Below are 54078 nucleotides of genomic sequence, written 5' to 3' on the forward strand. Positions count from 1 at the left end.
TGTTGGCCCAAATGGGGCTGGATTAAGCATCAATTCAATTTATAGTTTATTTAGCAAGGAGGCTAAAAGAGCACGTCGACTAACTAAAACCATTGAAAACGATTATAAGGAAAATGTGATCGACTACAAATTTACGAAAGAGCTTATCAGTAAGATTACAGGATTAAATAGCGAAGAAGCTGAACGATTTAGAAGGATATTTAGACCCTCCTATTTCTTTATTCTCTCAGCGAGTGATTATGAATTGGTGAATTATATCAAATATTGTTATTCACGGTATCAATTGAACCCTTCGCAATATTTTATTGAGCCTTTTCCAACAATTAATTATAAATTAGTACCGTAAACAAAAAATAGACGTTTTCAGAATGAAGTTATTCAATTTTGTCGGCATGGCTCTGCTTTGCCTTTCTATTACCAGCTTAAAAGCACAGGATCTGAAAGATCTTCGAGCAAAACCAGATACCGTAATTTCTGTACAGAAAGAGCAACCATTAAATATTAAAACGATTCGTCCTATAGTTCCAAAACTAAACTTAGAGGTAGACTATTGGAAACATTGGACAAAATTCGGGATCAATTTAAACCAGGCGTCATTTAATGATAATTGGAAAGGTGGGGGTGTTGGTTCTATTGCTGTAGGATTGAATGCGAATCATAAATCGGATTATACGAAGGACAATTTCAATTTTGTGACCGAAGTTGATTTACGTTATGGAAAGATAAAGAATACCAATAATATTGCGAAGAAGAATAATGACCGTATATTTTGGGATAATAAGCTTTCTTATAAATTGTCTGCCAATTGGGCATTGTTTACGTCGGTGACATTTGAGTCGCAATTTGATGCGGGTTATAAGTATAAAACGGTTAACGGCAGAGATACAATAGACTATATTGAGAATGCTTTTATGGCACCAGCTTATCTAACAGAATCTTTCGGTCTTGAGTATAAGCCTAGTAACGAATTTTCCTTGCGTTTTGGTACGGGTACTGCACGTCAAACTTTTATCTTGGATGAGCGTGTTAAGCCTCGTTCTGGAGAAGGTTTCTTTGAGAAATATGGCTATTATAGAGATCCTAACAATCCAAGTGCGGGTACTGGTGAACGATTTGGTGTAAAGGAAGACCGCTCTTTTGCCAATGCACTGGCATTTCAGCTAACGGGTAACCTGGACAAAAACTTCACAGATAAACTGAATGTAAAGGCTCGTTATAACCTTTTTGCTGACTACGAGAAACTTTCCAACCCTACACACCGTTTGGATGTAACTGTAACGGCAAAAGTCACGAGAGTCATCAATGTGAACTTAAATGGTATCATGATCTACGATCCAGATGTTATTTCAAGAGTGCAGTTGAGTCAGTCGTTGGCGATGGGTATAGTCTATAGTTTACCAAAATAATGTTTAGGCCTGTGTCAATAGGGATATTGCTTTGTTCACTGCTGTCTTTGGCAAGCTGCAAGTCGAAGATACAGCCGGTGGTTGCAAAGCCGCTAGTTGCGTCATTTGCTTCTGCATTGGTTGTGGAAGAAAAGGTCGAAGCTAAGCCAGATACCAATTTATTGACACCGGAGGAAAGAAAGGTTGTTTTTTTACAGAAGTCTGGAAACCATCCTTATTGGCGCCAAGAGGAAGCCATACATTATGATGTTCGTAAACCTAACTATGTCATTATTCATCATACAGCACAAGATAGTATTGGGCAGACAATCAAAACCTTTCAGATTCCAAGAACTAAAGTGAGTTCACATTATGTCATTGGCCGGAATGGGGAGATTATACAAATGTTGAACGATTATGTTCGGTCTTGGCATGCAGGGGTGGCAAAATGGGGTTCTATTGTCGACATGAACTCCTGTTCTATTGGTATAGAATTGGATAATAATGGTAGGGAGCCTTTTCCTGAGGCACAAATTAATTCATTGATGACTGTGCTTGATACCTTGAAATCGCGTTATTTAATTCCAGCAAATAATTTTATTGGCCATGCTGATATCGCTCCATCACGCAAGAATGATCCAAGCGTTTTTTTCCCGTGGAAAAAGCTTGCAGAACGGGGTTTTGGAATATGGTATGATGAAGGACAGCTTGTGGCCCCTCCTGATAGCTTTAATGCGATAGACGCGCTTAAAATTATTGGTTATGATACGTCCAATCTAAAAGCCGCTATCGTTGCCTTTAAACGAAAATTTGTCGTTCGGGATACAACCCCCGAATTGACCATATATGATAAGAGTGTATTGTACAATATCTATAAAAAATACTGAGCCTGAGCAATCAGGCTTTTTTTTATTCAAGATCCCTTTTGACCTCTATAGGACTAGGTGCTTTCGTCCCCAGTTGTACGATATAGGCGATTAACATGACAGCTAGGCAGCCAATAAGATTTAGCCAGAGAAAAGGAATCTTATTCATCGTCCATACTGCTATCACTATAATTTCGGAAAGAATAGCTGCAAGAAAAACAGCTTTGCCTTGGATTTTCTTCATGTAGAAGGCGACGATAAAAATCCCTAGGATAGTACCATAGAATAGTGAGCCCAAGATATTGACCGCTTCGAGGAGATTACCCAATCTGTTCGCATACAAAGCAACAATAACAGTAAATGTACCCCAGATCAACGTAAATAAACGCGACCACAAAAGGTCTTGTTTTTCAGATGAGTTAGGATTAATAAATCTTTTGTAGATATCAATGGTCGTTGTTGAGGCCAATGAGTTAATAGCACTTGCCGTAGAACCCATGGATGCGAGAAAAATGACCGCTATGAGTAGCCCAATTAGACCCTTTGGGAAGACGCTTGTCACAAAAGAAAGAAAGACATAATTATTGTCATTCGTTTCCGCTGTTGGGTTGTTTTTTTTGATTAAGTCCAAAGTCCCTTCTTTTACGACCTGCATTTTTGCATTAAGTTGACCGAGTGAGGATCGATAATCAGCAATTCTTTTTTCATCGTCGTGATCCAATGCTGTATTAAGCTGCTGAACAACAGATTCACGTGTTTTAAATAGCTCGCTATGCTTTTGTTCGAGAAGCTGGTAGTCAGGAGCATATTTGCTTTCTTTGAGCTTCTTGATCTCGACTTGATTAAAAAAAATGGGCGGCTGATGGAATTGATAATAGGCAAATACCAGAACTCCAATCAACAGGATAGCAAATTGCATAGGGATTTTCAAGAGACCATTCATAATTAATCCCATGCGACTTTCTTTGATCGAAGCCCCTGTCAAATAACGACCTACTTGACTTTGGTCGGTCCCGAAGTAGGAAAGCTGTAGGAAAAAACCACCGATTAGTCCTGTCCAAAGCGTATAGTTATTATTGAGATCAAAAGTGAAATCCAATGCATTGGTTTTTCCTGATTTTCCTGCAATATGAAGTGCTTTTGATAATCCAATAGACTCTGGCAACAGATGGATAACTAATATACCTGCTACGAGTAATGATCCAAAGATAATGCTCATTTGAAGCAACTGTGTATGAGACACGGCTTTGGTTCCTCCATAGGTCGTATAGATAACAACAAAACTTCCTATGGCCAATGTGGTCCATGTTAGATCAATATGAAGGATGGTCGATATAATTAAAGCCGGTGCAAAGATGGTTATACCCGTTGATATTCCCCGCTGTACCAAAAAAAGAATGGCGGTGAGCCCTCTGGTTTTGACATCAAACCGTTTTTCTAGAAATTCGTAGGCTGTAAATACTTTTAGCTTATGAAAAATAGGAACAAATGTAATGCAGAGCACAATCATGGCCAACGGAAGACCAAAGTAGAATTGGACAAAACTCATTCCTGAGGAATAAGCTAAGCCGGGGGCAGATAAGAAAGTAATGGCGCTCGCTTGCGTCGCCATTACCGATAATCCGACGTGATACCAAGGTAAAGAACGATTACCTAGAAGATATCCGTCAATATTTTTTATACCCCTACTCTTATAAACGCCATATAGGACAATAACTAAGAGTGTCAGAAATAACACGATCCAATCTGCTGTACTCATGAATAGTGGTTCGTGAAAATGTACAGAAAAAGGATGAATACGAATAGCCAGATAACGACCAACCAGTAGAAACGCTTCCAGCTATTCATCTTTCTTATCTATCTGAAGGCTTTTGAGGATAAATAACGCTATTAAAAATAGCAGCGATAATCAATCCGACAATAGCACCTCCAAAGATGCTTAAAAATGTCTCGTTTGCAGTGAATCCAATTAATGCACCAAATACTACAGCAACTAAAAGAATGATTCCTTTTGCTTTGCCAGCATCAATTGTCGTGCAGCTGTTGTCAATCTGATTTTCCATTATTATATTATTTTGATTTTGATAGCAAATTTACGAATAATCTGTAAGCTCCGGGAATCCCGGCAGGCAATTGTCTGAAAAAAGACAAAGATGTATAAACAAATTTACCTTTTCCATATTGAGCAATGAGTAATGAGCCATTATGTAACGGTTCGCCGGGATCTTGCATGGTGATCGGGGTGCGGTACTTTTTATCGATATCTTCCGCAAAGTAGAGTCCCCGCTCCTGCACCCAGTGTTCGAAGTCAGCTTCGCTGATCTTGTTCGGGTAATTAAAAATCGGGTCATTTTTATCGAAATGTACCGTTGCAAGTTCGTCTGTTACACGGCTTCTGCCGATGCTAAAAGGAAAAGGGCCAAAGTTTTTTGAGAACAGTCCATTGTTTACATTGTACTGTTCCAGGACCGTTCCACCCATGTTCACATACGCAAGTAGTCTGTTTTGGAGCTGTGCAATTTGCTTGTTGACGTTGAATATTCGTACACCCAAGATTACAGCATCGTAGCTAGAGAGATCTGCTTTTAATGCCTGTTCGTTACTTAATACATCGACTTTAATACCAATGGCCGCCAGCGACTCCGGAATTAGATCCCCTGCCCCATGGATGTATGCCACTTTCTTTATGTCGTTGATCAGGTTGACATTGCTCATTTTTATAGCGACATCTGGGAAATAAACAATATTAGGTATATGATTGTAATCGATGGATTTTATCTCTTTTAAGTGCTCTTTGTTTGCTAAGAGGAAGTCCAGGGTATCAATGGAAGATTTAGAAGCATCTGATGGTTTTATGCTGATCTCTTTGGAAATTGTACGTTCGCCTTTGTCAAAAGATAGGTCAAAAGATGCCGGTGAAACTTCCCAGCCTTTAGGTACATTCGGTCTGACGTTAAATGTGGTTGTGTTTGCTTGTCCGTTTTTCTGAAAAGTCAGATTCATTTTGACAATGTGGGCATTTTGTGTAAGTGCCAAAGGGCTGGAACTTTTTGCCGTCAACTGTGGGACGATCACAATGGGGTCGTAGATTTCGCCACGAACAGGATCGGTATATTTATATTTTATGGGCTGACTGAGTGTGATATTTTCACCATTGATCCGGAGTTGAAATGATACCTCTGGAGCATAGGGGTTTTCTGGATAGCCAGTCAGGTTAAAATCACTGACATTAAATTTGCCTTTTCCATGTGGATCAATCAACCAGTATGGTTGTGTCGTCCTGTCGGCATGTATAAGAACCGAGTCTCTTTGTAGCTTGTTTATTTTTAGTGTTTCATGAATGCTATTTCCATTTATTTGGGTCAGCTCAACGGTTACATTTGGACGTCGAACAATAATGGAATGTTCTACTTTGATCTGATCTTCCAAGGCATAGGATGGATTTTTAGCGATACTTTCGAACCAAATTCCACCACAGGCAAGAATTAGTTTTTCAACCTCTTTTTTCTTTTCAGTTTTCCAGTATTCATCATCAATTTGATCCAGTGCTTTGTACAGTTGGATCAATTCAGCAATGATCAATTCGGGTTTATCAATTTGATATGTTTGATTGATGTGGTCAATTAAGGACTCAACTTTACTGCCGTTTTGAATTCTTTTCCATGAGGTGTCAACTCCATCCAAGAGTGTATTTTTTGCAGGTGCACCGTCTACATACTCAAAGTATTCGATTGATGAGCCACGTTGGCTTGCCGAACCAAAGCCTTGGCTTTTGTGTGATGAACGGCTGTGTGCGGCAATTTCTCCATAAGAGGCTCCTAGAAGAGAATTGTAATCCCCGATATCTATTTTTAACTGATCTTCACGTGTATTGTTTTGACCTCCGAAGTTAGCTGTATTCCAAAGCAAGCGTTTAGCTTTCCAGGGGCGTACAAATTGAAGTTGCTCTGGAAATTGATTCGGATCAGCAGCAGCTTTAAAGGCTTCATGTGCTAGAATGGCGGAAGCTTGATGATGACCATGTCCACCCCTTGGATCTGGAGGAAAACGTGTGATGATGACATCGGGTCTAAATTTGCGGATAATCCATACGGCTTCGCGAAGAACACGCTGTTTATCCCAGAATTCGAAAGTTTCTTCTGGAGTCTTTGAGAATCCAAAATCATATGCTGAGGAAAAAAATTGCTCACCCTTATCGATTTTTCGAGCAGCCAGTAATTCCTGCGTTCGAATCAATCCAAGTTCAATACCTTGTTCTGTTCCGATGAGGTTTTGTCCGCCGTCACCTCGAGTTAGGGATAAATAACCTGTTTTATATTTTTTTTCCTGAGCTAGCCAAGCGATTAGCCGGGTATTTTCATCATCCGGATGTGCCGCAAAATAAAGGACTGAGCCCAACACGTTCAGTTTTTCTAGATTAACTTTAATTTCAGCAGCATTCCACTGTGGATTCTGTGCTTTAACGATTGAAGTTGACAAGATACCAGCCAAAATAATAATAACAGAGAGAAAAGGTCTTCGCATGTTTAAAGATAAAGATTTTGATGAACAACGGATTGTTGGAGATTGTAATTTTATTGACAGTCTTTAAGTAGCGTGTTTATGACGTTGGTTTATTGCTTTGACTTACGGATATTAACCATTAACCTGATTCAACTTAGGTCAATATTTAGCGAAGAGGTAAAGGGATCGATCGTTGAAAGGTAAAACAGAGGTATAAATAAAAAACGGAAATCCCAATCAATTTGGAATTTCCGTTTAACAATTAAAATATTTTTTCCTGAAACGAATTTTTAGAGAATAGTTATTTTGTCGCTTCGCTCCAAGTGGCAACCTTTAACATAGTAAATATATGTAGAAAATATTTAGTTCTGTTAGATTACTTTAATTAGTTTTCCACATTGCTAAATTTTGTCAACATTTTAGCTTTTGGAAAACATATAATATATAGGCGTCATGCGTTTAAGATGCTGCAATACAACGATCTTTAGGGTAAGATAGATTCTCCACTACCTTAAAAAAAATCTGGATTGGTCTAAATCCAATTGCATATTTGTTTGACAAATTTCAATTGATGTTAGTTTTTATGCTTCAAATGCTCAAAAACGACAGGAACAACCTTTAAAGAAAGTTTCACACGAATGCTTTTTTGCAAAGACTATTTATCAATAGCACCTAGAACACGCTTCATAAACATATTTAACGCGTCTTTTTTTGAGTTACCTTCTTTAATTAATTTATCAACCTCTACAGCTCCGTATAGGTTTGAAATCAATTCACCAAGAACGTCAAGTTCTTCATCCTTTAAAGGAGCTTCGGTTAATGCTTCCAGTGTCTCGATTGTTTCCAGGACATAATCTACATCATTCTGCTCGATGAACTCTGTCAAATGCTTAATTACTGGTAGTTTCATTGAATAATTCTACTAATGCGTCTAACTTATTTGTTTGTACCTGATTGACTAATTTACCGTTCTTAAAAGCGGCAAAAGTGGGTAGGTTATTGACATTTGCCAGTTTGCGGGATTCAGGAAATTTTTCTGCATCAGCAATAACAAAAGGTACGCTATCATTTTCGCCAGCCAGTTTTTTGAATTTTGGTTTCATGATTTTGCAGTTACCGCACCAAGTGGCAGAGTACTGAACCATCACAATATCGTTATTGTTTACAATTTCTTGTAAATTATCGTTTTCTAATTCTTGTAACATGATTTTATTATTAAGGTGATTGTTGGAGAAATCAACAGGAGCCGGGAAAAGCTCCTGTTGATAAGACACTGTGGTATTGTATTGTTAGTGTTTCGCTAAATAATCAGCTACACCTTTTCTATCTGCGTTCATGGCATCTTTACCTTCTTCCCAGTTTGCAGGACACACTTCGCCAAATTTCTGAACGTGAGCGTAAGCGTCGATCAAACGTAAATATTCTTTAACGTTACGGCCCAAAGGCATGTCGTTTACTGATTCATGGAATACACGGCCAGTTTCATCGATCAAGTAAGTTGCTCTATAAGTAACCGCAGAACCTTGAGCCAATGTTCCGTATTCAGGGTGTTCAACTTCTTGAACATCTAAGATTCCCAATATACTTGATAAGTTACGGTTGGTGTCTGCCAAAAGAGGATATTCAACACCTTCAATTCCACCGTTATCTTTTGCTGTGTTTAACCAGGCAAAGTGTACTTCATTTGTATCGCAAGAAGCGCCGATTAAGACTGTATTGCGTTTTTCAAACTCAGCAGCTGCTTCTTGGAAAGCGTGCAATTCAGTAGGACATACGAAAGTGAAATCTTTTGGATACCAAAATAAAAGCACTTTTTTACCTTCTTTAACTGCTTTTTCAAAAATGTTGATTTGTAAATTGTCGCCTAAATAATCAATTGCATCTACTGTAATGCTTGGAAAACTTTTACCTGTGAAACTCATAATATATCTTTCTTTTTTTTGTTGACACAAAGATACAGCAACTCGATGCAAAAAGCGAATTGATTTTACCAATACACTATCGTCAAAATCTATTATGACTAGATTATAACAATAAGTTTTTATTATAATAATGATAACTTGATCTCATGATGAACAGATCATTTGAATGTTTCTTGAAAATAAATGAATTAATACTGCGGTAGTTACAAATTTATGGCCTAAAATAATTGCAGTTTTGCAAATCAAAAGCTACTTTTGCGACGTTCAATTCTAGAACAACACAATGCTGGAGGGGTTCCAGAGCGGTCAAATGGGACGGACTGTAAATCCGTTGCTTCGGCTTCGAAGGTTCGAATCCTTCTCCCTCCACCATTTTTCATTTTCTAAATCCAGTTTATCTTTCAGGTTCTAAATTTGCGTTTGTTCGGGACTATTCCATCGTACATGAAACGGCTTTAATATAGATTTTTTGCTATTGTGGATGTTAATGGCTTTAGTATAACCAGTCTATACAGGGGTTACCTCTCTTTTTGAAAAAAATATAACAGGATTTTAGACTAGCTATTGACTTATATATAAAATAAACCTAAGTTTGGCTTCTGAAAAGGCCCCGTAGTTCAACGGATAGAATAGATGTTTCCTAAACATTTGATAGCAGTTCGATTCTGCTCGGGGCTACTGAGAAAAGCGATGGATTTCCATCGCTTTTTTTGTTTATTCAATAAAACTTTTCCTTTTCTTATCAAAATAAATAGGTAATAGAATTGTAAATTTTTATTGGAATGATTATTTTCGGATAATTATTTACAGCAATTTTACTTTTGGCCTGTAATCCGATAATATAAATTGAATGGGAAAATTTTTATTATACCAATTTAGAAAGGTATATGCAGCTAACCCTGCTTTTTTTGCTTGCTTTAGCATTTGGATAGTCTTAATGACAGCTGTTGTTATATTTATTCCGAAGGAAGATGCATTCCATTTTGTGAATACTCGTCATTCATTTTGGGCTGATATTCTTTTTACAATACAGACTTATTTTGGAGACGGTCTTTTTGTTATAGGTGTTTTTATTGCCTACTGCTGTACGCAGCAATGGAATTTTGCCCGAGCTATCCTGGGGACATATATTTTCTCGGGGCTGATCTGCTGTATACTGAAAAACCTTTTCGATGCCGATAGACCGGCAACCGTATTTCATGGAAATCCTACATTCCATGTTGTTTCTTGGTTGCGTGTAGCGCACTTTAACTCCTTCCCTTCCGGACATACAACTTCGGCCTTTGCGCTGGCGGCTACGTTAGGTATTCTCTCAAAAAATAAAGCTTTTGGTATAACTGTATTTATTCTCGCTGCATTAACAGCCTACTCTCGGGTGTATTTGGGACAGCATTTCGTAGAAGATGTTTGGTTTGGATCAATTTTAGGAAGCGGTACGGCTTGTTTTTATTTACTTGCCATGCCTTATGTCTTGAAAAATAAACGCATGTCATTTAGCACGAGATTTCTTCAGGTCAAACTTTAAATTCAGTAAGAAGATACTTCCATCGTTCGATTAGGTTTGGCTTGTGTCTTTGAATAAAGATAATCGTCCAACCATTATAAACATCAACAGTCCGAAACAGGCAAAAATACCATAGGAATAGCGTAGGCTAAAGACTTCAGCAATATACCCAATTAAAGGTGGTCCCATTAAAAAGCCCAAGTAGCTAATGCTTGAAACCATGGCCAAAGCCACTCCAGAGGGCACATTTTTGTTCTGTCCGGCAATACTGTAGATGGAGGGGACATTGCAAGCTACACCGATACCGACCAACATAAAAGCTAGGGTACAGATGATAAATTCGGGAAAAATAACCGATGTCATCATCCCGATGAACATCAGTAGGCCACTGTACTGCAGGGTCCTTTTTCGGCCCAATTTCCGAATGACAGCATCACCAACAAAGCGCCCAGTAGCCATCATGATCATAAATGAAGCGTAGCCAACGACAACAAATTTCTCTGGCGCCTGAACGATCTCCTTGAAATACACCCCACTCCAGTCGAACATTGCCCCCTCAGTTGCCATGCTGAAAAAGCCGATGATGCCGAGCTGAAGTAAGCCACCTTCTGGTTTAGAGAAAAAACTGCGCTTTTCCTTTTGAGGAGATTTGCCAGGAACCAAATACTTTTGGTTGATTAGTGTATTCGCTGTGACAATGACTAATATGATTAAAAAATGGTAAAAGGTGTTCAGTCCAAAATTCATCGTTAACAAGCCTACTAGTGCTCCTGTGAAACCAGCGATACTCCAGGCTCCATGAAAGGAAGTCATTATTGATTTTTTGAAAACCTGCTCCGTTGCGACACCCTGTGTATTAACAGATATATTACACATATTTCCGGTTACACCAAATAGAAATAGTATGCCTCCTAACTGCCAGGCATTCTGCGCAAAGGGGATGGAGCACAAGACCAAGGTGTAAGCGATGGGTACGATACGCAAAACGCTAGCACTTCCATATTTTGTAACCAATTTTCCTGAAAGAGCCATCGTTGCAAGTTGTCCGACTGGAAGCATTAATAAAATTGTCCCCAATTGACCCTCACTTAAGTTGAGATGAGCTTTGATAACGGGGATGCGGCTTGCCCAAGATGCAAACGCGATACCTTGGCAAAAAAAGAAAAGCGATACCGCAATTCTTATGCGATTTCGTTTCTTATAAAGATCTTCTTCTGAGTGAGTTAACGTTGCGTCCATAGTTTCTGATTTGAGGGTGCAAAGTTAAGGATAAGTATCCCATTAAAAAATATAATGATTCAAAAAATATTTGCATGTTTAGGTTACAATAGGGATACGAAATATGCCTATATTTAAATAGCATATCGGCGTGATGATAATTATATGCGCTAGTTTCGATAATTATCATCTGCCTCAATCTTCCGGTAAGAAAATAATACGATGTGCTTTTTGAATTCGGCTAAACATATTTATTCAATATCATATATTGTACGTAATCATTCCTTGTATAGGAACCGAAAATAGACACATTTGTTTCAGTTTATTTGTATGCATACTTTAATTTAAGAAGATATTCGATGTGGTAGTCAAAATAGAAGAGGTTTGGGCTTCCATATCATTAGAAAATAATAGCAGTGAAATAACGGGAGAAAGTCAACAATTAGATGTTGATGTAGTGAAGGAATAAAAATATAAAATTCTTCGCTATTTCATGGTGGTTTGTTCAATACCTATTCTACCTTTGTATTGGCAAACAACTATTAGCCTCCTAGATAACATGATAAAGAAACTAATTTTAAGTACAGTTCTAGCCTATGCTGGAACAACCTGTGTTATTGCCCAACAACCCACGTTTTTATCCCATCCGACTTTAAGTCCCGATGGAAAGGAAATGGTTTTCAGCTACGAAGGTGACCTTTGGAAAGTTGGAAGTCAAGGTGGTGTTGCGGTACGGTTAACAGGAATGGAAGGAAATGAGATCAATCCAAGAATTTCCCCAGATGGAAAATGGTTGGCTTTTTCCGCCAATCAAAACGGTAATATGGATGTCTATGTAATGCCCTTGGCGGGTGGAGATATAAGGCAGCTGACATCGCACGATGCTTCGGATGAAGTAGACAGCTGGAGCTGGGATAGCAAGACGCTTTATTTTACGTCATCGCGTTACAATAGAATGAGTGCTTATCAAGTCGCTTTGGATGGCGGAACGGCAACAAGGTTGTTTCCTCATGTCTTTAATTATATCAGTAATGTGGTGCCAACACCTTCAGGAGAATTATTATTCAATGACAGCTGGGAAGGCTATAGCTCGGCGAACCGCAAGCGATATAAAGGTGCTTTCAATCCGGATATCAAGTCTTATAATCCCAAAACAAAGGCATTTCAACAGTATACAGATTATATCGGTAAGGATTTTTGGCCGACAGTAGACCAGAAAGGAAACATATTCTATGTGTCCGACGAAAGCAATGGTGAATACAATCTTTATCAAATAGCTGGAAAAGCGAAAACCCAATTGACCTCTTTCCCAGAATCAATCAAACGTCCGTTTGTCGCGGCAGATGGTAGTAAGATCGCTTTTGAAAAGGGGTACCAGCTTTATATTTACGATGTCAATGGAAAGAAAACCATGCAGCCCAGCATCGCACTTAACCGTAATCAGGTCCTAGGAAAGCTGAAGGAGTTCAATATTTCAGGTAACATCAGTAATTTCGACGTTTCACCGGACGGGAAAAAGATGGCATTTGTATCCCGTGGGGAATTGTTCGTTTCGGATATCGAAGGAAAGTTTGTTCGTCAGATGCCTAGTCAAGGGGAGCGCATCATGGAAGTTAAATGGCTTAAAGACAGTAAAACATTGCTCTATAGTCAAACGCATCAAGGGTATCAGAACTGGTTTTCACGTACAGCAGACGGTAAAGGAGAGGTAAAACAATTGACACAAGATCTGCGTAACAATCGAGATATTACATTCAATGGGGATAAAACAAAAGCGGTATATCTCAGCGGACGTGATGAAGTTCGTCTATTGGATTTGACAAGTTTGAAGAGCCAAACAGTAGTTAGAGATGAAATCTGGGCATTTCAAAATTCTTCGCCCTCATTTTCTCCCGATGGAAATTATCTTTTATTCACGGCTATACGCAATTTTGAACAGGATATTTTTGTGTATAACCTGAAAAATGAGCAAACGACAAATTTGACAAATACTGGTGTTACAGAGGCAGCACCATATTGGTCTCCCGATGGTAAATACATTTATTTTGCGAGTAATAGGACTAAACCTTCTTATCCTACTGGTATGCAAAACTCAAGCATTTTCCGAATGGCATTGACCAACTTTGACCAACCTTATCGTAGCGCAAAGTTTGATGAATTATTTGTAACACCTGAAAAGAAAGATACGACAGTAAATAAAACTGGTGCAACTAAGAAGGAAGATGCTGCTAAGGATAAGAAGAAAAATGATGCCGACAAGGTAAAGTCAACCGCAATACCAGCAGCCGAAGCAAAGAAAGCTGTTTTGGTCCAATTGGATTTAGAAGGATTGCGTGACCGAATTGAGCAAGTCAGTCCAGCATTTGGAACACAATCTGATCCTTTGGTGATACAAAAAGGGGATAAATCCTATTTGTTCTATGCTTCCAATCATGAAGGAAAATATAGTACATATCGTACCGTATATGAGTTATTTACACCAGCCAAAACCGAAAAAGTCACAGATGGAGGTATGGGGCAATTTGTAGAGTCTGCAGGCAAGTACTTCGTGCTGACCCGAGGAACAATTCAGAAATATAATCTTGACTTGAATAAGCTTGATGCGGTCACCATGAGTTTTAAATTCAATCGGGATCTTGAGAAAGAGTTCAATCAGATGTTTTATGAGACATGGGCCAATCTGGAGGAGAATTTCTACGATAGCAATTTCCATGGTGTAGATTGGACCGCTGTTAAAAAGAAATATGAGAAATATCTTCCAGGTATCAACGATAGGACAGATTTGCGCATCCTCTTAAATGATATGTTGGGCGAACTCAATTCGTCACATTTGGGGTTCAGTTCTATGGGGCAGGAAGAACGTAAGCCGTTTGGTTTTGTAACGAATGAAATCGGTGTGATCTATGATACAAGCAACCCTTATAAGATTAGCTATATTGTTCCGAATGGCCCCGCAGCAAAGAAAGAGGCCGATATTCACGCGGGTGATATTCTCATGGCGATTAATGGAACAAAATTGAATACGCAGGCAGACCGCGATAGTTATTTTACTTGGCCTTCACTGGAAGAAGAAATCCAATTGACCTTGAATCGTAATGGCAAGGAAATTCAGACAAACATTCGTCCGGTATCAAGCGCTGTGTTTAGAGACCTCCTCTACGACCAATGGATTAGAGATAACCGAAGCCGAGTTGATCAGTTGAGTAGCAATAAGATAGCGTATTCACACATGAAAAATATGTCGGATACTGAGTTACAGCGGTTCTTGATCGACATGGCTGAACAGGAGAATAACAAACAAGGGATTATTTTAGATTTACGGTATAATACAGGCGGAAATGTGCACGATGAAGTTTTACGATTCCTGTCACAACGCCCTTACTTACAATGGCAATACCGAGGTGGTAAACGTGCGCCACAAAGTAATTTTGCACCATCTGCCAAACCTATTGTTTTATTGATTAATGAGCAATCGCTGAGCGATGCTGAAATGACCGCTGCGGGCTTTAAAGCCCTTAAATTGGGGAAAATCATCGGTAATGAGACCTATCGTTGGATTATTTTTACTTCTGCTAAAGGCTTAGTCGACGGATCAAACTATCGACTTCCGTCTTGGGGATGTTATACGCTTGATGGTCAGGATCTCGAGCAAACCGGAGTTGCCCCAGATATTCTTGTAAAAAATACAGTACAAGATCGGATGGAAAATAAAGATCCGCAATTGGAAAGAGCAATAAAGGAAATTCTTGACAATATCAAATAGGGAAGTAACAGTTAGAATTACTTACTGAAAATAGGCTGTCCAACTTTTGTTGGACAGCCTATTTTTTTAACGTCTCATGTTTTTATGAATACGATCTTCTAATTTTTGCTATTTATTACCCTTCAGCGTATGATTTACCTCATTCGGTTCATTTACTTCATTTGGTCCCACCCTTTGCTCTGTGGAAGTTAATAGACGGTTTTAAATGGTTTCATTTTTTTTAATCTCCTGTTTATCAGTATTTAATAGTTTTGTGCGCTGTTTCGTTATGAAATTGGTGATTTTCCTGCATCCCTTCTGAAAATATAAGGCAATATGGAAAAGATTGTATTACAGGTAAAAGAATCTTGCTCTGCAGATTGGGGTAAGATGACGCCACAAGAACAAGGCCGTTTCTGTGGTCAATGTGAGAAGATGGTTGTTGATTTTTCACAGATGAATGATCAGGAAATTGTGGATCAAATAAAAAAAGCCAGTAGGGGGTTATGTGGTCGATTTTATGAAGATCAGTTGATGCGCGAATTGGATGCCACTATTTCTTTTTCTAAAAACCCCATTTGGCAAGGTAGATGGACAGGCATTGCTGCGGGCCTCCTATTGGTTGGATCCTTGAGTTTTCATGCTGCTCAAGCACAAAACAAACTGACTGGAGAAGTTGTCGTTGTCCAAACAAAAACGAAAAATGATCAGATAAAGAAGCAAGATTGGGGCAACTCATCAACAAATGATAATTCAGCGTTAAAGGGAAGCCGTGATAGTACTAAAGTAAGTATAAAAGGTAAAGTTGTTTGTGCTGGAAGCGATGTAAGCATGGTGGGCACAGAGGTATCCTTAGGAAATTATCGTACGAAAGTGGATGAAAATGGAAATTTTCAGCTTTGGGTACCGCAATCTTTGTTTCGGGTAAACCAAGAGCTCCGTGCACAGATGCTTGGCTATAAAACTGTTGTGATTCCATTCAAAAAAGGGAGTAAAATGCAACTGGATAAACCAATAGAAATGGAAGTTAAGCCAATGATTATGGGAAAGATCGCTGTAGTGGGAACACATGGCAATATAGGGCGAAAGAATAAATAGTTTGATGGTCTTATTTTGGTCTGTTTTTTTATCGAGCAACTGCCAAAAATCTCGCTTGAATGTCATAAAAGTCAAAAAAATATTCTTTTCCACTTGACTTTTTCTACGGTGAACCTTACATTTGGATTATCGAATGACTTCGTAGCTCAGTTGGTAGAGCAACAGACTCTTAATCTGTGGGTCCTGAGTTCGAGCCTCAGCGGGGTCACTTTCAAAAAAGCCGTTTTACGTAAGTAGGATGGCTTTTTTGTGCCTAATACAAGTTGGATTATTACCGTTGTGGAAATATTAACTTTAAATCGTTTTTCCGGAGTCTGATGCTATAATTTTCGGATAACTAATCCATTATTTTATCAGAGATCAGGTATTATTTCTGCTAGGAAAACATAAAACTCTTTAATCTGTTATTAATTCAGCGAATTTATTATGTAAATTTGTATTTCAGACGATAAGCTTATGGAAGACAAGAAGATTTCGATATTGTACGTTGACGACGAAGAAAACAATCTGTTTTCTTTTAAAGCGACATTTCGACTAAAGTATAAAGTGTTTACGGCAATTAGTGGTGCCGATGCAATCGATATTGTCAAAAACAACCAAATACATATTATCATTACTGATCAACGGATGCCGGAAATGACCGGTGTAGAGTTTTTGGAAGAGATTATTAAGATCAATGCAGCCCCAATGCGTATCCTTTTGACAGGGTATACAGATATGGCAGCCGTCGTTGATGCTGTCAATAAAGGAAAAATCTTTCATTACCTCAATAAGCCGTGGAGTGAAGAGGAGCTCGATCAAACGATTCAACGCGCTTATGATGTCTATGCTGAGCGTCAAAAGATTGTGGAGACTAATTCTCAGCTTGAGACTTCAAATGATCAGTTGGAGTTTCTGCTGCGACAAAAGCTACTTTCCTAAAAGATTGTAATTTTAGGAAAGTCAACTTTTATTTAAAATGTCTGTTTGTAATACTCTTCGCTGCAATCGCATAGGATTGCAGAAAGTGAGAGGCCTTATTTGCTCGGTATAATGACTGTAAAGGTTGTGCCCTGATTTGGTTGTGATTGCACTTCAATTTTCCCCTGTAGTTTTAAGAGTGCGTTCTGAACATTATAGAGCCCAAATCCCATGCCCTTAGCTTGATCACTTGCTCTAAAGAATAATTTAAAGATATCTTCAACATACTCTGGAGATATGCCTATTCCGTTGTCACTCACAATAATTTTGGCTTTACGTTCTGATACGAATACGGAGAGTTTGACGTACTGGTTTTCCTGCCCTTTACGTTGGTATTTAAACGCATTAGAAAGAAGATTATGCAAAATTAATTCTAGAAGAGCTTTGTCTCCGCTAAAGATCTCTTTTTGATCCACTGAAATTTCAAAAGCAACATCTTTATTTTGCGTGTACATACTGTAAAACTGACGGATATTATCAAAGAGATCTTCGAAATTTATGGCTGACAACATAAGTTCGCCTCTTCGTAAGAGATAATAGTCTCGCAGACTGTCAATATAAGCATCTAAGCTGACCAATGAACTATCCATTAGTGATAACAACTCATGAATACGATCTATGCTGTCAAATTCTAACCCAAGTTTCACCGCAGAAAGAACCCCTGTCAATGGATCACGAAGATCATGACTAACACTATATGCGAATTTATCTAATTCATCATAAGCTTTTTGCAGCTCTTGATTCTTAACTTCTAGCATAGAGTTTGCAACATAAAATTTATTTGCTTCTTCTATAGCGGAAACGATTTCTTCATTCATCCAGGGTTTTCGGACAAATCTAAAAATATGGCCCTTATTAACTGCATCAATTACAGTTTCCATATTGGCATAAGCCGTTAAAAGAATACGGATTGGTTTTGGAAAATCTTTTTTAATGCGGTGCAAAAAATCGATGCCCATCTCATCCGGCATACGTTGGTCACAGAAGATAATACGGATATCAGGATGAGCATGAAGGATCGTTTCGGCCTCACTCGTATTGGATGCTGTATGGATAGCGTAATCGTATCTAAAGTTCGCTTTAAAGCTAACCAAATTGTTTACTTCGTCATCGATATATAATATTTCAAGCTCCCTCTGCATAATTTTATTATATGGTTTTATTCCCTTACAAAAGATATGAAAAAATAATAGTTAATTGAACTATTTTCAGTTTATAGCGGTATTAATTGTTTTGTTGAATTGGAATGAGGAGTGTAAAACTTGTGCCCTTTCCCACTTCTGAATCTACAATAATCTTACCATGATGTTTCGCAATGGTATTATAGGCAATGGACATTCCCAAACCAGTACCTTCGCCAACGTCTTTCGTTGTAAAAAATGGTTCAAATATCCGTTCATGGATTTCTTTTGGAATACCGATACCATTGTCTGCGATTTTGATAAACACAGCTGTATTATCCTCCTGAACTCCGGTTTCAATGCATATTTTACCGCCAACATCGTGATTAAACTTTTTATTTACGGCGTAAATAGCATTTGTCACGATATTCAAAAAGACTTGATTAAGTTTTCCGGCATGACATTCGACCTTTGGCATATCGCCATAGATCTTATCAACTTCAATCGTGTTATTTAATAAGCTATTGAGGATAACCATTGTTGACTCGAGCCCCTCATTTAAATCTGCAAATTTTAATGTATCCTCGTCTACGCGCGAGAAGATCCGCAAACTCTTTACTATTTCGGCAGTCCGATGGGCCCCATCATGCATCCCCTTTAATAGAAAATCTACTTCTGTTTTCAGATAATCGATATCCTGGTCATCTTTGAATTTTTTGATCTGAGATTGCTTTTCAGTATCGGATAGCCCCTCTTTAAAAGCGATACGCTCTACCTCCTCCAGCGTTTCCCAGATCATCTTAATATCACGTTTTAGCGGAGCGACATTAGACGTAACAAAGTTGATTGGGTTGTTGATCTCATGTGCAACCCCAGCAGTCAATTGACCAAGGGAGGCCATCTTCTCAGCCTCGACAAGTTGAGATTGCGTTTCCTTTAAGTGAGTAAGAGTGGTTTGTAGAGACTCATTAGATTCTGTTAATTCACGTGTCCGCTCATCTACTTTTTGTTCCAATACAATATTTTGTTCACGTATTAACTTCTCGTTTTCTAATGAGATTGCTAATTCTCTGACTTGTGATGCTTCTTTTTCTTCTTTTAAAATATTGATACTATAGGCTAGACCGAAGGACAATAAGGCCATCTCTACAACAGATGCAATTTGTACAGCATTGCTCGTAAAATCGTTATATTTTAAGATGCCATAGTCTTTCAGTAAAAACACGACAGAACCTAATAATAAAATTGTCCAACCGTAAACAAAATATTTAGCCGGTTTATAACCATTTATCATCACACGATAGGATAAGTAAAGGACAAATAAAGACCCCGCTCCTGTTGTCAGCTGCATAACCATGAACGCTGGTTGCGTCAGGTTGAGCAGTGTAAGAAGGCTGCCAATGACAAAAAGGATGATAAAAACAGTAATCACACGTCTTGACCGAGGAGCATTTTTCGGCAATTGAAGAAATGAATCTGCAAAAAGCAGGGCGCATAAGCCTGATAAACAGCCAAAGATAATAGGACCCTTTGTTGCAAAATAAGTCCAATTTGGCCACAAATATTGAAAACTGTAACCTTTAATCCCCATTTGTGTTATTCCTGCACAAAGTACATAAAGGACATAATACAGATAGCCTCTTTCACGAACAGAAAAAAACAGGAATAAATTGTATATCGCCATAATGCCGACAATACCAATATAGATGCCACTTAACAAACTGTCATCATTCATCTCTTTTAAGAAACTACGCTCGTTACTTAAATAGATCGGGAGAATAATCTGTTCCGTACTTTTTATGCGAAGAAAAAAGATGGTCTTCTCATTCCCAGGTAATTGAATGTCGAATGCATAATTAGGGACCTTATATTTTCTCGCCGAAAAAGATTGATGTTCGCCCAGCTTGATCGAGTTATAATGCCCGTTTGATGACGGTACAAAAAGTTCGACCTCATCCAAGAGGGGATAGGCGATTTCGAGCAAGAGTTCAAGCTTTTCTTTGCCCTTGTTTGTTACGGGCAATCGAAACCAGATGTCAGCGGGTGATATGCCCAAATTGGGGACCTTGCTTTCTAACGATTGAAAGGAGGAAGCCGAAGTATCTGCAAAGTTAGGCTCTCCTTTCCCGGTATAACGCTCCAGACCATATCCGATCAATACACGCTGTGTCGGTTTATCGATAATAACCTCTCCAAAACAAGTTGAACTGCATGTAAAAATAAATAAGAAGACTAAGTTAAGCCAGCATTTCATCACTATATGCTATTTTTTTGCTTCGGCAATAACTAAATTCATAGAAACAAGGAAACAACCCGCTTCATCAGCTTGATCCAATGTATTTTGAAATTCCTCCATTTCAGCTGTACTTAACTTCTCTTTTTCGACCATCTCCAGAAGAATTTTATCTAAGAATAGATAGCGGTTGGCCTCTTCTTTCGAACGGGCTACCATACAGAATGTTTGCAATTGAACTTGTTTAAAGCCTTGAGTCAATAGATCTGAAGTTAATTTATTCCCAGCCCAGCCATTGTTGACTTTTTCTTCGGTCAAATAATGACATATCTTAGCCTCAATGTCAACATGCTTGCTGTAAAACGTCAGGCTGTTCCAAATGGTCTCAACGATCACTAAGGGTTGACCTTCACGCAAAACACGGTGGACCTCAGCAAACATTTTTGGCGCTTCCAGCAGATGTTGTACAACGCGCTCCATTCTAATGCCAGAAATGGAATTATCTGTAAAGCTAAGTTGATAAACTTCACCCTGAACAAAGTCGACGTTCTTTACCTCTACACTGCTTGTTTTGGCATGCTCGATTAAAGCCTTATCATGATCCAATCCAACGATAAGTACATTATGGCCCAGCATATTAGCCAAATTGATGGCATCCATTCCAGTTCCACAGCCAAGATCGACGACAACCCCCTCTTTAATCGTATTAAAAGGAGTATATGAATGTATTTTTAATTGTTTAAGAAAATCACCGGTATCCATTAAATAGCCGGCACCATAATGTTTAGTGTCCATTATAAGATATTTAAATTACGATCATCTGATTTATGATCTAATGATGTATGTTTCAGATTTTTAATAATTTCATTTAAATCCCATTGATTGAGATTCGGAATATCGATTTGATAATGAATTTCAATCTCCTTATTCCGTAAAGTTTCTATGCGGACAATATTGGAATTATTACGAAGCGACAAAATTGCATCTTTGTTTTCCTGATCGGCTTCGGTCAAGGTGTCTAGATTGCGCATAATCATTACGGTAGCCAGTAGATCCAGCTTCGGATAATAGAATGTGCCATTATTTCCAACACTTGTATCAATGCGGTAGCCAACACTTTCTGCTAATTTCACCGTGTAAGGAGCACATAAAGCAAAGAGTGATTTAATGCCAACCTGTGTACTGATGGCGGCACCAGCTCTCGTCAAAAATATGCTGCCAATGCCATATCCAGCAATCTCCCTAGAGTTCCAAAGGCCACAACCTTCACCTGTCCCCTGTTGCGCATAATCATAAACAAGGTCTAAGATTTTAGCGTCCATCGCTCCCGTGGCTTGTTCAATGGGAAGTGGTTCGCTCCCTCCAGATACGTGTATACGTACTCCACCATAGACTTTATCGCCATCTAGGGATTCTACGATCAATACGAATGATGCGGGATTGTACATCCAGTCATTTTTGGAAGAAGTTACTTTCTTTACGCCTATAGCAGTTAACACGTGCGCGTGTCCTTCTATGAAACGTTCACAGGTTTGGGGATCGTCGATAGCCCGAAATGCTCTGAGTCTTACTACTGGACGCCCGTCGTTGAATAATAATGCCACCGAATGCTTTGATTTATCGTTTAAACGCAAAACTAATCAATTAAATGCAAAGGTGTTTACTCTTCAAATAAATTATACCGTAATGCAACCGCCTGCACCTAGTGATGGTAAAAATTGTTTGATTCCTTTTTCACCTTTAAGGGCCCAAATAGCCCCTTTTAACTGATGTCATCGAAAATACATTTTATCATCTTAATATGCTGTATTTTCGATATACAATAAATTTGACCTTGGAAATATTAACGTTTCTGGAGGCTATTTTTATGAATCTGACCGTCTTTCATGATTAACAGAAAGTTTTTTTCAGGATCTGCCAATAGTTTTAAATTCTTAAGAGGATCTCCGTCTACAAGGATTAGATCTGCCAACGCTCCTTCTTCTACTGTTCCCAGCTTGCCAGGATAAGGACTTCTTAATCCCGAAAGCTGCAGAAGCTCGCCATTGTCTTGGGTAATCATTTTAATGATTTCGGCATTTGTAAACCACTTTTGAAGGCGCAAAATAAAAGTATTCTGCAATTTATTCAGGTCCGGCTCAAAAAGGAAATCTGTACCCCAAGCTAGTTTTACCCCATATTTCTTAGCCATAGGCCATACTTTTTCTTGACCTTCAATGACAGGCTTACGCTTGATTCTTCGTTGTGGATCCATATCGGGTGTATCTTCCACAAGATTCTGTAAACTAAGCCAGATATTTTTTTCTGCAATTAGCTGTAAAGTTTCTTCATCGAGCAATTGTCCATGCTCTATACATTTTACGCCAGCTTCGATCGCTCTTCGAATTGCTCTTGGCGTATATGCATGTACGGTGACATAGGTTCCCCAGTCTTCGGCTGCATCTACTGCTGCTTTCATTTCGTCTAGCGTATATTGGGTGACATCCACAGGATCATATGCTGAAGAAGTTCCTCCGCCTGCCATGAGTTTAATTTGACTTGCCCCGAATCTTAGATTCTCTCTTACTGCCGTCAGGACCTCATCACGACCATCGGCGATGAAGGTTGCTCCATATCGCTCCGCACGAGAGACAACGCCGAAAAAACGACGCGATTTTTCCTCCGGTGTCCGAAAATCTCCATGCCCTGCAGTTTGGCTTACAACGGCACCAGAAGGCCAGATTCTAGGCCCTAAAAGCTTACCTTTGTCGATCGCAGCTTTTAATGGAAATATGGGACCACCGACATCACGTACGCTTGTAAAACCCCGCATTAACATCTGTTGAGCCGATAGCCCCACCGTCTTGATCAAGAATTCCTCGGATAGGTCATTTGTCATCATTTGAGGCATTGTCAAAGCTCCAAATACCAAATGGACATGCACATCGATCAATCCAGGGATCAGTGTTTTGCCTTTAGCGTCAATTCTGACGATATCCTTTCCTTGTGCGTCAATAGGGGATGTACTGATGGTCTGAATTGTGTTTCCGTTTATTAAAACATGTTTTGGTGGAGTTAAGGTTTGAGTTGTATAGTCGAGCAGTTTGACATTTTCTATTAAAACTTGCTTTTCCTGTGCTTGGATAACATGTACAAAAGCCGAACAAAGAAATAAAGTAAGTAGTTGACCTAAACGCATAGCTTGGAGAATTACGTTAAAATATAATATGACAAATCAATTTTAATTCAAGCTAACTAATGTGCTTGAAAAAATATCTTCTAAGTTAAATTATAAATTCAATATATTTCAATTTTTTCACTATAAATTTTTGCTCTGCCAGCCTTTTTTGAAGAAGTCTTTGTGTAATGTACGCTGTTAATCACAAGAAAAATGCTAAATTTATCCAATCATGATATATAAAAAATCTATTATAAATTATTTAAATATCGTAATTCCCAAGATTGTCTCCATAAGAGAGCTGCTCACCTATGCCCTCTTACTCGGCTTATCAGCTTATGTATTCCTACTGGTTTTTCAGCCATTTGGAACGTATAATTTTGAGAATGCCTATAAATTTAGCTTATTATCCGGATACGGGGCCATTTTATCCATTGCATATGCCTTAATTTCTATTGTCTTGCGTAAAAAAAGGGGGACAGTTGCGATAGAACTATTTCGTATTTTTCTTGTGTTCCTATTATCAAGTTTTTTAAATTTCGTCTATCATGGTTGGTTCATCAATCAGACCCCGTTGCAGTGGACTAACCTGCCCTATATTGGATGTTACACGCTTTCACTTTATAGCCCTATTGCAGCGATTTATTTTTTGCTTCGAGTTGATAAGCGTCATTCGAATCATGAAAAGAATAACTCGTCTATGGAAAGTCTTTCAATAAAGCCAGCTATGATATTGAGCCAAGCGAATGACTGCCATTTGGCCCTGGTCGATATTCCCAATGGTAATCAACCGTTAAAGTTGCTGCCAAACGATTTTATTTTTGCAAAATCGATGGATAATTATTGCATGATCTACTTTAGGAAGGATGGTATGGTAAAGAAGCAGATGGTACGAATTACGTTGAGCCGCTTATCTGAACTGTTGAATACAATGTCTATTCACCGATGCCATCGGTCCTTTCTTGTCAATTTTGAAAAAATCCTTGTAAAGGAAGGGAATGCTCAAGGTTTTTTGTTGCGTTTTGCAGATACTGAAGATTGTGCTGTTATTTCGAGGTCTGCTATAGAATCAGTTAGACCCTATTTGTCGGACTGACCACCCACGTTTTGGTCAATCGTCCCTAAATCTTGCCATACGCCACATAACTTTGTATACTCGTCTTGGGTAGCATAATTTTGTTCAAAAAAAAGATGAACACAAAAAGTTTAAACCTGCTGGTATTATTTCTCTTCTTCGGAATATATTTTATCCTCGATTATTTGTTTTTTGCGCCCCTTCAATCCATGATAACCAACTATGTCCAAAGTGGATTTTTGGGGCATGTACTGACCTATTCAATTGGCCTTGTACCGTTGCTTTTTGGGGCAATGCTGCTTAAACCGAAAGGGCAGAATGAATTATTGGAAAAATTTGGGTTGAAAGGCAATTTTTTACAGGGGCTTTCTTTTGGAATAATAGCTACCTTACCGATGTTCTTGGGTTATGCCTTTGTTTTTATCTTAAATCGGAAAATAGATCCAAACGCACTATTAATAAATAGTGTGTCATCAGGATTCTTTGAAGAAATGATCTTTCGTGCCTATTTTTTTGGTCTAGTTTTTCGCTATACCCGACTAGGTTTTATTCCATCCATTTTAGCTACATCACTCCTGTTTGCTTTACTACATCTTTATCAGAGTCAGGATTTGGGAGAATTGGTCCTGATTTTCGGTATGACTTTCTTCGGCTCTATCCTATTTTCGTGGTTGTATGCTGAGTGGAAGTTTAACCTTTGGATACCGATAGCACTTCATGTTTTGATGAATTCGGCTTGGATGATTTTTGATGTTTCGGACAATGCTGCTGGAAATGGATGGAGCAATTTTTTCCGCTTCTTGACCATCATTGTAGCAATCATAATGACCATAGTCCATTCAAGGAAGTCAATTGGCGGTCTACAAATTGAAAGGAAAAATTTGTGGCTAAAAGATTAGAAATCAGACGTTTTTTAATGAACCTTCATAGCTGTAGATATGTTCTTCAAATGATCTCGTCCACATTTGGAATGAGCGTTAGATTTTAGGTTGCTAAAACTATGAACCTTTTGATAATAGTATTGGCTCTGGAAGAACCCCTGAAAACCAGTATTTTTTTTTGGCATGGGAATCGCTACCTTGACCTTTATGAATAGACCGCTATTTTCACCCCTATCTTTATTCCTAGGAGCGACGTTATCCATGGGAATCTTGAGCTGTGGACACAATACAAAAACCAAAGGTGCGGATTTTAAGGATTCTGCTGAATTTAAAACAGTTGCTGTGAAGGATACGTTGGCTGCTGCTAAATTTCCTCCTTTGCCAATTGACTTTGACAAGACGAAGGTTTTAAAAAATACCTATGTTGTTGATCGAACTGGAGCCGAGCTTAGACAGGGCGCGGATAAGGCTGCCCCGCTATTAGGAAAATATCCCTATGGTACCAAGCTCGACGTGATCGGTGAAGAAGGAGAATGGATTGCCGTAATGGATCGTATCCAGCGCGATTATAGCGGGAACAATGGCGAAAAAGGTGATGTAACGCGATGGGAAAAGGTCTATGTAGCGAAGTCCAAGCTGGGGAAACAAGATAAAATTACAATCTCTCCCAAAGATTTAAATTCAATCGTTTCATTGACGATAAATGGTAAAGAAATGTATTACGAAAATGGACATTCTTTAGATAAGTATCTCCAGCTAGAGTTGATTGATGAGCAAACGTTCTTAGCCGCTCGGAATACGGCTAAAAACTACTTGATCAAGGATACTCTGTCTTATCCCAAAAATGGAAAGATTTTGGAATTGCCGTTGACAAATGGGAAAAAGCTAACATTTAAGGATAAGGATATCGATAATGAATTAGAAGCCAGCTATTCTTATAAAGGGCATTACGATTTTTTAAATGCTTTTGCTGTTGATGGGAATTATTGGGAAAGTGCTGATGTGCGGCTTTTTGATAAACAAGATGGTCATCTTATTGTGGAATGTGGGGATTATCCATTCTTCTCTGCCGATAAAAATTACCTGATGACCTTGCATGCCGACCCCTATGAATCGACGGGCGACCTGCAGCTCTTCCACGTGAAACAAGGAAAGGTGACACCGATGCTTTTTATTAGTTTTAAAGAGTGGATGCCAACCTGGAAAGAAGAGTTAATGTTCTGGGGAAAGGACGGTTGTATCTATACTGCTGCCAACCATGTAGACGGTTACTGGGGTGAAGAAGGATCGCTGAACGAAAGATCACAGTTTATCAGAATCAAGATATTACCCCATTAAACAGGCACAAACCATATTTTTATTGGTTTACTGCTGGCGTATATATTTATTGTTTTTCTGTTTTAAGTAAAACTATTTTGGCATGCACCTGTTGTATTCCATAAAATAGATTATAGTTTGTAATTTAGCTGGATGAAACTAAGAATATTATCGTTATTTACTATCCTTCTTCTCTTTTCCACGTTGTCTATGGCACAAGATAAGCCATGGAAACAGCATAATAAATGGATTTGGGGTCCTTCAGTAGGGTATCAGTATCAAAGTGGTAATTTCCTGAAAGTTTCGGGCTGGGGATTATTTGCACCGAATGATTTTCAGTATATGAAAATTGATGCCGGAGCCAATTTCAGCTGGATGGAAGGTAAAACGACTGTTATTCCAGAGCTGGGGTTTACCTATTATCTAAATGATTTTGTTGTTTTTCCTTTTGTAAAAGCAGAGTTAACACCTTATACCATAACGCCAAAAGTTGGCGCCAGTCTATTCTCTATTGTGGATCTGGGAATAGGTTATGGATTTGATTACAATACTAAGAAAAATTTTAAGCCGATTGACGGAATTACCGTTTCAGTAGGGGTAAATATTCCGCTCAATTTTCATATTTATTAATTGAAAAATGCGCAGTAAGACTATTTATAAATTCCTGGGGTCACTTGTTGTGTTATTAGCTATAGTTAGCAACCTAAAAGCGCAAGACCACTTAATCGGTCCGACGTTAAGCTACCAGTTCCAAAAAGGGAGTATAATAAAAACTGGTGCTTATTTCGCTTTTCCTTTTATAGGAGATCATATTCTCCGAGCTGATGCCACAGCCAACTTTACTTGGACACAAAAGAAGTTTGCCGTGATACCTGAGGCTGCAGTAACGTATTATCCTCAAACATATGTCTTAACTCCCTTTGTTCGTGCAGAGCTTACTCCGTATACCTTTACGCCCAAAGTTGGAGTGAGTTTGGCCACATTGGTGGATATCGACTTTGGTTATGGATTTTCCATCAATGAAAAAAAAGATTACAATCCGATAAAGGGGTTCGCGGTGTCTCTTCGATTTAGTATTCCGCTAAATTATCGAATCAATATGTAGCTTAGATTCATGAATCACCCTTCGCTTGATTTACCTTCCAAAAGCTAAACTTGATAGGACCATTTTTTATGATAGCCTATTTCGCTTGCAAAGTAATTGTGCTAAAGTACTTTTAAGGAACGACTAGACTAATTGTCAAGCCAGTTTTTGAAGGCCGTGACTTTCTCCCGTGAAACAATGAGCTCATCCGATTCATAATGCTTAAGGTATATTTTTAACCGGGCATTAGAATGTACAGCAATATTTTTGATAGCATCAAATTGAACTATAGTGCCTCGGTTGATCCTAAAAAAATCCTTAGGGGATAGTTGTGGCATCAGCGCATCCAATGTTTGGTCCAAAAGATAGTTCCCCTTTTCATTGGTATAAAGGTAAGTGCCTTTGTTTTCGCTGTAAATACATTCGATTTGCTGGGTGGTCACTACTTTTAGGTTTTGGCCTATTTTGATGGTAAAGCGTTCCTTATATGTTTGGACAGTGTTTTTAAATAAAGCTTCAAAAGATGCCAGATCGAGCTGTGGCTTTGGGTGTCTTAATTGACGGAATTTTTCAATAGCATTTTTCAGCTCTTCATCTTCAATCGGCTTCAGGAGGTAATCGATGCTATTTTGTTTAAATGCCCGCAACATATATTCATCGTATGCGGTGGTAAAAATAATGGCCGAATTAGGCTTCACCTGCTCAAGGATGTCAAATGAAATCCCATCGGCGAGTTGAATATCCAAGAACAGTAGGTCAGGTTCGGTATTTGACATAAACCATTCGATAGACTCTTCTACAGTCTGCAGTACAGCAGCTACCGTGTAGCCGAGGTTCTCCAGTTTTCTTTGGAGTAATCTAGCTGATGGGAGTTCGTCTTCTATAATTACTATTTTCATTGTTTTTTGCATGCTTATCGATCATCAGACCGTTGTATTGTTTAATTTATCGAGCATCGTTGTGCCTATGCTATTAGTTTTGCTACGATTACCTCTTGCATGTTTGTTTAAGAAAAGGTTACTTTTAAGAGACTATTTCATTGATGATGGGCAGTCCGACAGAAAATAAAATATCAGTTTCCTGAAGATGTACAGATAAATTGGACAGTATAGCGTAACGTTCCTGAATGTTTTTCAGACCGATTCCCGAATGATCATGGAGCACTTTCTTCTTTTGAAGATTATTTTCAACATAGAGGTAATTATTTTTTCGATAAATCTTCAATAAAAGAGGCTTCCTGACCGAAATAATATTGTGTTTGATTGCATTTTCGATCAGTAATTGAAGGGAAAGGGGTAATATAAAACCAGTATGTTGTTCCGCATTGATCTGTAAATCGATCTGTATACCGGCTTCGAAGCGAAGACTCAAGAGGTTTAAATAGGCCCTTGAAAAAGTAAGCTCATCCTGTAAAGAAACGAGGCTTTTGTCTTTTTGCTCCAATACATAGCGATATATCTTAGAAAGGTCCGTGGTAAACATGCTGGCCTTTTTGGGGCTTTCTTCAATTAATCCATTCAATACATTCAGGCTGTTGAACAAAAAATGTGGATCGAGTTGATTTTTGAGCGACTCAAATTGTGCTGTTATTTGCTGTTTTTCCTGATGAGATTCTTTGATTTGATAATCTTTGAATCTTTTATAGAAATAGAATCCAAAAAAAATCATAGAAATGCACCAAGATATCATCGCAGTTTGAAAATAATATGCAACACGTTGTTGGTGAATAAATTGGTGGAAACGTTGTGGGAAATTTTGGGCAATACTGGGTTTAAACAGTCCGGAAAAAAAAGCATTGACAATAAAAACGACCAGTATGGTCAAGAAGAAACTGACACTGTAAAAAACAATCATCTTTTTTCCAAAATCTTTACTGCTTGGGTATTTGTTCCCGACCCATTTCGATAGATAGCTATGACCTAGAAAGAGAAAAAATCCGTATAGTAAACCTCTGACCATATTAGGATGAAAGATGATGGATATCCAAGGGACATCATTGTGGTCAAGTTTGGCCACAACCACAAAATAGATGGTTACGACCAAGCTTGCGAGTAATGCTTGTATAATAGCTTTAAATGGTGCTTTTTTCACAAAGTGTTATTTGCATTCTTTTATCAATTGTTCTGCCCGATCTTTGCCCCATGAGGGTGCAAATGGTGCAGTAGTTTTCTCTTCACTGAATAAAGATAGTGCTTTCTTTACATCCTCACATTCTTTGCTGGTATCCTGGTTGAAATATTTTTTTGCGTTTATTTGGAATTCCGCTAATCCCAATACCGCACGTGGATTATTTGGCGCAAGGGTGATGGCTTTTTTATATAGACCTATAATCTTAGGTGAAAGCTCTTTGGCTTTTGTCATCGGATCTGTAATCATCAATGCCGTTTGGTTCATCGCTCTCAGCACAAGCCATTCTGAATTATTGTCCTGGGCGCTATTGTTTAGTATTTCTTCTGCAGACTGTATATATTTTGCTTGTGTCTCTTTATTTTTCTCACTGAAGGATGCTGTTGTCAGTACCATGGCCTGATAATAGGCAGGAATCCAATTGTCCTTTTCTGCCTGTGAGATGCGTTCTAAAAGAGCGGCCGCTTTCTGCGTCTCCCCCGATTGCCATAGACTCATGGCTTGTCCCATACTTTTTTCAAAATTGCTTTGTGCAAATGTGCTGCCGCTTATAAGGCAGATGATGGCGATAATAAATGATTTCATGATCTTTCGTTTTTAGTAGTAAATATTTTTCTAAGTTATTGTTGTTGTGTTTGATGTATTTGATATTGAATGTTATTGAAGTTGGTAATCCTTTTCTTCAAACAGAAATAATTCTGGATGGACCGACGTATTTCGATGATGAGTTGATGTTTATTATAGATTGTCCAATTGATTGTCTTTTTCATTTTTACTGATTGTCCAAAAATAGCCTAGAAATACAAAGCGTTTGACAGTAGGGACAATCGGTCTACGGTCGTAGATTCCTTGTGAATTTGGCCGGTCTGCATATTGATACCCATAGATTGGGCTAGCGCCAAGAACATTACTGACGGAGAAATGGATAATTTTTTGCTGGCTGTAAAGAAACGACCAACTCATAGACAGACTATTGTAGCCTTTTGTATGGCAATTCATGAATACTGTTTGGTTGGGATCATTGTAATTTCTGCCGGATACAAACGAATTTGTCAAACTGAGCTGTGAACGTAGGCTTGATAGCCAGTATTTTCCAACGATATAGAAACTGTGTTTGTAAACGTAAGGGGGAGTGACTGTCGTCGGATAATTCGCTTCATTTCTCTTACTGTCGGTATAGGAATATGAAATCCAGTATTGGAGGTTTTTGATGGTGCTGCTGTTTTTATAAAATAAGTCAAAGCCTTTGACCTTACCGCTTCCGTTATTGTCATATTGGCTGTCATATTTTGGAGTTATACTGTTGTATTTTGCCAAATTGTTATATTCTTTGTGATAGGCTTCTAAGCGAAGTAAGTGCCCGCCACGCGAATAGAAATAATTTGCGATATAATGATTGGCCTCCATCCAGTCAAGTTGTGGAGCATATTTTAACAGCGGTGTTGGCGCCTGCTGATGGAAGTTCCCATAAGCAAGTGATAGCTGCGTATATTTATTTAATGCATAGCCCAGCGAAGCCCTCGGTTCTAACGTGCTCTTCGCCTGTAAATTGGAAGAAGTTTCTCGTAAGCCGATCTTCCCGATTAAGTTCGGGAGGATGCCGAAGGTAGTTTCCGTAAATACAGCGGTCATCTTGCTATGATAACCATAGCTATAGCCAAGGGTTTGTCGGTGATATTCTTCTTGATAATTCGTGTCGAAATATTCTATTCCTCCGATACTTTTAATCTTATTGTTCCAGATCTTACTTAGCGTTCCTTTTAAGTGAAGACTCTTTTCTTCATTAGGTAGGTAAACGTCATCGTAATGCAGCTTATCGGTCAGGTAGCCTAGGCCAATACCAGACTGGAATGTCCATCGGTTCCCCAAATTCTGACTGTAGCTGATGTTGGCGTAGGCATTGTTGGATTTCTTTTTCAATGGGACGGGCTGCTCATAATTGATGTCCGCTTGGTAAAGTCCCATATTTTCGAAATTGTAAGCCCCATAAATATTTAGAAAACCTTCTTTAAACTGATGGCGATAGATCATTTCTCCAGAAGCGTTTTCATAGGGTTTCGTCCATTTTATATCTGGTGTAATAATTTTGGAATAGGGTTTTAAGTTTGTATAACTGCTGTTGAAGGTGAGAGAGTTTTTGCCCCATTGTAAGGTATGTCCTAGCCCTAATCCAACGGAAGATAGCGAAAGCTCTGTTTTGGACTGCTCTATGGTATTTTCAGTGTTTAGCGCTAGAATGCTGGACAGCGCATTGCCAAATTCTGCAGAATAGCCGCCTGTAGAGAAATTCACGCCTTTAAAGAGCATAGGCGAAAACCTGCCCCTTACAGGAACTTCGTTTGGTGTTGCGGTGTAAGGTTGGGCTACTCTGATTCCATTGATGTAGGTCTGTGTTTCGGAAGCATCTCCACCGTGAACCATAAGACGTCCATTCTCGCCCCCAACCTGTGCTCCGGGCAATGTTGCCAGTGCGCTGATGATGTTTCCCATGCTGCCTGCCGTAGTGACAATATCCAATGGACTCATTACCGTGTTTTTTCCGGAGCTATTGGCTTGTAGGACCCCTGCCTGAATCGTAACTTCCTGTAAGCGATTCTCGCTTTCTTGCATTTGAATAATCAGCAATTCTTTTTGAGGTAGCTGGATAGGCCTGTTATATGTTGGGAGGCCCACAACAGACGCTTTAATGATTTTAGTGCCTTGTTCACTGGTCTCAAATACGAAATTTCCAAGGGAATCGGTGGTGCCACCATCATAGGTGCCTTCAATATAAACATTGGCTAAATATATAGGTTTGCCGTTTTTGCCCAGCACTTTCCCTTTCAAGATGGACTGCGCAGATACGATGGTAATACTTAAAAATAGTAAGGTTAATAACAGCTTCATTTTTCTTTAATTTTATTCAAATATCCGCGGCTGTAAGTGTTCCTGCGAAAAAGAGTGGATGGAATGTCAAAATATCATGACGAATTGCAGGATTCCAACTTTATGCTGTAAATTGATATCGAAAAACAAAATTTCCTCCATAAATAAGTTCCGCAATGGAAAGTGGAGAATGCGAAAAATGGCTGTTATATGTGACGTACTTATATCGGATATAAAAGTCATTTTACTTTCGTTTGATATTGAAAATAAGAGTTTAAAATTAAGTCAGAAAAATGCGAATAACCATTTTAGATGACTATCAAGACGCTGTCCGAAAGTTGGACTGTTTCAAAATTCTTGATGGTCACGATGTCCAAATATTGAAACAGTCCTATTCAGATCCGGCTTTACTGGCCGAAAAATTGAGCGATACGGAAGCGCTAGTGCTCATCAGAGAACGGACGCGGATTACAGAAGACCTGTTGTCTCAGCTTCCCAAGCTTAAGTTAATTAGCCAGACGGGCAAAATTTCAAACCATTTGGATTTGGCTGTTTGTAGCCGTTTCCATGTGGCTGTTGCTGAAAGTATGGGCTCTCCTGTTGCTCCGGCTGAATTGACCTGGCTTTTGATCATGAATGCCCTCCGTGGTTTACCTAAGGCTCTTTCAGATATGGACAAAGGCCTATGGCAAACGAATATAGGAGATTGTGTCGCCGGGAAAACAATAGGGATATGGAGCTATGGAAAAATAGGGAAGCGAATAGCGCAATATGCAAAGGCTTTTGGTGCACAAGTAATTGTTTGGGGAAGCGAAAATTCCCGAGAGGAAGCTGTAAGAGATGGTTTTTTAGCTGCTGCCAGTAAATCCGATTTTTTTCATTTTTCAGATGTTGTTACTTTACACCTTAGGTTAGTGCGTGAGACGCGAGGTGTCGTAAAGCTCGAAGATCTCCGGTCTATGAAGCCGACAGCGCTTTTTGTCAACACCTCTCGTGCTGAGTTGGTTGAAGAAGGGGCACTATTGACCGCGCTCGAGACAGGTGTTCCGGGGATGGCTGCGGTAGATGTCTATGAGTCCGAACCAATCTTTGATCCGAACTATCCGTTATTGCAGCTGCCAAATGTACTTTGTACGCCACATATTGGCTATGTGGAGAAAAATGGTTACGAACAATTATTTAGACTTGCTTTTGAGAATATTGTAGCCTTTTCTGGGGGCGATCCACAGCATATCGCTAACCCCGAAGTTTTGACCCACTAATTAAATGAATCGGCTATACATAGATGAATAATTTTACGCATTTAGAACAACCAACAGGTCGCGTTATTGTGGTCGGCGGTAAGGAATATCTTTTTTTTGGTGGAACTTCCTATCTAGGGCTGGCAACAGATAAAGCATATGCTTCTATTTTCATAGAAGGTATACAGCGGTATGGTATCAACAACGGCACTTCACGAAATAATAATGTGCAACAGGCCATATTTGATCAAGCCGAAGAATATGCAGCAAAGCGTTTTGGTTTTGAAGCAAGCCTGTTGCTCTCAAGTGGATATTTGGCAACGCAATTTCTTGTAAGAACCTTGGCGACCGAAGGAGAAGTATTGTACGCTCCCGCTTGTCACCCTTCTTTATGGCTAGATAAGAAGCCCGTCGCAACTGGGCATTTTGTTGCGTGGGCTAATGCAACGATCGAGTATATCAATCATTCAGCCCAAACATCATTTATCATCGTTAGCAACAGCTTGGACAATATGCGGCCAGAATTGTACGATTTCACTGTTTTCAATCGTATTGATCCGGACAAAAAGATTATACTGCTCTTGGACGATTCTCACGGAATAGGAGTTTTGCGCAAGAATAGCATTTCATTGGATAAAAGTAGTGTTCAACAAACTAATATTGAACTGATCGTCGTCGCATCCTTGGCAAAAGGCCTGGCAACGGATGCTGGATTGATTTTGGCCGATGGGGAACGGATCAGGTATCTCAAGCGATCAAACTTTTATACAGGGGCTTCTCCAAGTTCACCAGCGAGCTTATATGCATTTGTTCATGGAGAGCAGATCTATCTACAGCAATTCGAAAAGCTGCGGTATAATATTGATTCCTTCAAAGCACATATGGAGTCTGGGTTAAACACTGTTGCTGATTTTCCGGTCTTTTCTTCAATGGATACGGGCCTTTATGCGAGGCTGATGAATGCTGGAATACTGGTTTCAAGTTTTCCTTATCCCCTCGCTACAGACCCGCTATTAAATCGGATTGTGGTGAACGCGCACCATACCAAGGCAGATTTGGACCAGCTGAGTCATGCAATTGGCATATATTGATTTTTATATGACAAGTAATAAGTCAACATCTTGTAAATTAGATAATTGTTTTTATTTTTGAGGTCTATTTAATGGTTGGTTGGACGCAATGTCTCGTTAATTGATTGTAAATGTTTGGCTTTTGGAAGCTTATTTATCAAAAAAGTATTTAAATAATTTCCATTACTCATTTTAAAACAATACTTTTGCATCCCCAAACATTAGTTGGCTTAAGGGTTGAAAAATAAATAATTACAGTAAAATAGATATGACTAAAGCAGAAATTATTGCAGAAATCTCTACCAAAACTGGCTTAGAGAAGGTAGATGTTCAAGAAACCGTAGAGGCGTTCTTTAAAGTTGTCAAAAACGCAATGATCGGAGGAGAAAATGTATATGTAAGAGGTTTTGGTAGCTTCGTAGTCAAAAAAAGAGCTGAGAAGACTGCAAGAAACATTTCAAAAAATACAGCAATCATTATCCCTGAACACTTTGTTCCTAGTTTCAAGCCAGCTAAAATTTTCGTAGAGAAAGTAAAGAATGGCAATAAATAATCTTTAAAATAGATTAAAATGGCAAAAACCAAACAGATAATAGTAATAGGATCAGTAGTAGCCTTGGTTGCTGTGCTTTTAGCACAGCCTATTAAAGGTTTGGTGAACAAAGAAAAACAAACTGCTGCAGCATCTGAGTCGAAGCCTTCCAACGAAGTAAATTTGGAAAATATATCTTCGATGACAAAACAAGGTTTAGATGCTAGTTTAGTCAAAGAAATTTCCGATATTGAGGGCCAAGTTGCAAAAGCTTCTGGAGAGGATAAGATAAAGCTGTTGCAACAGTTGGCAAATAAGTGGGATGATGTCGCAAAACCAGCCCCTCAGGCTTTCATCTATGAGGAAATGGCAAAGGTTTCACCGAAGTTTGAATATTGGTTGAAAGCAGGTAATGCTTATCGTGCCGCTTATACAAATTTGCAGGATTCTACTTTAGCCCAAGCGTTGAATCAAAATGCTATTCATGCATATGAGGCTGCGTTAAAAGCGAATACAAGTAGTTTGGATGCAAAAACAGGATTGGGTGCCGCAATGGTATCAGGAACGAACAACCCTATGGCAGGTATTGCCTTATTGCGAGAAGTCGTTGCTGCCGATCCTAAAAACTTAGAAGCAAACAAAACTTTGGGATTGTTTTCATTACAATCCCGTCAGTTTGACAAAGCCATCGAGCGTTTTAAGACCGTTATCGATCAAAAACCCGATGCTGAGTCATACTTTTACTTAGCCACAGGCTATGAAAATATTGGGATGAAAAAGGAAGCCGTTACAGCTTTTCAAAAAAGTAAGGAACTGGCAGCCGATCCTTCCCTATCACAATTCATCGATCGAAAGATCGCGGAATTGAGCAAGTAATTAATTTATTATTTTATAATCATTAAAAAATTTAGCTATGCCAAGCGGAAAAAAAAGAAAAAGACACAAGATGGCTACTCACAAACGTAAAAAACGTTTAAGAAAAAATAGACACAAGAAAAAATAGTCTTGTGATAAGCTTTTAAACATCTTGGCCCATTTTGCTGAGATAGCTTTACGAAACGATCTACATGTCTGTGAAGGGGATGTAGATTGTTTTTTTCGTAACAACGTTCTTTAAATGTTTAATCGGATACCCAAGATTGCGATAGGATATTGCATAGGTATCAAAAATGAGTAGCTTTTGGTAAAGGAATTAATTATCGATTCAACTCCTGATAAAGGGGTAACTATTGCTTTACTACAAGATAAGCAGCTTGTTGAACTTAACCGGGAGCCCGCAAATAATAACTTCGCCGTTGGAGATATCTATCTCGGACGTATTAAGCGAATTATGCCTGGGCTTAATGCAGCTTTCGTGGATGTAGGCTACGAAAAGGATGCTTTTCTACATTATTTAGATCTGGGTCCTCAAGTTCAATCTTTGCTAAAGCTTACGCGTATAGTGAAGAATGGCAGTTATCAAGAGAAACTGCTCAATAGTTTAAAACTTGAAAAGGATATCGATAAAGCTGGTAAGATCTCTGATGTCTTAAGCAAAAATATGCTCGTGCCAGTACAAATCGCCAAAGAACCCATTTCAACAAAAGGGCCGCGTCTGAGTTCAGACCTTTCAATTGCGGGCCGTTTTGTCGTTTTGGTACCTTTCTCAAGTACTGTTTCCATTTCCAAGCGTATCAAAGGTAGTAATGAACGCAATCGCCTAAAAAAGATTGTCGAAGGAATTAAGCCAGCTAATTTTGGCGTTATCATTCGTACAGTTTCCGAGGGTAAGGGTGTTGAAGAACTACAACGTGACTTATTGGACCTGATCTCAAAATGGGAGCTATTTACCAAACGTCTTCGTAATGCTGAACCGCCTCAAAAGGTTCTTGGCGAAATGGATCGTGCATCCACTATTCTACGAGATATTTTGACAGACGAGTTTTCGCATATTTATGTTAATGATCCTTCGATCTTCGAAGAAACAAAATCATATATACACGATATATCTCCAGACTTGGAGAAAATTGTCAAACTTTATAAACATAAAGAGCCAATTTTTGATCATTTCGGAGTTGAAAAGCAAATCAAGGCAGCTTTTGGCAAAACTGTAACATTGCCGGGCGGTGCGTACCTCGTTATAGAGCATACCGAAGCCTTGCATGTCATTGATGTCAACAGTGGTAACCGTTCTGCTAATAAGGAGAATCAGGAAGACAATGCATTGCTGGTCAATATGGAAGCAGCAAAAGAAATTGCGCGTCAGCTGCGTTTGCGTGATATGGGCGGAATTGTAGTCATCGATTTTATCGATATGCATAAACCCAATCATCGAAAAGAGTTGTATACGTTCTTAAAAGAATGTATGGTAGCGGATAGAGCGAGACATACAATTTTGCCTCCAAGTAAATTTGGATTGGTTCAAATTACACGTCAGCGCGTTAGACCTGAAATGAATATCGTCACAAACGAAAAATGTCCGGCTTGTGATGGTACAGGTGAAATCCGATCAAGTATTGTCCTCATGGATGATATTGAAAATAATTTGAGCTTTATTCTTCAAGAACAAAACGAAAAGAAGGTGACCTTATGTGTTCACCCTTACATAGACGCCTACATTAAGTCTGGTTTGATTTCTAAAAGAATGAAATGGTTCATGAAGTACGGAAAATGGATTAAAGTAAATCCAATGACGTCATATTATCTAACTGAATTCCATTTCTTCAATGCGAAGGATGAAGAAATCAAGTTATAATAGAAAGAGATTAACGAAAAGGGTTAGTAGTGATACTAGCCCTTTTTTGTTTTTATATCATTGTACTGTTTATACCCAATGGATAATTATGCCGTCTTTTTCCATTTTGCGGAAGTAAGTCATTTGTCTTTTGGCATAGCGATGTATTTCTGTCTCCAGTTTTGTGGTAAAAGCAGAATAATCGAGCTGTCCAAGAAGATGGAGTGACGCATATTTATACTCCAAACCATAGTATTGAAGTTGCTCGTGTGTAATACCTTCTGTCAAGAGCCCGCGCACTTCTTCTAAGAAGCCTTCATTCAATCGTTGTTTTAATCTTTGGCTAATGTGTTCGCGTCTGATTTCCAACGGGGGACTTAATCCGATAACAATGCTATCTACCGCTTGTTGCTGGACGATGTGATCGGGGTGGTTCTCTAAAAACGCTAATATTTCTATTGCTCGGATTATACGTTTTTTGGTTGAAAGATCGATTTGAAAGTTCACAGGTAGTGTATATTCCTGAAGACGCGCTAACAGCTCCGTCTCTGGATATGCAAGTAATAACTCCTTGAAGCCTTCGATTGATGGGATCAGCGCATAGGGATTTTCTTGGATTACACTTTGAATATATAAACCTGTACCACCACATAGGATGGTATGTTTTCCCTTTTCTAGAATGGATTGTTGGGCTTGACGGAAGTCAGCAATAAAATTTCCGAGATTGTAGCGTTTTCCCGGTTCATGAATGTCGATAAGATGATAGGGAATATCTTGGTATTCCGATAGGTCTTTTCCCGTACCGATGTCCATCCTTCGATAGATTTGGCGGGAATCAGCACTGATGATTTCAGCATCAATGTGTTGGGCCAGTTGGACGGCCAGTTTCGTTTTTCCAGAAGCTGTAGGCCCTAAGATAACGATAACTTTCTCTTTTGGAACGGTTTGCTGTTCCAAAAGAGAAAGTGTATATTTTAATCTGTCTATCACAGAACAAATTTAGTCCATTTTTCTGTTCCTTCGTTATTTTTTACAACAGTATCGATAAAAGCCATGCCTCTTACGCCATCGTAAACTGTTGGAAAATCCTGTTGTTCAGCTGTAGGAGTTTTTCCTTCACGTTTTGCTGTAACTGTTGCCGCAAAATTACGGTAGATATTCGCAAATGATTCTAATAGCCCTTCAGGGTGACCCGCTGGTACACGGGTATTATGTGTTGCAAAAGAACTCAACGTATAAGGCGCTGCGTAAGCATTACCTGTGCGATAAAGCTGACGAGGTTGATCAAGCATTTTGATAATTAAATTGTTCGGATCCTCATTCGCCCATTCCAATCCACCTTTTTCGCCATAGATACGGATACGAACAGCATTTTCTTCTCCGGCTGAAATTTGCGAAGCCATCAATACGCCTTTAGCACCATTTTCGAAACGTAAAAGCACCGAACCATCGTCATCCAATAGACGGCCTTCAACAAATGTTGTTAGGTCTGCACATAGCTCTTGGATTTTTAAGCCCGATACATATTCCGCTAAATGCGCAGCATGGGTACCGATATCACCCATAACCAACGATTTGCCCGAGCGTTTCGGATCTGCACGCCAAGCGGCTCCAGCATTCCCCTCGCGTTCCGTTAAACGACTTAACCAACCTTGTGGATACTCAACAACAATCTTTCTGATCTTACCGAAGTGACCTTCTTTGACCATTGCTTTGGCTTGTTTAACCATTGGGTAGCCTGAATACGTATGGGTAAGGCACAGCGTACGACCAGTACGTTCTACGGTTTCTTGTAATTCTTTTGCTTCTTCAACAGATACTGTCATTGGTTTTTCAACGACAACATCAAAACCTTTTTCTAGCGCTAATTTAGCGGGAGCAAAATGTAAAAAATTGGGTGTTACGATCGTTACAAAATCCATGCGTTCGCCTTCGGGAAGCAAAGATTCTTTTTCGATCATCTCTTCATAGTTTAGATAGACACGCTCAGGAGCTACAAATAAGTCTTCTCCAGATTGTTTTGAAATCTGTGGATCAATACTAAATGCACCACAAACCAGTTCAATCTTGCCATCCATAAAAGCAGCAATACGGTGTACAGCGCCAATAAAGGCGTCGTTTCCGCCTCCGACCATACCCATGCGAAGTTTTCTCTTCATAACGTTATTATTTTTGATTATTTATTTTTCAAACTTTTACAGTGTACAATATACACAATTTAGCTTATTTTATGTATAAAATCATCTTGATGCTACCCATATTTTCTTTGGGAAAGCCATGAGGGAACTGCTCCCTAAGCGCTTTTAATTCATCTGTATTTCGATAGGTATACCGCTTTGTTCCCGTGATCCAAAAGTTAATCGGTGTCGTAATTTCTTTGGCAACAAACCCAATTTTTTCGAGCGAAGAGTGTTGGCTCCAATCACGATCGGTGAAAGTCATAATGTCTCCTGGTGAGAAATTGCTACAAAAGGCTTTAATTAATTTGCTTAGGCCTCCTATAACATTAATACCTGTTTTATTACAAAAGCGTAATAGTTCAAATGAGCGATAGTCTTCATTTTTATCCAGCATTCGGCGTCCTCCAGAGAATACCGCGACGGCGACAAGCTCTCCTTGTTCATAAAGGCCATAACGATACTTGCCGGGAAGAGCGGTTTGTAAATGATGTTCCACGAGGAACTGTAAACTCGTTCTTTTGTCGATCCGGGCAACTACAGTATTACGTGCGTAGATGCGTTTGTCATTTTTTGTTCTAGAAACAATGCGCCTGACGATCAAATCAAACTTTGTTATTAATTGGTCTTCATCGATATGGATGCAGGGGTCGGAAGTATCACGTCTAACGGATTTGTTATGAGGGTATAGTAAAATGTTAATTGCTAATTCCGGAGAGGATATTTGTATAAATCCATCATCCTGGCAAAATCCTAATGGGACTTCAAGAGCTTGCTCGAGCCTAAGCTTGAACTGCGTTGACAAATTTATAAACGAAGGATCCATAAAACAAAAGTAACTTTTATGGAAGTTTTGACGAAATATTCACTTTTAATAATTATCCGTACCTTTGTACCGAAAAATATAATGGTGCTACAGGGTATCCTTGTTAAAATAGTACAATGACTCTGGGTGAGCAATTAGCCTGACATGATCTGAAATAAAATCGTGCTAAAATTACAACAGGTGCCTAGTGATCTTTAAAAGCAAACAACGTGTAACGAACTCAGGTATAGCAATGAGTATCGGCACTTATAAATAATTATAATACATATGAAACTTCCGATAGTGGCGTATGGCGATCCTGTATTAAGAAAGGTCGCTGAAGAAATAGATGAAGACTATCCAGATTTAAAGAAATTGATTGATGATATGTTCGATACCATGTATGCAGCTCATGGTGTTGGGTTGGCAGCTCCACAGGTAGGTTTGCCTATACGTATGTTCGTTATCGATGCAACTCCTTTCGCAGAAGATGATGAAGAAAACAAAGAGGTGCTCCAATCGTTCAAAAAAGTTTTCATCAATCCTATCATGGTTGAAGAGTCTGGTGAGAAATGGGCTTTCGGTGAAGGATGTCTGAGTATCCCAGATATTAATGAGGACGTATTGCGTCACAGAAATATTCGCATCAATTATTTAGATGAGAACTTTGAAGAACATGAAGTAGACTTAACAGGTTTGGCTGCACGTGTGGTACAACACGAATATGATCATATTGAAGGTAAACTATTTACCGACAAATTGAGTGCCTTGAAGAAAACGATGCTGAAGGGGCGATTAGATGCTATCGCGAAAGGAAATATTCGCGTTGGTTATAAAATGAAATTTCCACAGCAAAAGAAAAAGCGTTAGTTCATACTAACGCTTTTTCTTTGTTGCTTCCTCCTGATAAAATTGGTTGGAGATCAAGAATATCCGTGTTCTACCTACCAATCCATCCTTTTATTCCATTTTTGAGATTGAATTGGTCATTCTGTAAAGCGTGTTATAGAAACTACACCCGCGAAGAAGGACATTCCTCAATCCAACCGGGGTAAATATAGACGATATTTAACGGCTGTCATTCGTATTAAAAATACAACAGCAGCCCCAATAAAGGCAGCCCAAGAAAGATCAAGATCGAGATGCACCAGCAAGATATACGTGAGACCTCCACCTAAACAGGCCGTAGCATATACTTCTTTTTTAAAGATTAATGGGGTTTCGTTGAGTAGGACGTCGCGCGTCATCCCCCCACATACCGCGGTGAACATTCCAAAGATAATGGCAGCATAGGTATTGCTTTCGTAATTGAGTGATTTTTGTACCCCTAGGATAGTAAAAAAGCTAATTCCGATGGCATCAAAAAGTGTCAGCGTGCGATAATAACCATACAACTGTTTGTTGAAGACAATGGCAATTAAAATTCCGAGGAAAATAGCAATGAGGTAATTGCTATCATTAACCCATACTGGGCGCAGATTCAAAAATACATCCCGCATCGATCCACCGCCAATGGCTGTCACAAAGCCTAAAAAGGCTGCCCCAAAAATATCAATATCTTTACGTTTTGCCGACAGCGTGCCTGATATTGCAAAAAATAAGGTGCCAAGCAAATCGCTTAGATAAAAATAGTTGGCATCAGTAATCATGGTAATCCTTTTTAAATCATTATATTAAAATCTCCAGTTGACGGTAGCCCATATCGCTTAACACCAATGGGGATAAACTTCCCTTTATTGGACAAATTTAGGAGAAATCTTGATAGTTTAAATTCACCGAAAGGCGAATAGCTTTCAAACCCGCGATTCCCTGTACATCCTCCAATTTTAAATGTTCGATGGTATGCTCAATGATGCCCATGTCGTAGATTGCCTTTATACTCAACATAAGGTCCTCCAGGATTTCATCCGATAAATAGACAATAGCAATTTTATTGACCTGAGTAAGTCGTTCTTTGGTTCGCTTTATCCGAATTTTGTCTATCCTTTTTTTGATTATTTCATAACGGATATTGAGTGATCCCTCTACATCAAATCTCCGTTCATCTTCCCGGAAGCTGATATCAATGCTATGTGGATTGATAAAAATCAATTGTGTTGTTTCTAAAGCCAGAGGCAGAATATCCTTCGCATGGTAAGCTTTCAGCGCAATTCTAGCCATAGAAATAATTTGCTGACGCCTAAATACATTAATAAATTCGTAGCTAAATGGTTGTTGTGGTGTAATGGATTCGCCGATATAAATGTCATATTCAATACCGTCTGTCCTGAATTTTTGAAAATACGATGGGTAATTCCCCTGGATAAAGCTATTGAAATGGTCTAGTTCCTTACCGATCAATTGATTGATTTGGCGTAAAGAAGTTTCAAATTCATTCCTATAAAATTCACCGGTTTCTCGATTGGTGAAAAAATGCTTCGCATAATGTTCAATCACCTCTATTTTTGACGGAAATTGCTTTCTGGCTTCTTCTAAAAATGGCTGTACGTCTTTCCTAAAAAACTCAATGATCTTGACCATCGACTCATCAAAAGAAATATGATCAAGAGATTCTGTAATTTGATCAACACGTGCTGAAAAAGTCATAATCAACTTGTGCTTTCCATCTAAAGAGAGCTCATCAATAAGCATTGCGAGCTGTTTGACCTTGAAGCTAAAGTCTTTCAGAATGGAGGCGTTTCTTATGATGGTGGAGTCTTTGACATCGACAGCACCGTAGAGCGGATAGACTTCTTCAAATACAACGGCTTTGATATGCGCATCCCGACTGTCGTTTTCCAGGTCCTGAATGTACTGGGCCGCGATATGGTTAAATTTCCACTGAACCGAAGGCTGTATGGTCGTAAACCGGTTGATGATGATATCGTCGATACGTTTTTTAAATTCTAGCGTAATATCCTGAGATAATTGTGATAAAAGCGGGACCAAAGAACCTAAGGCTTGCATTGTCTCATTGTCGAGCTGATCTTGTTCATGGCTGTATATTTCCAATATGCCTGAGAGGGAATGATTATGGATAAGTGGAATACACAGATAGGTCGTTACCCCCGAGCGACCAATCCGCTCGTCTAAAATAGATGTGGTATTTCGGAGGCCATTCGTCGCATTATTGGTATAAAATATCACATGCGGATGTTTTAGGTAGCCCGCAAGTTCAGGATTGATCTTGAAGGTTTTATTTGCGGTATACGCTTCCGCAATCAAGATGCTCTTATTGGTGATTGAATAATCGAAAAATGGGACTCCATTTAATTGGAATAACGGAAATAAACTAAATACGGTATCAGCCCCCTTTAATAGCGGTGTGATGATTTTTTCTAAATCAGCGAAAAAGAGGTGATAATTGTATGTAGGAAGGTCCAAGAGAATGGACTGAATGCGGCGTAAAGTATGTTCCGTACTGGTCTTTCTGAAAGTTACAATACTAAAGCCCGATAACTCAAAATCTTCCAGTTTAACGGTATTGATAACGGTATTCCAATCAAAAAGCGAATCACTAGGATTTTCCGATAAACGACCGATATCAAGCGCAGGCAGTGTTTTTTTTGCCTTTATCTCAACAAATTTGAAATCGATGTCCAAATCGTAATAATCCACGATCTCCCCCTGATCATTGAGTTGATGATAAACAATGCTGCTGTTTTCATTGGAAGAAAAGCCATACAGACGCTCGAAAATGAGGGTATAAAAGAGCTTTTCTTGATTAGTAAGAAGGCTTCCGGTACGCATCTTCCCTTGAATTTCTTGCTCCACAAGCTGATGGCTAGTTAGGTCGAAAAAGGCTTCCGTTCCATAGAAGGCTTCTTCTGCTAGGGCTGTTGTGAGTGCCCAGTACCTTTTTGGAGCAGTGTCAACCAACGATACGGAGAGGCTATAAATCAATTGCAGAATATCTTTATAGGCATTGAGGTTATGCTTGCAGAGTTTACCGTTGAGATGCTCTATTTCTTTGATGCGTTCCAACGCAAACAAAGGAATCATGTCATCCGATGAAGTGCCATTTTCAATAAAAGATTCCAGGTATTTGAAAAATGGTTCAAAGTCTAGCCTGCCATTTGCATACGTATTGGCCATTTTCGCCGTTGTGAGTTGTACTTTCTTTATCTCCATGGATCGAAAATTTTAAAAGCGGAAACCTGTGCTGAAATAGGGATACCAACCTTCATTGGATTTCGTCATGACAAAATGCAAAGGAAGTGCATTGGCGACGATGTAATAAATGCCTCCACCCACACCTTGATGAAACTTATCGTTGTTATAGCCCTTTGCCCACACTTTTCCAACATCATACATACCCATTAGTCCGAATTCACCTGGAAGAACATAGCTTTTGACATCAATTACTTTGACACGAGCCTCTAGGTTATTGTAAAGCATCTGTTGCCCTGCAAATCGATACTGGCGAAATCCCCTGAGATTTTCATGGCCGCCTAGAAATAGATATTGATAAAATGTAGGGTTCCCGACAACGGTGCCCCCTCCTGTTCTATTGGCGAATATAATACCTTCATTGAATGCGCTAAAATAGCCCGTCATTGCTGCACTTAACTGCGCTGAGTTTTTTGAGTACTGATTGAGTCCAAAATAAGAATTAAAAGCGGCTTCAATATATAGCCCTTTACTTGGGTTAATGTTTCGATTACGGGAATCTTGCGTTAAAAATGCATTGATACCTGCAAAAGCTTTGTCTTTGGTAATCGATAAACTATCGTAAGAATGTAAAGCTTGGGGATTTAAAATAAATCGATCTTGATTTTCAATCGGATCTAGGTGGTAAAATTGGATATGCGGACCTACGGCAAAGTTTAATGTAGCTGAAGGTTTCCACCTTAACTGTGGATTGACATTGAAAATATTGAATCTACTTCTGTAATATTTTGCACCATACTGTTCCTTTAAGAAGAGCGAGTTATTACCTACGCCAAAGAAATTCTGCGTGTTGTCAGGAGCTTTTGCTAGCGCATCGACAACAAGATCCGCGTCCCCGACAACAGCTATCCATTCGCCTCTATAGTGAATTTTATAAGCTCCGGTCCGGAAGGCTGTTGCTACAGTAAGTTGTTGCTTATACGTAAAAGGACTTTTTCTAAATCCACGCTGATGTGTGTAAGCAGCCCCTAGCCCCAGCGAAAAACCGTCATCAGCATTATAGCCCGCAGTTACCAGGGGTAGCCAGGTGTTGTACAGGTTTACAGGAACAAATTGCGTGTTGGTACTATCTTGTGCATAATGAAGCTTTATTTTGTTCTTTTCACCCAGTAAAGTGGAATTTTTGGTGTTTTCGTAAAGCTGTATTTTCGATTTGCTTTGGTTGATCACATAAGTCTTTGGCGTGTTATCGCCAATAATTCGGAGTTTTATAGGAGAATTTGCGTTATCGATGACAACAGAGTCTTTTCCTTCAGCCAGATAGAGACGAATTTCTTTCGTCAGGGAATCTTTATAGGTTTTGTCCATCAATGCTTTGGTGACTTTCCCATCTTTATTGATCTTCGAAACTTTGACTTTTAAGTTTTTATTCGCTGTGCTGTATATTTCTACTTTTTCATTTTTGTCGCTGAGATGAATATCGACAATGTTATTAATGAAATTGTAATACTCTTCCATCGCCATGGGCAGTGCATCACGACGGCTTTGAAGTGTTTTAAAAATTTGCTCTCCACGAATAGCAATGGACGATTGCGGCAGGCTATGTACCGACTCCCATAATACCGAATCTGTGAGACGTGCTACAAATTGCTTAACCTCTTTGGTCCATTCCTTGTGAGGAAGCTGGTTGCTCGGATGAGCATTTAAAAAGCGTGATTTAAACAAAGAATAGCGAATATCGGGAATACCGGTCGTGAAACCTTGCATGACTGGGTTGACAAATTGCTGATAGATATCTTTCATTAGAAAACCTTGTGTGACACGCAGTGCCTGATCCCGATCGCGGGGAATAGGAATATAGTCTTTATCGTGATCTGTGCTATCCTGATTTTCATTGTACCAACGCCATTGATCCTCGTGTCGATCCCAGTCGCTTACCAGTACATCCAGCATTCTTGCGCGGAGATATGCCTTAGCCTTAAAGTTATCGTCGTTATCTTCCTGTAGTTTTCGTACAGCTTTTGGGCTGTTGTCTGAATCACCAAGAGGTTCGCGTTCTTCTAGTAAAGCCACCGTATGCTCAAAAAGCGGAGCGTATTCACCCAATATGCTGTCTTGTGCAACAACGCCGATGATTGGATGGGCATGTGGGACGTTCACGGCATTTGCCAAAGCGGGGATCATAAGCGCGGAATAGGGATGCTGCGCGCTAGTGGCATCGTCCAAGACATCCTGCACAAAGGTGCCATGTAGCTCTTCTGGTATGAGGGATTCAGTCCTTTTATTGACTGATCGTAGGGCCCATTCCCGACCGCTTGAATCTGTAAGTCGTAGAGAAACCGATTGCATCCCGCCCCCTTGTTTGACAGGACGCAGTCCCCCGTATAAGGTTGAAAGTTGGAGCAAAGGTAAGGTGGTTTCTGCAGCCCATTCTTTGCGGTAGTTTTCGCCAAGGAAGAACTTTTTGAATTTACTGGCTTTACCATATTTTGCATTTGCAACGATACTTACACTGTCCTTGATGACGGTTTTAGCAAAGGACTTGCCCTGATGTGCAGGTGACTGTGTATGTTTTTGTTGTGAATAAACATGACTAGCAAGAAAAATAAGAAAGAATGGTACAACCTTTTTCATGCCTATTTTTGTTCAAATTTATAAATGATCCCTTTATCCTGATTACCGGCTTCGCTGCTGATGTAAAGATTGAATTTTGAATCAAAGTTAATACCTTCGGGTTGAGGGAAAATCTTCGGATTTAATGGAGAGAGCGATTTTACACGAAAATTCTCATCGGTTACCACAAGGGCTTTGTCTACAGAAGATAAGATATACCATTCCTTGCTGTCTGCTTTTTTAGCTAACGCCGAGGGTTTGAACGTTTTCTTAATTTTAGCATCAAATGCCTGAAGTTGATCAAGCTGGATGGCAAATTCTCCTTTCGGCTGAAATTGACCATGCTCGTCAATTGAAAAGACATAGCCAGAGGTTTGTGGTTGTTTTCTATCGACCTTACATTCTTTACATAATACGTATGCCTGGTTACTTTCGCGGTCAACAAAAAGTCCCTCGTACTCTCCTTTTGGGAGTAAATTTTTCTGTTCAACAACGTTTTTTATATCGTCCTTTTCGGCAATCGGAAAGGAATAGATGCTGCCATTGCTCTTTAAGATAAAGAAATGTGTATTGCTTATCGAGATATCCTCATAATCGCCATCTTTTCCGAAAGGGTTGAACGTGACTTTTTGTGTCGGTTGGTTAAACTTATAAAGAAAGCCCTGCTCATCTTGGATGGCATAAATATCGTCATTCTGTCCCGCGAGAAAGGCTATCCCGGATATTTCTAATAACTCGTCTGGCAAACTCATTTTTATGCCCGAAGATAATGTATAGGGTATTTGTTGCGGTTTTTCAGCTTGAACATGAGCGAGCTTGTTGTTATTTTCCTTGGCTGTATTATTCGGGTTGCAGGCGAGAAAAATAGCGGAGGCTAAGCCTAATGCCATAGTTGTCAATATCGTCGGGTTTTTCATCATTATATGATTAAATTTAAATTGATGAAGTCATCAGATTTCTGAATGAGCTTACGTGCAATGATTATTTTGTTGGGCTTTCAGGCTGGTCATGCTTTTATGAGATGCCTTACTGAATAGTCCTATTGTTTCATTTTGCCTTTCAAATAATTAAGGATTTGTTGCTGCGAAACATTCTTCTGTTGTGTTTCTATTGCCTGATTTTGCCCATGTTCATCCAGCAAAGTTGCTTCGGTGTCGTCCGCAAACTGAATATCGAACAGCTCCTGTATTTGATGGGCTAATGTTAGATTCAGCAGCGGAAAGCAAGTTTCTATACGTCGGTAGATATTGCGGTTCATCCAGTCCGAAGAACCCAGGTATACGCTGCTTTGTGCTTGATATTGAAAAATAAATATTCTGCCATGTTCTAAATATCGTCCTACAATCCGTTTCACGACAATGTTGTCGCTCAATCCAGGTACTTGTGGTTTTAGCCTACAGATTCCTCTGACCAATAACTGCAGTTTTACCCCTGCCCGGCTTGCTTCATACAATTTATTGATTAACGATTCTTCTTCCAGATTGTTTAATTTAATTTTTATTGTAGCTGTGTCTCCGGCCTTAGCAGCTTGGATGGCCTGGTCGATCAGGGATAAAAATGTATGTTTGAGGTTGAACTGTGCAATCAGTAGGTGACTAAAAGGCAGCTCATTTGGACTATGGGGTTTTCTCCGGGCCGGTAAAAACTCGAATAGCATGTCCAATTCGTTGGTCAATAGCTTATTTGAGGTAATGAGGAAATAGTCTGTGTAGACCTTTGCTGTTTTTTCATTTAGATTTCCTGTACCTAGCAATGCACTTTCACGACCTTGTTTGCGTTTGACCAGCGCTATTTTGGCGTGTACTTTTAAATTGGGGATACTATAGGTAATTTTTACCCCCTGTTCTTTCATCAATCGGGCCCAATGTATATTATTTGCTTCATCAAAGCGCGCTTTCAATTCGACAAATACATTGACTCTTTTTCCATTCTTTGCTGCGGTAGCGAGTGCTTGTGCAATATGTGAATCACCGGCGATGCGGTATAAGGTTGTGTAAATCTCGTCTACGGTTGGATCTATCGCAGCCTCGTTAAAAAAACGCAGTATGGGGTCGAACGATTCATAGGGAGTACTGATTAACAGATCCTCTCGGTCTATTTGGTCAAAGATAGATTCCTTAAAATTCTGATTCTTATTAATTTGCAGCTGTTTTGGATAAGAAAGTTCGGCTATTTTAATCGGAAATGAAAATAGATCCTTGAGATTGTGGTAGTTTCCGCCTTCGACAATGCTACTTTTCCGCAGATCAAATAATGTTGCCAGTGTTTCTATCAACTGTTTTGGCAGATTTGGCTGGAATAGAAAGCGTGTCGCATAGCCAAGGTCACGTTTATTGACTTCCGTCTCGATTTTTTGGGCAATATCACCCTCAAATTCATCTTGGAGATTTAATTCCGCATCCCTTGTGATTTTAAAGGAGTAGAAATTTAATGATGTATTTCTTATGGCTTCAGGGAAAAATGCTCTGATAATATCATCTATGAGCACGACATATTTATTGCCATTGATCTCACAGGTGAAAAAGCGACCAATATGATTTGAAGGGACATTTAGAAAGAATACAGCTCCAGTATTGTCGTCCGTAACGACGAAGTAGAGCTGATTGTTGATCGGGAAAAAAGAAGTATCATCAATCGGTATAATTTGGAGGTAGGAGGCAATTGTAGTAAAGAAATACTGGGCTGTGAGATCTTTTATTTCGGTCGGAATAGCTCGATTGTAAATAAAGAATATATTTTCTTTTGCTAATTCTTGGATAATATCAGCTAGTATTAGGCCAAATTTTTCCTGTTGTTTGTTGATGGTTTTTGACGCTTTTTTATACGTCCCAATATCTATGTTCGGAATGAGCTGCCCGGGATTTTGCTTCATTATTTTTTTCCAAGCCATCAGTACAGGCATTCTAACCCGATAAAATTCATCCAGATTGGATGAGAAAATAGCGAGAAACTGTAGTTTTTCTAATAAAGGTACCTCCTGACGACCAGCTTGGTCAAGTACCCTATCATTGAACGACAGCCAGCTGATGTCTCTGTTGATATAAAGGTCTTTCTTCTTCATCCGTATAAATTTATGGTTATGGCAACATGCTTACAACAACATCAATAAATGATGCAGTCTATTGGTCGCTAATGATTGATTTAAAGGCAGCATCTTTTTAAATAAAAAAGAAAGTTTGAACAATATGATCCTGACATATTCAGCTGTATTTATAGGATCGCATTAAAATATGGTTGCGACGACAAAAGAAACAACCGATATCACAAGGCCAAACATAAAAATTCCATATGCGTATCGTAGAAGTTTGTATTTTCGGCCTAATACCACACCTTGCGAATAAACATCCTTGGTGAGCATGCCATATAGAAATTCCGAATCGACCATTACCTTCTGCATGCCTTCGTTGTAGTCGTCGAGTTTCATCTTGTAAAAGTTCCCAAAAAAGAGCAGATTGACTGATTTTTGTTCGATTTCCTCCTTTGAGAATTTACCAGAGGGAATTTTGGGTATTGTTGACAATATTGCCATGACCATGGTTGCTACCACTGCCGTTGTTAAGATAATTGTTGGGATAATAAGGTGCTCGTTGGCATCTAGTTTCCGAAATAAGACAGCAATCACGACGGAAAGGATAATAGAATTGACCGTTAACAAGATGTTGGCCTTGTTGTCTGCCATGTCGCTTAATCGCTGATTGTTTGAGGACGTAATCCGGAACATTGTTTCTATCCCACGTTCTGGCTTACTACCTTTCTCCTTTTCCTTCTTGTCTTCTTTTTTGCTTTCTTTATTTTTTGAGATAGATTTCTCTTGTTTTTTCTCCAGTTCTTTTAGATTCATCTCCTTTTTGGCATTAAGCTTTTGCTGCGCATATTCAGTATGGTAATGATGGCTCATTAATAGTTTGATTGTGCCCGCCCGCCATACGTCTTTATCGATCTCCTTCCCTAATACTGCTTCGGCTTCGGCTTTCATCAGTTTGTTTCTGTTAACGAAATCCTCATTCCCAAAATGAAATAGGTCCGCGTCGCAGAGAATTTGTTCCAGTAGGTTTGTGGGATCCTGAGGCATTCTTGTTGCCAAAATACAACCTTTGATTTTTTCCTGTACGGCTTCCGGTATTCCTTTATCCTGGAGAAAATTGAAAGCAATTTCGACACTTATCTTCTCATGACCGATAGCATTGTCAGATTTTACGTAGCCAAGGTCATGAAAGTAGGCAGCACTAATAACAATAAAGTGATCCTCCTCTCCTAGTTTATAGTACGATGAAATCTCCTCCGCAGCACGTACAACAGAACGTGTGTGTATCGTATTGTGAAAACAATGGCAAACTGAAATATTTTCTGTAATATAAGTTTCAGCATATTCTTCCACCTGTTTTAAAAGCTGAGCATAATCTATCATGGACCAATATGGTTTTATGTGCAATAAAAGTATTTAATATCTTTAATTTCTTAAAAATAAGGTCTTCTTTTTTGTTATTTATTAACCTAGATCAAATTTACTGAAAAAAGAGATATTCCAATAGTTGTAAAATTACCTGTTATATAAGTAGAAGGTTGACTGTTAAAACAGATCGTTAATCGGATAAGGTCTTTCAATATAGGTCATGAGGCTCAGGCCAACTGGGTTTGGATCGTTTTATAATGCGAGTGCCCCCCAGGGTTCTTCCCTAAACGGAGAAGAGTTCTGGATTGCTTATCCTTTAGTTTAGTTTTTGTCTAGAGTTAGTTTAGCTTTAAGCTAGGGTTTGTTTAGCTACAACCTAAGCTATACCTAAACAAACCCTAACTAAACCCTAAGTAAACCCTAAGTAAAGTGGTAAGAAAGTATAGCTATTAAAAGGGTCAATCAGGAGTGCTGTATGCTGTCATCCTTTTATAAGCTGTGCTGCGGTATCCTTGGGGTGACATTTTTCCGGCGGCACAATTTTCCGTCTTTCCCGGTACGGATTCTACCCGGGGATGCCACGCAGGCTTTTGGCAGAAGGTCCCGCCCGGATTATGTGGCCTGATGTTCTTTGACCTTTTGGCTGCTATCTTCCTGCCTATCCCCGTTCGCCGGCTGCGCTGCCATTCCCGTCCGACCCTTAGTGTTCTCTTGCGCAAAGCACCCTCTTTCCGGTGCCCTGAGTGGAAGCCCGTACGTGAAGCAGGGACAGAAATCCGCTGCAGATCTTAGGAAAGTACCCTTTTTGCCACCTTCGGCGCAGGGCTGTGGTCAGAAACCAAAAAGAATCTCGCACCGTTACAGGCAGTTAGGGGCGAAATGAAATAAATAAGAACAAAAGGCTTGGAAGTTTGTTAGTAAACTCCCTATCTTTGCACCACTCCGCAAGGGAGGGACGGTTGCTTCGAAAGAAGGAATAATGAAAAAAAAAAGGGTTTAAGAGAAGTCTGGCAGGATTTAAAATCCCGCTCAGTTTATTTTAAACGCGGAAATCGAAAAAAGGGAAAAGAAAAAAAACTTGAAAAAGTTTTTGGAAGTTCAGAAAAGATTTCTACCTTTGCAGTCCCAACGGAAACGAAGGGAAAAACAAAACGATAAAGAGGGGCGCAATGCCTATCGGAATAAAGCGGATACGGAAGTTGAAGCGACAAAGTTCTTTAAGAAAACACAATCATGTAAGCGTGACGAGTAGACAAACGAAAGTCATGAACAAATTCAAGTAATTCGTTCAATTCGATCCAAGATCAGAGATATAAAAAAAGAATTCTGATTATTATAAATAGTTGGAATCAAAAACTTCATTTTACAATGGAGAGTTTGATCCTGG

At 39.2% G+C, this 54078-nt stretch carries 44 protein-coding genes and 3 tRNA genes (1 of these 47 running past the window's edge); 22 read left to right on the forward strand and 25 right to left on the reverse strand.

Annotated elements, in window-relative coordinates; genetic code table 11:
* The 3 genes in view from IQ31_RS13260 to IQ31_RS13270 are tightly spaced (at most 22 nt apart) and all read left to right on the forward strand, a layout consistent with a single transcriptional unit that may run on beyond the window.
* Window positions 1-346: the final stretch of a hypothetical protein gene (locus IQ31_RS13260; protein WP_244294480.1), read on the forward strand. Its footprint begins 407 nt before the window's first position; the window shows 346 of its 753 coding nt (coding positions 408-753); its start codon lies beyond the left edge, outside the window; it ends in the stop codon at window positions 344-346.
* A gap of 22 nt (window positions 347-368) precedes the next feature.
* Window positions 369-1406, forward strand: a complete 1038-nt coding sequence (locus tag IQ31_RS13265) for a DUF3078 domain-containing protein (protein ID WP_088163381.1) — start codon at window positions 369-371, stop codon at window positions 1404-1406.
* Window positions 1407-1417: 11 nt separating this feature from the next.
* Complete coding sequence (locus IQ31_RS13270; protein WP_232475646.1) at window positions 1418-2272, forward strand: N-acetylmuramoyl-L-alanine amidase; 855 nt, start codon at window positions 1418-1420, stop codon at window positions 2270-2272.
* A gap of 22 nt (window positions 2273-2294) precedes the next feature.
* On the opposite strand, the gene IQ31_RS13275 is transcribed toward IQ31_RS13270, so the two are convergent.
* The 6 genes from IQ31_RS13275 to IQ31_RS13300 form a co-directional block, all read right to left on the reverse strand.
* Window positions 2295-4010: a sodium:solute symporter family protein gene (locus IQ31_RS13275; RefSeq protein WP_145328265.1), complete on the reverse strand. Its 1716-nt coding sequence runs from the start codon at window positions 4008-4010 to the stop codon at window positions 2295-2297.
* 94 nt (window positions 4011-4104) lie between these two features.
* Window positions 4105-4314, reverse strand: a complete 210-nt coding sequence (locus IQ31_RS13280) for a hypothetical protein (protein WP_070562731.1) — start codon at window positions 4312-4314, stop codon at window positions 4105-4107.
* A gap of 7 nt (window positions 4315-4321) precedes the next feature.
* Window positions 4322-6775 carry a PIG-L family deacetylase gene (locus tag IQ31_RS13285; protein ID WP_145328266.1) on the reverse strand — a complete coding sequence of 818 codons (2454 nt, stop codon included), beginning with the start codon at window positions 6773-6775 and terminating at the stop codon, window positions 4322-4324.
* A 634-nt stretch (window positions 6776-7409) separates the two neighbouring features.
* Complete coding sequence (locus IQ31_RS13290) at window positions 7410-7664, reverse strand: DUF6952 family protein (RefSeq protein ID WP_046673203.1); 255 nt, start codon at window positions 7662-7664, stop codon at window positions 7410-7412.
* Window positions 7645-7959, reverse strand: a complete 315-nt coding sequence (locus IQ31_RS13295) for a thioredoxin family protein (protein ID WP_046673204.1) — start codon at window positions 7957-7959, stop codon at window positions 7645-7647. Before IQ31_RS13295 ends, IQ31_RS13290 begins: the two co-directional genes overlap by 20 nt.
* Before the next feature lie 84 nt (window positions 7960-8043).
* Complete coding sequence (locus tag IQ31_RS13300) at window positions 8044-8676, reverse strand: peroxiredoxin (RefSeq protein WP_070562738.1); 633 nt, start codon at window positions 8674-8676, stop codon at window positions 8044-8046.
* A gap of 288 nt (window positions 8677-8964) precedes the next feature.
* Between IQ31_RS13300 and IQ31_RS13305 the strand changes: the two genes are divergently transcribed.
* The 3 genes from IQ31_RS13305 to IQ31_RS13315 all read left to right on the forward strand — a co-directional run bounded on the left by IQ31_RS13305 (window position 8965) and on the right by IQ31_RS13315 (window position 10201).
* A tRNA-Tyr gene (locus IQ31_RS13305) sits at window positions 8965-9048 on the forward strand.
* A gap of 234 nt (window positions 9049-9282) precedes the next feature.
* Window positions 9283-9354: transfer RNA gene (locus IQ31_RS13310), tRNA-Arg, on the forward strand.
* A gap of 172 nt (window positions 9355-9526) precedes the next feature.
* Window positions 9527-10201 (forward strand): phosphatase PAP2 family protein, encoded by a 675-nt coding sequence (locus tag IQ31_RS13315; RefSeq protein ID WP_070562741.1) that lies wholly within the window; start codon window positions 9527-9529, stop codon window positions 10199-10201.
* A 30-nt stretch (window positions 10202-10231) separates the two neighbouring features.
* On the opposite strand, the gene IQ31_RS13320 is transcribed toward IQ31_RS13315, so the two are convergent.
* Window positions 10232-11419 (reverse strand): MFS transporter, encoded by a 1188-nt coding sequence (locus IQ31_RS13320; protein ID WP_070562743.1) that lies wholly within the window; start codon window positions 11417-11419, stop codon window positions 10232-10234.
* 538 nt (window positions 11420-11957) lie between these two features.
* On the opposite strand from IQ31_RS13320, the gene IQ31_RS13325 reads away from it, so the two are divergent.
* The 4 genes from IQ31_RS13325 (at window position 11958) to IQ31_RS13340 (ending at window position 17159) form a co-directional block, all read left to right on the forward strand.
* Window positions 11958-15161, forward strand: coding sequence for a S41 family peptidase (locus IQ31_RS13325; protein ID WP_145328267.1), 3204 nt, complete (start codon window positions 11958-11960; stop codon window positions 15159-15161).
* A gap of 315 nt (window positions 15162-15476) precedes the next feature.
* A complete protein-coding gene (locus IQ31_RS13330; RefSeq protein ID WP_145328268.1) occupies window positions 15477-16238 on the forward strand; it encodes a carboxypeptidase-like regulatory domain-containing protein in 762 nt (253 codons plus the stop codon).
* Between the two features lie 135 nt (window positions 16239-16373).
* Window positions 16374-16446, forward strand: a tRNA-Lys gene (locus tag IQ31_RS13335).
* Between the two features lie 248 nt (window positions 16447-16694).
* On the forward strand, window positions 16695-17159 hold the full coding sequence (locus IQ31_RS13340; protein WP_046673283.1) for a response regulator: 465 nt from the start codon (window positions 16695-16697) through the stop codon (window positions 17157-17159).
* A 95-nt stretch (window positions 17160-17254) separates the two neighbouring features.
* Here the strand turns inward: IQ31_RS13340 and IQ31_RS13345 are convergent, their stop codons facing one another.
* The 5 genes from IQ31_RS13345 to IQ31_RS13365 all read right to left on the reverse strand — a co-directional run bounded on the left by IQ31_RS13345 (window position 17255) and on the right by IQ31_RS13365 (window position 23730).
* Window positions 17255-18340, reverse strand: a complete 1086-nt coding sequence (locus IQ31_RS13345) for a hybrid sensor histidine kinase/response regulator (RefSeq protein ID WP_145328269.1) — start codon at window positions 18338-18340, stop codon at window positions 17255-17257.
* 82 nt (window positions 18341-18422) lie between these two features.
* On the reverse strand, window positions 18423-20573 hold the full coding sequence (locus tag IQ31_RS13350) for a sensor histidine kinase (RefSeq protein ID WP_145328270.1): 2151 nt from the start codon (window positions 20571-20573) through the stop codon (window positions 18423-18425).
* A gap of 9 nt (window positions 20574-20582) precedes the next feature.
* Window positions 20583-21347, reverse strand: coding sequence for a methyltransferase domain-containing protein (locus IQ31_RS13355; protein ID WP_145328271.1), 765 nt, complete (start codon window positions 21345-21347; stop codon window positions 20583-20585).
* Window positions 21347-22156 carry a hypothetical protein gene (locus IQ31_RS13360; RefSeq protein ID WP_075994562.1) on the reverse strand — a complete coding sequence of 270 codons (810 nt, stop codon included), beginning with the start codon at window positions 22154-22156 and terminating at the stop codon, window positions 21347-21349. The genes IQ31_RS13355 and IQ31_RS13360 overlap by 1 nt, the downstream gene beginning before the upstream one ends.
* A 239-nt stretch (window positions 22157-22395) precedes the next feature.
* Window positions 22396-23730, reverse strand: coding sequence for an amidohydrolase family protein (locus tag IQ31_RS13365; RefSeq protein ID WP_145328272.1), 1335 nt, complete (start codon window positions 23728-23730; stop codon window positions 22396-22398).
* Between the two features lie 211 nt (window positions 23731-23941).
* Here IQ31_RS13365 and IQ31_RS13370 point away from each other — a divergent pair, with 211 nt between their 5' ends.
* The 5 genes from IQ31_RS13370 to IQ31_RS13390 all read left to right on the forward strand — a co-directional run bounded on the left by IQ31_RS13370 (window position 23942) and on the right by IQ31_RS13390 (window position 28087).
* Window positions 23942-24805, forward strand: a complete 864-nt coding sequence (locus IQ31_RS13370; RefSeq protein WP_145328273.1) for a LytTR family DNA-binding domain-containing protein — start codon at window positions 23942-23944, stop codon at window positions 24803-24805.
* 95 nt (window positions 24806-24900) lie between these two features.
* A complete protein-coding gene (locus tag IQ31_RS13375) occupies window positions 24901-25683 on the forward strand; it encodes a CPBP family intramembrane glutamic endopeptidase (RefSeq protein WP_145328274.1) in 783 nt (260 codons plus the stop codon).
* 189 nt (window positions 25684-25872) lie between these two features.
* Window positions 25873-27003 (forward strand): SH3 domain-containing protein, encoded by a 1131-nt coding sequence (locus IQ31_RS13380; protein WP_145328275.1) that lies wholly within the window; start codon window positions 25873-25875, stop codon window positions 27001-27003.
* Between the two features lie 132 nt (window positions 27004-27135).
* Complete coding sequence (locus IQ31_RS13385) at window positions 27136-27612, forward strand: hypothetical protein (RefSeq protein ID WP_088163365.1); 477 nt, start codon at window positions 27136-27138, stop codon at window positions 27610-27612.
* 7 nt (window positions 27613-27619) lie between these two features.
* The gene (locus IQ31_RS13390) at window positions 27620-28087 is read left to right on the forward strand and encodes a hypothetical protein (protein ID WP_145328276.1); all 468 of its coding nucleotides are present in this window, start codon (window positions 27620-27622) and stop codon (window positions 28085-28087) included.
* A 128-nt stretch (window positions 28088-28215) separates the two neighbouring features.
* On the opposite strand, the gene IQ31_RS13395 is transcribed toward IQ31_RS13390, so the two are convergent.
* From IQ31_RS13395 to IQ31_RS13410, 4 genes are all read right to left on the reverse strand, one after another.
* Complete coding sequence (locus IQ31_RS13395; protein ID WP_145328277.1) at window positions 28216-28965, reverse strand: LytR/AlgR family response regulator transcription factor; 750 nt, start codon at window positions 28963-28965, stop codon at window positions 28216-28218.
* Window positions 28966-29089: 124 nt separating this feature from the next.
* A complete protein-coding gene (locus IQ31_RS13400; RefSeq protein WP_088163362.1) occupies window positions 29090-30157 on the reverse strand; it encodes a sensor histidine kinase in 1068 nt (355 codons plus the stop codon).
* A 6-nt stretch (window positions 30158-30163) separates the two neighbouring features.
* Window positions 30164-30778 (reverse strand): tetratricopeptide repeat protein, encoded by a 615-nt coding sequence (locus tag IQ31_RS13405; RefSeq protein WP_145328278.1) that lies wholly within the window; start codon window positions 30776-30778, stop codon window positions 30164-30166.
* 153 nt (window positions 30779-30931) lie between these two features.
* The gene (locus IQ31_RS13410; protein WP_145328279.1) at window positions 30932-33079 is read right to left on the reverse strand and encodes a TonB-dependent receptor; all 2148 of its coding nucleotides are present in this window, start codon (window positions 33077-33079) and stop codon (window positions 30932-30934) included.
* A gap of 272 nt (window positions 33080-33351) precedes the next feature.
* Here IQ31_RS13410 and IQ31_RS13415 point away from each other — a divergent pair, with 272 nt between their 5' ends.
* The 5 genes from IQ31_RS13415 (at window position 33352) to IQ31_RS13435 (ending at window position 38635) form a co-directional block, all read left to right on the forward strand.
* Complete coding sequence (locus IQ31_RS13415) at window positions 33352-34320, forward strand: D-2-hydroxyacid dehydrogenase family protein (protein ID WP_145328280.1); 969 nt, start codon at window positions 33352-33354, stop codon at window positions 34318-34320.
* Between the two features lie 23 nt (window positions 34321-34343).
* Window positions 34344-35390 carry a PLP-dependent aminotransferase family protein gene (locus IQ31_RS13420; RefSeq protein WP_088163359.1) on the forward strand — a complete coding sequence of 349 codons (1047 nt, stop codon included), beginning with the start codon at window positions 34344-34346 and terminating at the stop codon, window positions 35388-35390.
* Between the two features lie 247 nt (window positions 35391-35637).
* Window positions 35638-35922 carry an HU family DNA-binding protein gene (locus IQ31_RS13425; RefSeq protein ID WP_046673299.1) on the forward strand — a complete coding sequence of 95 codons (285 nt, stop codon included), beginning with the start codon at window positions 35638-35640 and terminating at the stop codon, window positions 35920-35922.
* An 18-nt stretch (window positions 35923-35940) separates the two neighbouring features.
* The gene (locus tag IQ31_RS13430; RefSeq protein ID WP_070562796.1) at window positions 35941-36777 is read left to right on the forward strand and encodes a tetratricopeptide repeat protein; all 837 of its coding nucleotides are present in this window, start codon (window positions 35941-35943) and stop codon (window positions 36775-36777) included.
* Between the two features lie 304 nt (window positions 36778-37081).
* Window positions 37082-38635, forward strand: coding sequence for an Rne/Rng family ribonuclease (locus IQ31_RS13435; protein WP_046673301.1), 1554 nt, complete (start codon window positions 37082-37084; stop codon window positions 38633-38635).
* Window positions 38636-38704: 69 nt separating this feature from the next.
* Here IQ31_RS13435 and miaA read toward each other — a convergent pair whose 3' ends face one another.
* The 3 genes from miaA to IQ31_RS13450 all read right to left on the reverse strand — a co-directional run bounded on the left by miaA (window position 38705) and on the right by IQ31_RS13450 (window position 41617).
* Window positions 38705-39604 (reverse strand): tRNA (adenosine(37)-N6)-dimethylallyltransferase MiaA, encoded by a 900-nt coding sequence (gene miaA, locus IQ31_RS13440; protein ID WP_088163358.1) that lies wholly within the window; start codon window positions 39602-39604, stop codon window positions 38705-38707.
* The gene (locus IQ31_RS13445) at window positions 39601-40773 is read right to left on the reverse strand and encodes a Gfo/Idh/MocA family protein (protein ID WP_075990358.1); all 1173 of its coding nucleotides are present in this window, start codon (window positions 40771-40773) and stop codon (window positions 39601-39603) included. The genes miaA and IQ31_RS13445 overlap by 4 nt, the downstream gene beginning before the upstream one ends.
* A 64-nt stretch (window positions 40774-40837) precedes the next feature.
* The gene (locus tag IQ31_RS13450; RefSeq protein WP_145328281.1) at window positions 40838-41617 is read right to left on the reverse strand and encodes a hypothetical protein; all 780 of its coding nucleotides are present in this window, start codon (window positions 41615-41617) and stop codon (window positions 40838-40840) included.
* A gap of 267 nt (window positions 41618-41884) precedes the next feature.
* On the opposite strand from IQ31_RS13450, the gene def reads away from it, so the two are divergent.
* Complete coding sequence (def, locus tag IQ31_RS13455) at window positions 41885-42466, forward strand: peptide deformylase (protein ID WP_088163356.1); 582 nt, start codon at window positions 41885-41887, stop codon at window positions 42464-42466.
* Between the two features lie 167 nt (window positions 42467-42633).
* On the opposite strand, the gene IQ31_RS13460 is transcribed toward def, so the two are convergent.
* From IQ31_RS13460 to IQ31_RS13485, 6 genes are all read right to left on the reverse strand, one after another.
* Window positions 42634-43245 (reverse strand): trimeric intracellular cation channel family protein, encoded by a 612-nt coding sequence (locus tag IQ31_RS13460; protein WP_088163355.1) that lies wholly within the window; start codon window positions 43243-43245, stop codon window positions 42634-42636.
* 97 nt (window positions 43246-43342) lie between these two features.
* Window positions 43343-45706: a GAF domain-containing protein gene (locus IQ31_RS13465; RefSeq protein WP_145328282.1), complete on the reverse strand. Its 2364-nt coding sequence runs from the start codon at window positions 45704-45706 to the stop codon at window positions 43343-43345.
* A gap of 12 nt (window positions 45707-45718) precedes the next feature.
* Window positions 45719-48319 (reverse strand): BamA/TamA family outer membrane protein, encoded by a 2601-nt coding sequence (locus tag IQ31_RS13470; protein ID WP_145328283.1) that lies wholly within the window; start codon window positions 48317-48319, stop codon window positions 45719-45721.
* 2 nt (window positions 48320-48321) lie between these two features.
* Window positions 48322-49218: an AvrE-family type 3 secretion system effector gene (locus tag IQ31_RS13475; RefSeq protein ID WP_244294482.1), complete on the reverse strand. Its 897-nt coding sequence runs from the start codon at window positions 49216-49218 to the stop codon at window positions 48322-48324.
* Between the two features lie 119 nt (window positions 49219-49337).
* Window positions 49338-51359 carry a polyphosphate kinase 1 gene (gene ppk1 / locus IQ31_RS13480; RefSeq protein ID WP_145328284.1) on the reverse strand — a complete coding sequence of 674 codons (2022 nt, stop codon included), beginning with the start codon at window positions 51357-51359 and terminating at the stop codon, window positions 49338-49340.
* A gap of 162 nt (window positions 51360-51521) precedes the next feature.
* Window positions 51522-52706 carry a Pycsar system effector family protein gene (locus IQ31_RS13485; RefSeq protein WP_244294484.1) on the reverse strand — a complete coding sequence of 395 codons (1185 nt, stop codon included), beginning with the start codon at window positions 52704-52706 and terminating at the stop codon, window positions 51522-51524.
* 1063 nt (window positions 52707-53769) lie between these two features.
* Between IQ31_RS13485 and IQ31_RS27350 the strand changes: the two genes are divergently transcribed.
* Window positions 53770-53943, forward strand: coding sequence for a hypothetical protein (locus IQ31_RS27350; RefSeq protein WP_158638880.1), 174 nt, complete (start codon window positions 53770-53772; stop codon window positions 53941-53943).
* The last annotated feature ends 135 nt before the right edge of the window (window positions 53944-54078 follow it).

This window comes from Sphingobacterium siyangense (assembly GCF_007830445.1).
GTDB classification, from domain to species: Bacteria; Bacteroidota; Bacteroidia; order Sphingobacteriales; family Sphingobacteriaceae; genus Sphingobacterium; species Sphingobacterium siyangense.

Coding starts and splice junctions, on each gene's coding strand:
- IQ31_RS13265 (WP_088163381.1), top strand. CDS start 369: ATGAAGTTATTCAATTTTGTCGGCATGGCTCTGCTTTGCCTTTCTATT.
- IQ31_RS13275 (WP_145328265.1), bottom strand. CDS start 4,010: ATGAGTACAGCAGATTGGATCGTGTTATTTCTGACACTCTTAGTTATT.
- IQ31_RS13280 (WP_070562731.1), bottom strand. CDS start 4,314: ATGGAAAATCAGATTGACAACAGCTGCACGACAATTGATGCTGGCAAA.
- IQ31_RS13285 (WP_145328266.1), bottom strand. CDS start 6,775: ATGCGAAGACCTTTTCTCTCTGTTATTATTATTTTGGCTGGTATCTTG.
- IQ31_RS13290 (WP_046673203.1), bottom strand. CDS start 7,664: ATGAAACTACCAGTAATTAAGCATTTGACAGAGTTCATCGAGCAGAAT.
- IQ31_RS13295 (WP_046673204.1), bottom strand. CDS start 7,959: ATGTTACAAGAATTAGAAAACGATAATTTACAAGAAATTGTAAACAAT.
- IQ31_RS13300 (WP_070562738.1), bottom strand. CDS start 8,676: ATGAGTTTCACAGGTAAAAGTTTTCCAAGCATTACAGTAGATGCAATT.
- IQ31_RS13315 (WP_070562741.1), top strand. CDS start 9,527: ATGGGAAAATTTTTATTATACCAATTTAGAAAGGTATATGCAGCTAAC.
- IQ31_RS13320 (WP_070562743.1), bottom strand. CDS start 11,419: ATGGACGCAACGTTAACTCACTCAGAAGAAGATCTTTATAAGAAACGA.
- IQ31_RS13325 (WP_145328267.1), top strand. CDS start 11,958: ATGATAAAGAAACTAATTTTAAGTACAGTTCTAGCCTATGCTGGAACA.
- IQ31_RS13330 (WP_145328268.1), top strand. CDS start 15,477: ATGGAAAAGATTGTATTACAGGTAAAAGAATCTTGCTCTGCAGATTGG.
- IQ31_RS13340 (WP_046673283.1), top strand. CDS start 16,695: ATGGAAGACAAGAAGATTTCGATATTGTACGTTGACGACGAAGAAAAC.
- IQ31_RS13345 (WP_145328269.1), bottom strand. CDS start 18,340: ATGCAGAGGGAGCTTGAAATATTATATATCGATGACGAAGTAAACAAT.
- IQ31_RS13350 (WP_145328270.1), bottom strand. CDS start 20,573: ATGAAATGCTGGCTTAACTTAGTCTTCTTATTTATTTTTACATGCAGT.
- IQ31_RS13355 (WP_145328271.1), bottom strand. CDS start 21,347: ATGGACACTAAACATTATGGTGCCGGCTATTTAATGGATACCGGTGAT.
- IQ31_RS13365 (WP_145328272.1), bottom strand. CDS start 23,730: ATGCGTTTAGGTCAACTACTTACTTTATTTCTTTGTTCGGCTTTTGTA.
- IQ31_RS13370 (WP_145328273.1), top strand. CDS start 23,942: ATGATATATAAAAAATCTATTATAAATTATTTAAATATCGTAATTCCC.
- IQ31_RS13375 (WP_145328274.1), top strand. CDS start 24,901: ATGAACACAAAAAGTTTAAACCTGCTGGTATTATTTCTCTTCTTCGGA.
- IQ31_RS13380 (WP_145328275.1), top strand. CDS start 25,873: ATGAATAGACCGCTATTTTCACCCCTATCTTTATTCCTAGGAGCGACG.
- IQ31_RS13385 (WP_088163365.1), top strand. CDS start 27,136: ATGAAACTAAGAATATTATCGTTATTTACTATCCTTCTTCTCTTTTCC.
- IQ31_RS13390 (WP_145328276.1), top strand. CDS start 27,620: ATGCGCAGTAAGACTATTTATAAATTCCTGGGGTCACTTGTTGTGTTA.
- IQ31_RS13395 (WP_145328277.1), bottom strand. CDS start 28,965: ATGAAAATAGTAATTATAGAAGACGAACTCCCATCAGCTAGATTACTC.
- IQ31_RS13405 (WP_145328278.1), bottom strand. CDS start 30,778: ATGAAATCATTTATTATCGCCATCATCTGCCTTATAAGCGGCAGCACA.
- IQ31_RS13410 (WP_145328279.1), bottom strand. CDS start 33,079: ATGAAGCTGTTATTAACCTTACTATTTTTAAGTATTACCATCGTATCT.
- IQ31_RS13415 (WP_145328280.1), top strand. CDS start 33,352: ATGCGAATAACCATTTTAGATGACTATCAAGACGCTGTCCGAAAGTTG.
- IQ31_RS13420 (WP_088163359.1), top strand. CDS start 34,344: ATGAATAATTTTACGCATTTAGAACAACCAACAGGTCGCGTTATTGTG.
- IQ31_RS13425 (WP_046673299.1), top strand. CDS start 35,638: ATGACTAAAGCAGAAATTATTGCAGAAATCTCTACCAAAACTGGCTTA.
- IQ31_RS13430 (WP_070562796.1), top strand. CDS start 35,941: ATGGCAAAAACCAAACAGATAATAGTAATAGGATCAGTAGTAGCCTTG.
- IQ31_RS13445 (WP_075990358.1), bottom strand. CDS start 40,773: ATGAAGAGAAAACTTCGCATGGGTATGGTCGGAGGCGGAAACGACGCC.
- IQ31_RS13450 (WP_145328281.1), bottom strand. CDS start 41,617: ATGGATCCTTCGTTTATAAATTTGTCAACGCAGTTCAAGCTTAGGCTC.
- def (WP_088163356.1), top strand. CDS start 41,885: ATGAAACTTCCGATAGTGGCGTATGGCGATCCTGTATTAAGAAAGGTC.
- IQ31_RS13460 (WP_088163355.1), bottom strand. CDS start 43,245: ATGATTACTGATGCCAACTATTTTTATCTAAGCGATTTGCTTGGCACC.
- IQ31_RS13465 (WP_145328282.1), bottom strand. CDS start 45,706: ATGGAGATAAAGAAAGTACAACTCACAACGGCGAAAATGGCCAATACG.
- IQ31_RS13470 (WP_145328283.1), bottom strand. CDS start 48,319: ATGAAAAAGGTTGTACCATTCTTTCTTATTTTTCTTGCTAGTCATGTT.
- IQ31_RS13475 (WP_244294482.1), bottom strand. CDS start 49,218: ATGATGAAAAACCCGACGATATTGACAACTATGGCATTAGGCTTAGCC.
- ppk1 (WP_145328284.1), bottom strand. CDS start 51,359: ATGAAGAAGAAAGACCTTTATATCAACAGAGACATCAGCTGGCTGTCG.
- IQ31_RS13485 (WP_244294484.1), bottom strand. CDS start 52,706: ATGATAGATTATGCTCAGCTTTTAAAACAGGTGGAAGAATATGCTGAA.